The 43,676-nt window shown below is 40.6% G+C and carries 42 protein-coding genes, 1 pseudogene and 3 riboswitches (1 of these 46 cut by a window edge); of the genes and pseudogenes, 34 read left to right on the top strand and 9 right to left on the bottom strand.

Annotated features, from left to right (window positions below):
- The first annotated feature begins 60 nt into the window (after positions 1 to 60).
- Positions 61 to 330: a LamG domain-containing protein gene (locus tag E3K36_07975; protein ID MCF6155177.1), complete on the top strand. Its 270-nt coding sequence runs from the start codon at positions 61 to 63 to the stop codon at positions 328 to 330.
- A gap of 53 nt (positions 331 to 383) precedes the next feature.
- Here the strand turns inward: E3K36_07975 and E3K36_07970 are convergent, their stop codons facing one another.
- Positions 384 to 1,754 (bottom strand): sugar transferase, encoded by a 1,371-nt coding sequence (locus E3K36_07970; GenBank protein ID MCF6155176.1) that lies wholly within the window; start codon positions 1,752 to 1,754, stop codon positions 384 to 386.
- A gap of 392 nt (positions 1,755 to 2,146) precedes the next feature.
- Positions 2,147 to 3,370 (bottom strand): hypothetical protein, encoded by a 1,224-nt coding sequence (locus E3K36_07965; GenBank protein ID MCF6155175.1) that lies wholly within the window; start codon positions 3,368 to 3,370, stop codon positions 2,147 to 2,149.
- A 317-nt stretch (positions 3,371 to 3,687) separates the two neighbouring features.
- Positions 3,688 to 3,782: riboswitch (cyclic di-GMP riboswitch) on the top strand.
- A gap of 240 nt (positions 3,783 to 4,022) precedes the next feature.
- On the opposite strand from E3K36_07965, the gene E3K36_07960 reads away from it, so the two are divergent.
- The 10 genes from E3K36_07960 (at position 4,023) to E3K36_07915 (ending at position 15,426) form a co-directional block, all read left to right on the top strand.
- Positions 4,023 to 4,628, top strand: a complete 606-nt coding sequence (locus tag E3K36_07960; protein ID MCF6155174.1) for a hypothetical protein — start codon at positions 4,023 to 4,025, stop codon at positions 4,626 to 4,628.
- A gap of 16 nt (positions 4,629 to 4,644) precedes the next feature.
- Positions 4,645 to 4,905, top strand: a complete 261-nt coding sequence (locus E3K36_07955; protein MCF6155173.1) for a hypothetical protein — start codon at positions 4,645 to 4,647, stop codon at positions 4,903 to 4,905.
- Positions 4,906 to 5,149: 244 nt separating this feature from the next.
- A riboswitch (cyclic di-GMP riboswitch) is annotated at positions 5,150 to 5,247 on the top strand.
- A gap of 118 nt (positions 5,248 to 5,365) precedes the next feature.
- Positions 5,366 to 5,465: riboswitch (cyclic di-GMP riboswitch) on the top strand.
- A 56-nt stretch (positions 5,466 to 5,521) separates the two neighbouring features.
- A complete protein-coding gene (locus E3K36_07950; protein ID MCF6155172.1) occupies positions 5,522 to 7,657 on the top strand; it encodes a hypothetical protein in 2,136 nt (711 codons plus the stop codon).
- A 584-nt stretch (positions 7,658 to 8,241) separates the two neighbouring features.
- The gene (locus E3K36_07945; protein ID MCF6155171.1) at positions 8,242 to 9,054 is read left to right on the top strand and encodes a cobalamin biosynthesis protein CbiG; all 813 of its coding nucleotides are present in this window, start codon (positions 8,242 to 8,244) and stop codon (positions 9,052 to 9,054) included.
- Positions 9,048 to 9,764, top strand: a complete 717-nt coding sequence (cobJ, locus tag E3K36_07940; protein MCF6155170.1) for a precorrin-3B C(17)-methyltransferase — start codon at positions 9,048 to 9,050, stop codon at positions 9,762 to 9,764. The genes E3K36_07945 and cobJ overlap by 7 nt, the downstream gene beginning before the upstream one ends.
- A 22-nt stretch (positions 9,765 to 9,786) precedes the next feature.
- Positions 9,787 to 10,113 carry a carboxymuconolactone decarboxylase family protein gene (locus tag E3K36_07935; protein ID MCF6155169.1) on the top strand — a complete coding sequence of 109 codons (327 nt, stop codon included), beginning with the start codon at positions 9,787 to 9,789 and terminating at the stop codon, positions 10,111 to 10,113.
- A gap of 100 nt (positions 10,114 to 10,213) precedes the next feature.
- A complete protein-coding gene (locus tag E3K36_07930; protein MCF6155168.1) occupies positions 10,214 to 10,768 on the top strand; it encodes a 2'-5' RNA ligase family protein in 555 nt (184 codons plus the stop codon).
- Between the two features lie 135 nt (positions 10,769 to 10,903).
- A complete protein-coding gene (locus E3K36_07925) occupies positions 10,904 to 13,021 on the top strand; it encodes a thioredoxin domain-containing protein (GenBank protein ID MCF6155167.1) in 2,118 nt (705 codons plus the stop codon).
- Between the two features lie 20 nt (positions 13,022 to 13,041).
- On the top strand, positions 13,042 to 14,214 hold the full coding sequence (locus E3K36_07920) for a glycosyltransferase (protein ID MCF6155166.1): 1,173 nt from the start codon (positions 13,042 to 13,044) through the stop codon (positions 14,212 to 14,214).
- A 24-nt stretch (positions 14,215 to 14,238) separates the two neighbouring features.
- Positions 14,239 to 15,426, top strand: coding sequence for an HD-GYP domain-containing protein (locus E3K36_07915; GenBank protein ID MCF6155165.1), 1,188 nt, complete (start codon positions 14,239 to 14,241; stop codon positions 15,424 to 15,426).
- Here E3K36_07915 and E3K36_07910 read toward each other — a convergent pair.
- Positions 15,423 to 16,835: an NAD-dependent malic enzyme gene (locus tag E3K36_07910; protein MCF6155164.1), complete on the bottom strand. Its 1,413-nt coding sequence runs from the start codon at positions 16,833 to 16,835 to the stop codon at positions 15,423 to 15,425. The genes E3K36_07915 and E3K36_07910 overlap by 4 nt on opposite strands.
- A 159-nt stretch (positions 16,836 to 16,994) precedes the next feature.
- Between E3K36_07910 and E3K36_07905 the strand changes: the two genes are divergently transcribed.
- The 17 genes from E3K36_07905 to E3K36_07825 all read left to right on the top strand — a co-directional run bounded on the left by E3K36_07905 (position 16,995) and on the right by E3K36_07825 (position 32,515).
- On the top strand, positions 16,995 to 17,711 hold the full coding sequence (locus E3K36_07905) for a metallophosphoesterase (GenBank protein ID MCF6155163.1): 717 nt from the start codon (positions 16,995 to 16,997) through the stop codon (positions 17,709 to 17,711).
- Positions 17,712 to 17,894: 183 nt separating this feature from the next.
- On the top strand, positions 17,895 to 18,503 hold the full coding sequence (gene grpE, locus E3K36_07900) for a nucleotide exchange factor GrpE (protein ID MCF6155162.1): 609 nt from the start codon (positions 17,895 to 17,897) through the stop codon (positions 18,501 to 18,503).
- Positions 18,504 to 18,506: 3 nt separating this feature from the next.
- Positions 18,507 to 20,375, top strand: a complete 1,869-nt coding sequence (gene dnaK, locus E3K36_07895; GenBank protein ID MCF6155161.1) for a molecular chaperone DnaK — start codon at positions 18,507 to 18,509, stop codon at positions 20,373 to 20,375.
- A gap of 164 nt (positions 20,376 to 20,539) precedes the next feature.
- Positions 20,540 to 21,517: a cobalamin biosynthesis protein CobD gene (gene cobD / locus E3K36_07890; protein ID MCF6155160.1), complete on the top strand. Its 978-nt coding sequence runs from the start codon at positions 20,540 to 20,542 to the stop codon at positions 21,515 to 21,517.
- A 124-nt stretch (positions 21,518 to 21,641) separates the two neighbouring features.
- Positions 21,642 to 22,439 (top strand): cobalt ECF transporter T component CbiQ, encoded by a 798-nt coding sequence (gene cbiQ, locus E3K36_07885; GenBank protein ID MCF6155159.1) that lies wholly within the window; start codon positions 21,642 to 21,644, stop codon positions 22,437 to 22,439.
- Entirely contained in the window at positions 22,424 to 23,212 is a 789-nt protein-coding gene (locus E3K36_07880; protein ID MCF6155158.1) for an ATP-binding cassette domain-containing protein, read from the top strand. Before cbiQ ends, E3K36_07880 begins: the two co-directional genes overlap by 16 nt.
- Positions 23,172 to 23,993, top strand: a complete 822-nt coding sequence (locus E3K36_07875) for a hypothetical protein (GenBank protein MCF6155157.1) — start codon at positions 23,172 to 23,174, stop codon at positions 23,991 to 23,993. Before E3K36_07880 ends, E3K36_07875 begins: the two co-directional genes overlap by 41 nt.
- 11 nt (positions 23,994 to 24,004) lie before the next feature.
- Complete coding sequence (locus tag E3K36_07870) at positions 24,005 to 24,976, top strand: transporter (GenBank protein ID MCF6155156.1); 972 nt, start codon at positions 24,005 to 24,007, stop codon at positions 24,974 to 24,976.
- Between the two features lie 15 nt (positions 24,977 to 24,991).
- Positions 24,992 to 25,417 carry a YHS domain-containing protein gene (locus E3K36_07865; GenBank protein ID MCF6155155.1) on the top strand — a complete coding sequence of 142 codons (426 nt, stop codon included), beginning with the start codon at positions 24,992 to 24,994 and terminating at the stop codon, positions 25,415 to 25,417.
- A 122-nt stretch (positions 25,418 to 25,539) separates the two neighbouring features.
- The gene (locus E3K36_07860; GenBank protein ID MCF6155154.1) at positions 25,540 to 25,971 is read left to right on the top strand and encodes a hypothetical protein; all 432 of its coding nucleotides are present in this window, start codon (positions 25,540 to 25,542) and stop codon (positions 25,969 to 25,971) included.
- A gap of 206 nt (positions 25,972 to 26,177) precedes the next feature.
- A complete protein-coding gene (locus E3K36_07855; GenBank protein ID MCF6155153.1) occupies positions 26,178 to 26,828 on the top strand; it encodes a hypothetical protein in 651 nt (216 codons plus the stop codon).
- A gap of 157 nt (positions 26,829 to 26,985) precedes the next feature.
- Complete coding sequence (locus tag E3K36_07850) at positions 26,986 to 28,104, top strand: transporter (protein MCF6155152.1); 1,119 nt, start codon at positions 26,986 to 26,988, stop codon at positions 28,102 to 28,104.
- A 297-nt stretch (positions 28,105 to 28,401) separates the two neighbouring features.
- Positions 28,402 to 28,662 (top strand): type II toxin-antitoxin system Phd/YefM family antitoxin, encoded by a 261-nt coding sequence (locus tag E3K36_07845; GenBank protein MCF6155151.1) that lies wholly within the window; start codon positions 28,402 to 28,404, stop codon positions 28,660 to 28,662.
- Positions 28,663 to 28,674: 12 nt separating this feature from the next.
- Positions 28,675 to 28,986, top strand: a complete 312-nt coding sequence (locus E3K36_07840; GenBank protein MCF6155150.1) for a cytotoxin — start codon at positions 28,675 to 28,677, stop codon at positions 28,984 to 28,986.
- 82 nt (positions 28,987 to 29,068) lie between these two features.
- Entirely contained in the window at positions 29,069 to 30,550 is a 1,482-nt protein-coding gene (locus E3K36_07835; protein MCF6155149.1) for an aldehyde dehydrogenase family protein, read from the top strand.
- Between the two features lie 333 nt (positions 30,551 to 30,883).
- Positions 30,884 to 31,438 (top strand): VanZ family protein, encoded by a 555-nt coding sequence (locus tag E3K36_07830; GenBank protein ID MCF6155148.1) that lies wholly within the window; start codon positions 30,884 to 30,886, stop codon positions 31,436 to 31,438.
- Positions 31,439 to 32,095: 657 nt separating this feature from the next.
- On the top strand, positions 32,096 to 32,515 hold the full coding sequence (locus E3K36_07825; protein ID MCF6155147.1) for a hypothetical protein: 420 nt from the start codon (positions 32,096 to 32,098) through the stop codon (positions 32,513 to 32,515).
- Positions 32,516 to 32,573: 58 nt separating this feature from the next.
- On the opposite strand, the gene E3K36_07820 is transcribed toward E3K36_07825, so the two are convergent.
- Together E3K36_07820 and E3K36_07815 are read right to left on the bottom strand one after the other, a co-directional pair.
- On the bottom strand, positions 32,574 to 33,038 hold the full coding sequence (locus E3K36_07820; GenBank protein MCF6155146.1) for a hypothetical protein: 465 nt from the start codon (positions 33,036 to 33,038) through the stop codon (positions 32,574 to 32,576).
- A gap of 93 nt (positions 33,039 to 33,131) precedes the next feature.
- The gene (locus tag E3K36_07815) at positions 33,132 to 34,043 is read right to left on the bottom strand and encodes a hypothetical protein (protein MCF6155145.1); all 912 of its coding nucleotides are present in this window, start codon (positions 34,041 to 34,043) and stop codon (positions 33,132 to 33,134) included.
- A gap of 688 nt (positions 34,044 to 34,731) precedes the next feature.
- Between E3K36_07815 and E3K36_07810 the strand changes: the two genes are divergently transcribed.
- Both E3K36_07810 and E3K36_07805 read left to right on the top strand, forming a co-directional pair.
- Entirely contained in the window at positions 34,732 to 34,983 is a 252-nt protein-coding gene (locus tag E3K36_07810; GenBank protein ID MCF6155144.1) for a hypothetical protein, read from the top strand.
- Entirely contained in the window at positions 34,980 to 35,612 is a 633-nt protein-coding gene (locus E3K36_07805; protein MCF6155143.1) for an MBL fold metallo-hydrolase, read from the top strand. Before E3K36_07810 ends, E3K36_07805 begins: the two co-directional genes overlap by 4 nt.
- A 168-nt stretch (positions 35,613 to 35,780) precedes the next feature.
- On the opposite strand, the gene E3K36_07800 is transcribed toward E3K36_07805, so the two are convergent.
- Positions 35,781 to 35,909 carry an ATP-binding cassette domain-containing protein gene (locus E3K36_07800; protein MCF6155142.1) on the bottom strand — a complete coding sequence of 43 codons (129 nt, stop codon included), beginning with the start codon at positions 35,907 to 35,909 and terminating at the stop codon, positions 35,781 to 35,783.
- Between the two features lie 619 nt (positions 35,910 to 36,528).
- Here E3K36_07800 and E3K36_07795 point away from each other — a divergent pair.
- A complete protein-coding gene (locus E3K36_07795; GenBank protein MCF6155141.1) occupies positions 36,529 to 36,732 on the top strand; it encodes a DUF2283 domain-containing protein in 204 nt (67 codons plus the stop codon).
- A gap of 225 nt (positions 36,733 to 36,957) precedes the next feature.
- Here E3K36_07795 and E3K36_07790 read toward each other — a convergent pair.
- The 3 genes and pseudogenes from E3K36_07790 to E3K36_07780 form a co-directional block, all read right to left on the bottom strand.
- Positions 36,958 to 37,068: pseudogene (locus E3K36_07790) on the bottom strand (iron ABC transporter substrate-binding protein).
- Positions 37,069 to 37,082: 14 nt separating this feature from the next.
- Entirely contained in the window at positions 37,083 to 37,667 is a 585-nt protein-coding gene (locus E3K36_07785) for a hypothetical protein (protein MCF6155140.1), read from the bottom strand.
- Positions 37,668 to 37,940: 273 nt separating this feature from the next.
- Positions 37,941 to 38,630, bottom strand: coding sequence for a DUF1080 domain-containing protein (locus tag E3K36_07780; protein MCF6155139.1), 690 nt, complete (start codon positions 38,628 to 38,630; stop codon positions 37,941 to 37,943).
- Between the two features lie 428 nt (positions 38,631 to 39,058).
- Between E3K36_07780 and E3K36_07775 the strand changes: the two genes are divergently transcribed.
- The 3 genes in view from E3K36_07775 to E3K36_07765 are tightly spaced (at most 20 nt apart) and all read left to right on the top strand, a layout consistent with a single transcriptional unit that may run on beyond the window.
- Positions 39,059 to 41,131 carry a TonB-dependent receptor gene (locus tag E3K36_07775; protein MCF6155138.1) on the top strand — a complete coding sequence of 691 codons (2,073 nt, stop codon included), beginning with the start codon at positions 39,059 to 39,061 and terminating at the stop codon, positions 41,129 to 41,131.
- 20 nt (positions 41,132 to 41,151) lie between these two features.
- The gene (locus tag E3K36_07770; protein MCF6155137.1) at positions 41,152 to 42,102 is read left to right on the top strand and encodes a hypothetical protein; all 951 of its coding nucleotides are present in this window, start codon (positions 41,152 to 41,154) and stop codon (positions 42,100 to 42,102) included.
- A gap of 3 nt (positions 42,103 to 42,105) precedes the next feature.
- A protein-coding gene (locus E3K36_07765) for an EAL domain-containing protein (GenBank protein MCF6155136.1) crosses the window boundary here: on the top strand, positions 42,106 to 43,676 show its 5' portion. Its footprint extends 598 nt past the window's final position; 1,571 of the gene's 2,169 nt are visible here — the first part of the coding sequence; it begins with the start codon at positions 42,106 to 42,108; the stop codon falls past the right edge of the window.

Here is a 43,676-nt window from a genome sequence, read left to right as displayed (position 1 = left end):
ATGTGATATCGATAGTCACTTATCATATTATTTCAGCTTGAAACAACTCGCTTTTGAAAAATAGTGCCTGCTAGGGTTTCTTTTTCAAACTTTTTTGTCAAAGAACAGTTTCATTTGGCACAGTCTGAGAGATTATATGTGGATGGGCAACTCGTGCATACACAAACACACCCGGCGGGGAATACCATAGTGCCATATACTGCTGCATCATATATGGCTATAGGGGCATTAAGTTCTAATTATGGTCATATGAACGGCAAGGTTGACGAGGTTCGGGTTTACAATCGGGAACTGAGCGCCGGGGAGGTGTTGTCCTTATTTAATATTTAATAATGTTGCAATGCCCGATATGATATAATTTGTGCGGATCTTACTAGGTGGAATTATTTTGCACCTATTCCAAATAATACGACTGGTATAGTCTTAAAAAGAATTTTATAATCGAGCAAAAGTGACCAGTTGTCAATATACTCTAAATCGAGCATCATCCATTCGTTGAAATCTTTTATATTGCTTCTTCCATATGCCTGCCATAGACAGGTTATACCAGGTCGCATACTTAGCCTTCTTCTCTGCCAGGGTTTGTATTTATCTACCTCAGTTGGTAGCGGCGGTCTTGGACCAACCAGACTCATATCTCCCATTAATACATTCCAAAATTGTGGTAGTTCGTCTATGCTGAATTTTCTTAAGAACTTTCCTATTTTTGTTATCCTGGGATCATCTTTCATTTTAAAAACAGGGCCATCCATCTCATTATATACAAGAAGATTGCTAAGTTTTGCTTCGGCATCCTGAACCATAGTCCTGAACTTATAGAGTGTAAACCTTCTACCGTACAAGCTGCATCTCTGTTGCCTGAAAAATACGGGACCTTTTGATGATAGTTTTATAACAATGGCGGTAATCGCAAAAATTGGTGATAATAGTACGAGTGTGATTCCGGAAAAGATTATATCAAAGAGGCGTTTTATGAAAAGTTGCAATAATTTGTCTGGTGTGCTCTCAAAGGTGAGCAAAGGGAATTCTTCCAGGTGGCTATATTTTGCTTTCGATAGTTTAAGCTCATATAAATCAACAGCCACACTCACTTTCAAACCTTCTATTTCACATAAATACATAATCTCTTCTATCTTTCCCAGCCAGGAACGTGGGACAATAAATACAACCTCATCCACTACATTACTATGGATTATCTTAGATACATCATTAAAAGAACCTATTACTTTATACCCACAAATTAAATTATTTATTTTGGCCGTATCCTCATCCACAAGCCCAACAATCTTAAGGCCCCACTCAGTGTGTTTGTTTATTATGTCTATAAAACGTTGTGCCCTTTTGCCTGTACCAACGATTAAAATATTTCTGTAGTTAAGGCCTTTCTTGCGCTGAAATCTAAAATAGTATATTATGGCGATCTTTTCAATGCTAATAAAAATCAGCGCAAAGAGGAATGTATAAATTACGAGTGCTCTGCTGACCGAGTACATCTTGGTAATAAAAATAAAGCTAGCAAAAAGGATAGACCCTACCAAAGCGGTTTTGAACAGGATAGACAAAACATCTGGTATCTGCTTAGTTCTAAAAGAGTCGTACATCCCAAAATAGTAAAGAAGTGATCCCCATATAATAAGTAATTTGAGCAAAAGCCAAATATAACTATTTATCTGGTAGATATCATATAATTTATTTTTTAGGAAATACCCCAGGAAAAAAGACCAGACAACTATACAAAGGTCGAAAAATATCATCAGTCTTTTAAATAAAACGTAATGTTCTCTTAACATGTTAAAACTCTGGAGTTTTTAAACAAGTACAGACAAAAGTTGCCATGCGATGTTGAAATATTCAACATTGTTTGTCCTGTTTTCTCTTGCGAATAATAGGAAATGATCGTTTTTTTGGGGAAGAATTTAGTGTACGCATCATTAAGTTAGAGTGGGTATTATCGGAATCCAGCCAATACCGTTTATGATATAAATACCATATTCTTAACTTACCTGGTAATGTGAAAGCAAGGTTATTTTGAAGTCAGTTCTGGGAATATAATGGATCAAATAAACATAAAATATGAAGAAAAGAGAAAAGTATCTCCAGATGATGCCTTCAAGAAGAACAATAAGTTTTCAATCTTTTTAGCATCTCAAAACCCCGCGACGAATCCTAAAAACACGGTATTTTTTGAATACCCGGCGGTTTCTGCATTGGAATTTAATTCCGAATAAGTGTATGTCAAATTTCCCTTTAAGTTCCTGCTAATATCGTATCTCAAAGAGGAATTCACACCCAATAGTCTTTGTTCAAAGGTTGAGGAAACAAATTCACCATCTCCATAAAAAATTGATAAGGAACACCCCAGTCTTTCCCACATTTGCCTCGACAGAGAGGCTGAAGTACGCCAGTTATTAAAGATATCTGCAAAGTAAGGGCTTGTTTCGTACTTCTTGTTAAACGATAGGCTTGCTCGAGTTTTTTCGCTTAGAATATATGTCAACGATGCATGAAAGAAGGGTTTGGTGAGGTTTTCATCGTCAAAGGAATCGATAAAATCTACCCCTGTCCTTCCGTCAAAAAAAAGCTTTTTTGTTATATACTGTCTTATGCCTGGACCAATTGTGTTTATTGTGGCATCGTTTTCATCTTCAAATTGTACACTGGTGAATGTGTATGAGAAGGAAAAGATAGTTGCAGTGGGACTAAATGTATAACTCAGGCCAAAACCCGGTTTATTGAGGAACGAATCTGGTCTATCTATGCCTGAAAATACATTTATCTCATTGGCGTATTTTACATAGAGAGAAAGTTGTTTGGAAACATCATTTGAGTAATTGATTTCAAATTTATTTTGAAAAAATTCGAATCGTCCCGCTGATCTGCCAAATTGATTCGAGAAATAACCTTCGTCTTCGGACGAAGGTGCTTCGAAGTGTGTAAAGACACTATTTAGGGTTAAGCGGTCACGTTTTGAAAACTCTTTTTTGAAATTTAAAATTATATCTTGTGTTATATTGTCGAAATTGTCATTTTTGGCAAAGGTCTGATTGTTTATATAGCCGGTTAGATCAAAGGTCGTGGTTTTACCTTGATATTTTACACCCAGTCCCAATCGCAATTTTGTTATGAAATCTTCCTCTTTATCTTCTTTCGTGAAGGTAATGTTATCATCAAATGTTTCACCAACCGAAAGCTCTGTAATCTTCATATCAAATCCTTTGTATTCATAAGAAAGGGAATCGAGTAAACGTGTAATGGTGAGGTCTAATCTGTCAATATCGAAGGCATAAGCGCTTGAAAGGGCGGCGGTAAAAATAACTACCCAAAGGCATGTGATTGATAACGTTTTTAAATATCTTACCAGGTCATTCACTCTTATCCCGTAGTAGCCTCCTAAGTCCTTGTTATGTCCAAAGCACCTATTTAGTATCTTGAAACAGAAATCGCTCTGTTGGTTTTTTTCCTCTTTTTCCCATAGAGAGCAAAACACAGGAGTCTAAACCTAAGATATTATGGCTTGCGCATTGTACAAAGTAAACGGGAATCGTTCTATACGCCAATATTTGCGTGAATTATACAAAATGAATTCAGATTTGCAATTGTAAAATATTTTATTTTTTTACTTGACATAATCAAATTACAAAATATAATACTGTCGTTTGTGGTATTAAGAATTGCAATAAGAACACATCGTGACAAGGGCAAACTCTGAGTGATCAGGGGGCGCAAAGTAACAGGGTCTTTAAGCTTACAAGGATGTAGGGCAAGATAGCCTTACTGCCGAAGATTTTCCAAAATATCTTTGCAGTAAGGCTTTTTTATTTTTACGACATTTCGTTTTAAAAAAAGAAGTCAATGATGATTAAAGAAGAAAAACAGTATTAATCGAGAAAGGGGGAAAAAATACCGATATTGATTTGGGATTGGGTCGTTATTGATATAAAAAAGAAGGTTCTTTCGTAATTAAGGTTGGATTAGTACAATAAAGGGTAAATGTCTCTTTAAAAAGGAGAAAGGGGGAAAGAATGAATTTTTTAAGGGTAAACAAAGGTTTGCTCGCTTTTGTGATTTCGGTTATGACTGTCTTTGCATTGGCGCATATTTCTCATGCTAAGGGTACCAATAATTTACCAAAGAATTCGTCAGTTGAAATCCTGCAAAATAATGGTCAATTTGGGCTTGGCCGTATACGTGCTGAACAAATGGGAAGTAAGGCAATTTCGAAGGTGTTTAAATCAAAGAAAGGTGCAGGTCATAATGGCAACCCAGCGGCTATAGTATATGCGGCCTACACGAGCGATACGAACGAATCTGAATATGTTAGCGATACTTACTGGGCATGGGTGCCTTCAGACAGTACCTATCTGTTTGTAGCGTTCAGAGTAACGAACAATACCAAAGTAAAGGTAAGCTGGGAAATTGAAGGGCCTGATGGAGAATACGAATATGAAGAAGTAATCGAAGATCTGGAGGAAGATGATGGACTCTTAAATCCAGATTACTGGTATTTTGCATGGTGGAAACCAGAGGATTCTTTAAGTGAAGGGCTCTATGATTATCTTGCAGCGGTAAAACCTTTTCCAAAAGGGAAAAGGGCAAAAGATTCTTGTCAATTTGAAGTAGGTAATTAATTAAGGAGGAATAGATATGAGAAAAACATTAACTACGATTGGAGGATGTTTGTTTGCCTTTATATTATCCGCTATGATAATTATCGACAGCGCGGATGCTGGATCTGGATCAGGGGGGCGGCATCGGGGAAGACCTAAGCATGCACCAGAGCCTATTAGTTTTGTTCTTTTTGCAGCTGGAGGTGGTACATTGGTGGGTTTACGGTATTTAAGAAACAGAAGAAGATCGAAGGAATTAAATAGCCAGGACAGCAATGTCAAGGATGTGGTTTCATAAGTAAATTTTTTGTCAAACTGGTTTCCCGAAGGAATGTCCCGTTATGGAGAGTAAGGGGAAAAAAGTCATTGCGAAGGCCTTGCCTGAGGTAATCTCTCCTGGGAAAGATTGCTTCGCTCTCAATGACATAAGGGACAAAGCGGTGCTTTTGTGGTACTATGTTATGTTATGCCGATTTACCATACTCTCTTATCAGGGAAGACAAGAGAGTATGGGTAGTAAAGAAATGTTTCAATTATAAATATTACGATAAGGGCAAACCCTGAGTGATCAGGGGGCGCAAAGTAACAGGGTCTTTTTGACCTACAGGGAAGTGGTATAAAAGAAAGCCTTACTGCCGAAAAATGCTTAAATGCACTTTTTATGCAGTAAGGCTTTTTGTTTTTATAGAAATAAACCTAGAGGTGACAATAACACTCGTAATTTCTGTAACGACATTTTAATTCTATAGGTAAAAGCATAGCGATAAAGGCAAACCCTGAGTGATCAGGGGACGCAAAGTAACAGGGTCTTTTTGAACCTGCATGGAAGCCGGTGTAAAAGAAAGCCTTACTGCCGAAAATGCTTAAAATGCACTTTTTATGCAGCAAGTCTTTCTTTTTAAAGGAGGTTATTTATGCAGGGATATTTGAATCGGAAAATATTTTTCATAATTTTATCACTTGTTTTTTTGAAATTCAGTTTTTTTGCTGGTAATGTCGTTGCAGATTGGACTACAAGCACTCTGGATAGTGATGGATATGTAGGGCGGTACACCGCACTAGCGGTTGACACGTCAGGGGCAGTGCACATCAGCTATTATGATTCAACCAATGGCGACCTTAAGTATGCCACGAATGCTTCCGGTGCATGGATAACAAGTACCCTGGATAGTGATGGAAATGTAGGGAGGTACACATCAATAGCAGTTGACACGTCAGGTGCGGCACATATCAGCTATTATGATACAACCAATCATGACCTTAAGTATGCAACAAACACTTCCGGTACATGGGTAAAAAGTACCCTGGAGAGTGATGGAAATGTAGGGCAACACACCGCACTAGCGGTTGACACATCAGGTACGGTACACATCAGCTATTATGATTATGATAATGGTTATCTTAAGTACGCCACGAATGCTTCTGGCGCTTGGGAAACAAGTACCCTGGACAGTGAAGGAGATGTAGGACGGTACACTGCATTGGCAGTTGACACATCAGGTGCGGTACACATCAGCTATTATGATTATAATAATGGTTATCTCAAGTACGCCACGAACGCTTCCGGCGCATGGGTAACAAGCACCCTGGATAGTGACGAAGATTTGGGGCAGTACACCGCACTAGCGGTTGACACGTCAGGTGCGGTACACATCAGCTATTATGATTATGATAATGGTTATCTCAAGTACGCCACGAACGCTTCTGGCGCTTGGGAAACAAGTACCCTGGACAGTGAAGGAGATGTAGGACGGTACACCGCACTGGCGGTTGATTCATCAGGCGCGGCACACATCAGCTATTATGATTATGACAATGGTTATCTCAAATATGCCACGAACGCTTCCGGTGCATGGGTAACAAGCACTCTGGATAGTGACGATGATGTAGGACGATACACCTCGATAGCAGTAAGCATTTCAAATGCGATACATATCAGTTATTATGATGCAGCAAAGGATGATCTGAAATATATAACTAAATCAGACTCTGGTGGTTCCGGTGGTTTAGATATTTCTGATGGTTCGGATGGCACAGGTGGCACAGACGGATCCGATGACTCTTCTACACAAACCGTTTTGAAGGTGAGTTCGACAAATCCTTCCTCTCATGTAAAGGACGTGGCAGTTAATACAACGGTATCTGCCACCTTTTCGATGTATGTAAATGGTTCTACGGTTACTACGGAGACATTCAAAATACAAAGCATCGATGGCGAAGTCAAAGGTTCTGTAAGGACAAACGGTGCCATTGTTACCTTTACCCCATCTACCGGCCTTGCATACAATACCAAATATACCGCGACTTTAACGCAAAAAATACAGGCAGCAAATTACGCTGGTACTACGCTGGACTCAAATTACACATGGAGTTTTACCACGGTAGCAGATACCGGCAAGCCGAAAGGCTCTTTAAGTATTAACGGTGGTGCAGAGTATACCTACTTAACCACAGTCACCTTGAATCTTTCTGCAACAGATAACGGAGGGATAACAGGTTATTTTATTTCTGCCGGTTCTGATATGCCGTTGGCTTCCGATCCCGATTGGGTGTCAGTGGCTTCTACTACCAGTTTTGCAGCAGACATCCAATATACCTTAAGCAGTGGAGATGGAAATAAAACACTCTATGCATTTTATAAGGATGTCTCGGATAACGTATCAAGTGCCTCCCATGCTTCAATCATATTGGATACATCTTCTCCCCTTATAAACATCATAAGTCCCACTTCACTTTCCAATTATACAACAACGGTTAATCCGGTAAGTATGAGTGGCTCATCTTCTGATATCACAAGTGGAATAAATAGTGTTACCTGGAGTAGTAATACCGGGTATCATGGGACAGCGGGTGGAACGGACAATTGGTCAATTTCCAATATAAACTTATCCGTCGGGGATAATATAATAACGGTGAGTGCTGTAGATAATGCGGGAAATTCAGGAACTGACACAATTACCATAACCTTTGATCCAGATTCTACCCCAGCATCTAAGCTGATTGTTAAGCGGGGGAAAAATGACACGGATAAAAAGAGGAAAAATGAGTAGAATTTATGCGTGAATCAGCAAATAGCTTTCATAGTTTTACCCAAATCCTGCAATCGGGTTTCGTCCTGATTGCAGGATAAGATTAAAATAAGACAACATCTCCAAGCGGTGTAAGAGCATAAAACTTTTTACCATATTGTACTGTTTTAAATCCCACATCAAAAATTCCAAACAGGCGTATTCAATAGCGGGAGCATTCCCGATTTTTTGTAACTGTTCATGGGGTCAGGACGACACAACCCTGACAGGGTTCTAAACCTTGTCAGGGTTAACACTCTGCAACATTTCACCAAAACCAGCGGAAGTTACAAAAGATCGGGAATGCTCCCTTCAATAGCTTTATGATCTAAATCGGTGGCAAAGATATGGATGTTGAAATGCCTTTTCCCTCTCTTCCATAGATTCTTCAAGAAGCATGGCTATAAAAAAAACCTCTTCGCTGGTGGAACAACCGGGAACCAGATGCGTACCGGATGCTCTTCTTTCTTGTTTTTTATTGAATAAAGCCGGTAATAAGCATAATATAATGTTATGATAATTTTAGAAAATAGTTATCTTTTGCATCGGTAAAATTTACATCTCAGTTGAATATAGCTATTATCTCATTAACTGAAGAAGGATTAAAAACTGCACAAAGGATTGGTGCTGGTTTTGTTCCACCACCTTCTACGTATATATTTAAAAAAGACGGAGAAGGAAATAATTGTAATGCTGGAGACAAAATATCATCGCACGTTACGCCTTTTTCAGAACCGCTGCAACAACTGGTTAATCGAATCTTCAGGAAATATGACGGCCTCGTTTTTGTCATGGCCATGGGGATCGTGGTAAGGGTGATTGCCCAAAATATCCAGGATAAATATACAGATCCGGCCGTGGTTGTGGTTGATGATGTGGGGCGCTTTGTGATCAGTGTACTTTCGGGTCATGAGGGTGGTGCCAATCTGTTAGCTCACCGGGTCGCTGCTATCTTGCACACAGATGCTGTGATTACTACCGGTACCGAGGCGCAGAAGGATATTATTGTTGGTATCGGTTGTAAAAAGGGAGTTCGTTCTGAGGCGGTAAAACAATCCATTGCTGATGCCCTTCAAATGATAAATCTTACGTTAGAACGGGTCCGGCTGTTCTCCACGATTGAGATTAAATCTGAAGAGCCAGGTTTATTAGAGGCGGCAAAGGAATTGGGAATTCCATTAAGGATTGTTTCCCTCCGGGAAATTGCTGCGTGTGCCAAAGAACATAGTAAGTCAGATTTTGTAAAAGAAAAAATAGGGGTGTGGGGCGTGTGTGAACCCGCAGCGCTTCTTTCGGGGAGGAAGACTCAATTACTATTAAAAAAACAGAAATATCCGGGGGTGACAATAGCCATCGCCCAGGAAAACTTTATGTGGTAGGCATCGGCCCTGGCGCGAGAAATGAAATTAGCCAGAGAGCATTGGATGCACTCAAAAATTCAGAAACGATCGTTGGCTACAAACTTTATATTGACCTGGTAAAGGGCATTGCAGGAAATAAGCAGATCATTGCCACAGCCATGCGTAAAGAGATTGAGCGCGTGGAACTGGCAATCCAGGAAGCTTTGACGGGAAAGATCGTATCTATAATCAGCAGTGGTGATCCAGGTGTTTATGGCATGGCAGGACTTGTTTTAGAGACGATTTCTAAGAAAAATATAGATTTGCCAGTAGAAATTATTTCAGGCATTCCAGCCGCCAATGCCGCTGCCGCTGTGCTTGGTGCACCGCTCATGCACGATTATGCCGTCATTAGTCTTAGTGACTTGCTCACACCGTGGGGAATTATTGAAAGGCGCGTAAAGTGTGCCGCCGAAGCGGATTTTGTCATTGTGCTATACAATCCCAAGAGTTCTCAAAGGGACTGGCAGATTGAAAAAACTGCCCATATCATCCTTCAATATAAATCGCCAGCGACCCCTGTAGGGATTGTCAAGGACGTGTCCCGGGAGGATGAATCAGTTATTATCACGACGCTTGACAAAATGACTTCTCATCCTGTTGACATGACGACCATTATTATCGTAGGAAATTCAACTACCTTTCAATATAATAATCACATGATAACAAAACGAGGTTATCAATTGTAACCTAATTGAAAAGGAGGCTGGTATGCCAAAGGAAAAATTACCTCAACAGTATATTCAGATAAAAAAAAGGCATGAAAAATTATTCAATGCAATTGAGGAGCTTGGTAAGACTGTCAGACAGGAAGGCCCTCTTGATGAAAATACTTCACATCTGATTCAACTCGCAGCCGCGGCAGCCGTGCATTCCGAAGGCGCTGTCCATAGTCATGTAAGAAGGGCTATTGAAGCAGGCGTAACACCTGAGGAGATCTATCACGCAATCATTCTTCTCACAAGCACCATTGGATTTCCTACCGTTGTTGCTGCATTAAGCTGGGCGGAAGATGTCATAAAAAAAAGAAAAAAGTAATGACTCAAACCCTGGTAAAATCTCGAAATGGGAAATGAGCGGCAATCCTTATGATGCTTGATGTGTGGAGAAAAATGTCTTTGTAACTATCGGGTTACTCATGAGCAGGAAAACGTATACGACTGCTGTCGTGATCATACCTCCCGTTAATTTGTGGCCGCCAATCCAGGCAATCCGATGTGAGCATGACAGGCATGTAAGGAGGTGGATGCCTCACATCAACCTGATTTATCCATTTCGGCCAAAAGAAGAGTTTGAATTCTCTGTCGGGCAGTTTTCTCGGGTATGTAAAAACATCGAGCCTTTTGAAATTAAACTGGAGGAATTCTTTTTCTTTCGTCACAATCGTGATTGTTACACCATCTGGTTGGCACCTGAACCCAAAGAAGCCATGGTTGAGTTGCAAACGATGTTGTGGAATGTGGTACCAGACTGTGATGACGCAAGAAAATACGAAGGAGGGTTCACACCTCACCTGAGCGTAGGACAGGCTTCGGGGGAAGCCACAGTATTGCAGTTACTCAATATGTTTCAGGCAGACTGGAAGACAATGTTGTTTACGGTAAACGAGGTCTGCTTAATCTGGCGCGATAATCCTCCTAACGATGTGTTTCGCGTGGTTTGCACAGTTAGTTTGGGACATTTGAATTTGTAATTCTGAAGATGTTTTTGCAAGGTGAGGTTGATTTTTATGGTTAAATTTTTATCGTTCTTTATCCACAATAGATACGCACTTCCGGTCCGTAGCCTCATCTTGTCAATTTTTATGAAAGGTTGTGTATTTACCGATATGAATGCAAATGAAAATAGTGCTCCGTTTCCATCACAACAGGAAACAAAAACCTCTCAGAAGAGAAAACCCAACCGCTTAATTTATGAAAAAAGTCCTTATCTTCAGCAACATGCATATAATCCTGTTGACTGGTATCCCTGGGGTGAAGAGGCGTTTCAGAAGGCCTTTCAAGAAAATAAGCCTATCTTTCTTTCCATTGGCTATTCAACCTGCCATTGGTGCCACGTTATGGAATATGAATCGTTCGAGGATGAAGAGGTTGCGAAAATTCTGAATGAAAATTTTATCTCCATAAAAGTTGATAGGGAAGAACGTCCTGATTTAGACAATATTTATATGGCCGTATGTCAGGCCATGACCGGAAGCGGTGGTTGGCCTCTCAACCTTTTCTTGACTCCGGAAAGGAAGCCATTTTTTGCAGGCACTTATTTTCCCAAAACAGAACGGTACGGGAATCCGGGATTCGTAGCCATTCTTAAAAAGATATCCGACTTGTGGAAGACAAATAGAGAGAGCGTTATTGCATCGAGTGAACAAATAACAAAGGTTCTGCAATCGATGGCCTTTACAACACCGGGAGAAATCCTGACGAAAGAGACATTAAAACATGCTTATGAACAATTACGGGATAATTTTGACACTATTTATGGTGGGTTTGGTTCCTCTCCCAAATTTCCCACACCACATAACTATACCTTTCTCCTCCGATGGTGGAAACGGAGCAGCGACCCTACGGCTTTGGAAATGGTTGAAAAAACCCTTGAACGAATGGGAAGGGGCGGCATATATGATCAATTGGGAGGCGGATTTCACCGGTATTCCACCGATGAATATTGGCTTGTTCCTCACTTCGAAAAAATGCTTTATGATCAGGCTTTGACCGCTATAGCTTATACGGAGACTTATCAGGCTACCGGAAAGACGTATTACGCCGATATAGTAAAGGGCATTTTTACGTATGTTCTGAGGGATATGACCTCACCAGAAGGTGGTTTTTATTCAGCCGAAGATGCTGATAGTGAAGCTGTCGAAGGTAAGTTTTATGTATGGACGCCCGATGAGGTTGTAAAGATTTTAGGCGAAAAGGATGGTCGGATATTCTGTGATTATTACGATGTCTCCAGGGAAGGTAATTTCGAGGAAAAGAACATTCTGCATGTGGATAAACCATTAGATGCCTTTGCTAAACTGGAAGGTAGAAAACCCGAAGAACTCCGGGAATTATTACGCGCGGCCCGGGAAAAACTCTTTGCTGTCCGGGAGAAACGCGTCCATCCTCACAAAGACGACAAGGTACTTACCTCATGGAATGGTTTGATGATTGCTGCCCTTGCCAAAGGTGCTCAGGCATTACATGAACCTGAATATGCACAAGTGGCAGTGCGTGCAACCGATTTTATTTTGAATGCATTGCGCAAAGAGGATGGAACACTATTACGGCGCCATCGTCTGGGGGAAGCTGCTATTCCCGGTTATCTGGATGACTATGCATATTTTGTCTGGGGTTTGACCGATCTTTACGAAGCTACTTGTGAGACAAAATACCTCAACATTGCTTTAGAACTCAACAAGCAAATGATTGAAAATTTCTGGGATGAAAAAGGGGGGGGATTTTTCTTTAGTGGTAAAAAAAATGAACAGCTTATTGCCCAAACCAAGGAAATCTATGATGGGGCAACTCCTTCAGGCAATTCGGCCGCTTTATTCAATATCTTACGATTAGGGCGCATGACAGGGAATCTGGGTTTGGAGAAAATGGGAGAACAACTTATGAAAACATTTGGAGAAACGATAAGCCAGCACCCGTCAGGTTATACCCATTTCCTGTGTGCCCTGGACTTTGCCCTGGGTCCTACAAAAGAGATTGTCATTGCAGGCGAACCTGATCAAAAGGATACAAGACAGATACTTCAGGAAATAGGGAAAAGATTTCTGCCACGAAAGATCTTACTATTGAATTCCCCGAAAGATAAAGCTCTTGAAGAAATTGCAGAATTTGTAAAGGAGCAAAAGCCCATCAGAAACAAGGCTACTGCCTATATATGCGAGAATTATACCTGCAAGGTTCCTACGAATGATATAGATAAGATCATACAACTATTAGAAGAACCTTAAATCTTGCCGGTAACAGCATTATGTTTGATCTCATCTTGCTCTGTGCCAGCGTTACCTCTGCAATCATTTGGCTCGTACTGTTGTTTATGCCTGTACGCTGGCGAATGTCAGAACGTTGGGAAGCCACTGACTCTTTCCACACAACGATTACCCAATGGCCAAGCTTATCCGTTATTGTGCCTGCGCGAAACGAGAGTGCATCCCTTCCGCTGACATTACCTTCGTGGCTCGGTCAGGGCTATCCAAAATCGGAAATTATACTGATAGACGATGAATCAAGCGATGGTACGGCAGAATGTGCAAAAGGTATTTCATCAAAGGCAGGTTGCAGTGTGAAGGTCATCAGCGGCACTCCACCACCAACTGGATGGAGTGGTAAACTGTGGGCACTTGAACAAGGAGTCAGGGCATCAACAGGTGAATGGTTGTTGTTTACCGATGCCGATATTTTTCATAGCCCAGGCCTGTGGTGCGGACTGATGGCTAAGGCATTCAATGAACGGCGGGTAATGGTTTCGTTGATGGCCTTGCTGGATACAAATGGGTTGTGGGCCCGTTTGCTGATCCCGGCATTTGTTTACTTCTTCCATATCTTGTACCCATTTGAGATGGTACAGAACTTGCGTTCGAAAGTAACGGCTGCTGCAGGTGGATGTATACTCATCTCACGTCAGGCCCTGGATAAGATCGGTGGTATAGCTGGATATTCTAGTGCCTTAATAGACGATATTGCACTTGCCGGGAAAATTAAAGGTGCTGGGATGTCTCTCTCTCTTTCATTGACGAAATCGGCCGTAAGTGTTCGCCCTTATTATCGTCTTCAAGATGTCTGGAATATGGTTGCACGTAATGCCTTTGCACAATTGAAATATTCATGGTTAGCTTTGATTGGAACGGTATTGGGGTTAGTCGTTTTGTTTGTAATACCTGTCGCAGGGATCTGTACATTTACGGTCGGAACTAATTTGCAAGTGACAATATTGTCCTCCGGTCTGTCGCTTTTCATAATGGCACTTATGTACATACCTACACTACGCTTTTTTAGCTTGAGCGTTTGGAGGGCATTTACATTACCCATTGCCGGGGTATTCTATCTTGCCATGACAGTGTCTTCTGCAATCAATTACCTTTTTGGCAGACATGAGTGGCGGGGTACCCGCATGAAAAGCCACGAAAATTTGAAACAGGAATAAAAAGAAATTGATTAAATTTTTACTATGAGAAGAATAAAGATAAATAATGCGGAACCAGGTATGGTTCTTGGTAAGACGATTTATGGATATAACTATGAAGTACTATTAAACAGGGGGGTGGCGTTAACAGATACATATATTAAACAGCTGAAAAACCGGGGGTTTATCAAGATTTTTGTAGACGATAAAGAGACGGCAGATATTGTACTAGAAGACCCAATATCTGATAAAATCCGTATTATGTCTACAAAAGACATCTTTAGAACATATAAAGTAACGCGGTCTTCCATAGCACATATAGAAGCAGATACCGCCGAGTCTATTATAAAATGCATCAACACGCCAAAGGTCAAAAAGTCTTTTCAGGAAAGTCGTGCCTTTAAACAACTCTGTAATGATATTAACTATTTTCTTGATGAAATCATGAATCAGGATATTTTATCGGGATTAAATTCGATAAAGAGTTTTGATAACTATACCTACGAACACTCTGTTGATACGGCTGTAATTGCCCTGATCATTGCGAAAAGGTTGTGTCTCTGCAAAGAAAAGTTGGTACAGATTGCGATTGGTGAGTTTCTTCATGATATTGGAAAGATCTTTGTTGACGAAAAGATTATTAATAATGCCGGTAAATTAACGGCAGACGAGTTTGAGTTGGTAAAACTCCATACCACTTATGGATATGAATTACTCAAGGATATTCAAAAAATTGGGATAGCTTCTGCACACATCCCTTATCAGCATCATGAGAGACAGGATGGTACAGGTTATCCTCGGGGCCTGAAAGGTACCAATAAACTCGATACGAAGGGTGTTACTTACACCGAGCACGAGAAGATGATTCTGGTTGCAGAGATCGCAGCACTTGCAGATGTGTATGATGCCTGTAGTTCAGATAGACCTTATCGGCCAGGATTACCACCGGACGTGGTATTTGAACTTATAAGAGCCGGAGCGGGATCACAGTTCAATAAAGAATTGGTGGATTGTTTCTTGGGCACGGTACCGAAATATCCGCTAGGTTTTGAAGTGAAGATCAGGAATGGCACATATAAGGATTTTACTGGGGTTGTAGCATCGTTAAATTTACACCAGTTGTCGAAACCAAAAGTAAGACTACTCCATGATGAAAAGAAAAATAAGATTAGCCCTATTGAAATTGATTTAAGTTCTCAAGGCGTTACCATAGAAATGGAATGTGTTTATTAAAACATTTGCCGGGTAGCCACGCAACTTTTGATGGCGGCATCCGCTACTGCCCTGGCGACCTCTTTATGAACCTTTTCATTAAAGACGCTTGGAATAATGTAGTCCTCTGATAGATGTTCTTCGTCAATGGTATTTGCAATGGCATATGCCGCCGCCATGTTCATTTCATTATTGATCGTTGTCGCCCCAATGTCTAACGCCCCCCGGAAAAGACCGGGAAAACAAAGCACGTTATTAATCTGATTATGATAATCTGAACGACCCGTGGCGATTATCCTTGCAATACCCTCAATTGAATCCGGTTCGATCTCCGGGTTAGGATTTGCCATGGCAAATACGATTGGGCCCTTCTGCATGGTTTTTACCATGTCTTTTGAAATGACATTTGGCCCGGAGACACCAATGAAAACGTCCTTTCCTCGCATCGCATCAGTAATCGTTCCTTTCTCATTATCCGGATTTGTAATTTGCGCCAGGTCATTTTTGGCGGGATTCATATTAACCGTTCTTCCTCTGTAAATAATTCCTGAAGTATCACATACTACAATATTCTTCGCTCCTGCGCTGAGGAGTATTTTGGCAATCGATGTACCTGCAGCACCTGCACCACTGATTACAACAGAAATATTTTCTATCTTTTTCTCAACTATCTTTAATGCGTTAATAAGACCAGCAAGGCAGACTATCGCTGTACCATGCTGGTCATCGTGGAAGACAGGGATGTTTAAGTCCGTTTTTAATCTTTTTTCTATCTCAAAACAGCGGGGGGAAGAGATATCTTCGAGATTAATACCCCCAAAGGTGGGGGCTATGTTCATAATTGTTTTCACTATTTCATCTGCATCCTTGGTGTTTAGTAAAATGGGAAATGCATCGATATCCCCAAATGCCTTAAATAACATAGCCTTACCTTCCATAACAGGCATACCAGCGACAGGACCAATATCGCCTAATCCCAGGATGGCTGTGCCGTCTGTGATAACAGCGACCGTATTCTTGATAATAGTATATTCCATGGCTAGTTCTGGTTTACACTGGATGGCCTTGCATACTTTTGCCACACCGGGTGTATAAACCCGTGAGAGGTCTTCAAAAGTAGTGATGCTGATGCGATTACACAAAAAAATCTTTCCTTTTTCATGAAGTTCGAAGACCTTATCCTTAACGCTGAGGACTTCAACAAGATCCTTTCCAATGGCCGAAAGGGCATCCATAATCTCTTTGACCTGCTTGTCCGTACTGATACAAACGGTCAGATCTCTAATCTTAAATTCCTTATCTGCCCTGATGATCTGAATATTGCCCATAATTCCACCCAATTTGCCAATGGCAGTAAGTGCCTTGCCTAATGTGCCGGGGATGTTTTTTAGTCTTAAACGAAAGGTCACGAGATTTTCAGCTAGTTTCATTATTTAAACCTCAGATAAAAAAATTTTGATAAAAAACTATGAATGGCAATTATATTGGAGCAACTCTTACACTATGGCATATAAACGATATTTAGATATGCCTTGATTACAATTGTTTATATCGGTATAATTTGCGATTTTATAATATTTATTTGTCGTATGGCAAGAGAAATACAGGGTATGAAGATACTTATACTATCAGATATTCACGGCAATATAGCTGCTCTGGATGCCGTACGTGAAAAAGCCGATATGGTTTTTTGCTTGGGAGATCTGGTGAATTACGGACCGTATCCCGGTGCATGTATTGAACGAATCAGAGGTCTAACAGACAATGTGGTTCGTGGAAACCATGATAATGCGATTGGCAGGGATATGGACTGCGGGTGTTCTGAAAAGTACAAAGAGCTAAGCGATGCAGGAAAGATTTTTACAAAGGCCGTCTTAAATGCGGATGAAAAAGACTTCCTTGGTAATTTACCAACAATTTTAAATTTGGAAATAGAGGGGAAGAGATTCGTGTTGTCACATGGATCGCCCGGCGGTGATATGTACAAATACCTCAGACCAGATATCTCTGACGTGCGCATGAAGTCTGAATTAAAAGATGTTAGGGCTGATATCGTATTTATTGGCCATACCCACATTCCCATGCTGCGTGAGATAGATGGTGTGACCGTTGTAAATCCTGGAAGCGCAGGACAGCCGCGTGATGGTGTTCCTATGGCATCATATGCAATCTGGGAGGATGGACGTATTGAGATAAAACGTGTTCACTATGATATTGAGGCAACCGTGAAAGGGTTAAAGGCAACCAATATACCTTCAGGTCAGGTTTCGATGCTTACAAAGATTTTAAGGGAAGGTGGGATGTAACTGGGCCGTCAACAATTAATTGCAAGACCCATGATAAATAAATGCAAAATTTGAAAAGATAAATAAGAAACCGACATGTTTAATGGGCTTGCCTTATTTTAATTATTGTATTATAATGATAGAATTTGTAGAATTGATTTGCAAAAGCTGTATTTTTAGACGATTATTTCGGGTAAGATAACAATGTCAAATGAAACTGAAAAAAATACTAGCGCATCTGACAAAGTCGAAGTTGTACAGGCATCCGAGGTATTGTTTGCGGAACAACAGGCGATAATTCAATCCCTGAAACAGGAATTGGAGGCAAGCAAGAAAAGGGTTAATGAACTTCAGGACTCGATGCGAAGACTTGCAGCTGATTTTGATAATTATAAAAAGTGGGCTGCAAAAGAGCGCCAAACAATTGAACGTACAGCTTCTGAATCACTGATTAAAAAATTGTTGGATACTTATGAGAGTTTGGAGAAGGCGGTCAATACGTCAAAGAATACAACCGGGAATGAATTGCTTGACGGGATTAAAATGATTTATAAGGAATTTTCACGTATTTTAAAGTCAGAAGGTTTGGAACCAATACCTTCCATAGGTTTGCCTTTGGATGTTTACCGGCATGAGGTGTTAATGCAAAAGATTAATGATGAGGTGCCGGAAGATACTGTATTGGAAGAAATTCAAAGGGGTTATTTATTAAATACATTCGTGTTAAGACCCGCAAAAGTGGTTGTATCTCAGAAATCAACAAAGGAAAACGTTCAGATTCAGGAAAAGCCAGAAGAGGAAAAAGGAGGTTAGGATATGGCAAAGATTATAGGTATAGACCTGGGGACAAGTAACTCCGCCGCAGCTGCGCTGATAGGTGGCAAACCCACAATTATCCCAAGCGCAGAAGGTGCGACGATCGGCGGTAAAGCATTTCCTTCTTATGTCGCATTTACAAAGGATGGAGAAAAACTTGTAGGTGAACCTGCAAGGAGGCAGGCAGTTAGTAACCCGGAAGGGACCGTTTATGCAATTAAGAGAAAGATGGGTACGGACTATAAAGTCACCATTCGTGGTAAAACCTTTACTCCTCAGCAAATCTCGGCTTTTATTTTACAAAAGATAAAACAGGATGCCGAGGCCTTTCTGGGTGAAAGGATTGAAAAGGCAGTGATTACAGTTCCCGCTTATTTTAACGATAATCAGAGGCAAGCCACTAAGGATGCAGGGACCATTGCCGGGCTGGATGTTGTTCGGATTATTAACGAGCCTACAGCGGCATCATTGGCCTATGGGTTAGACAAGGTCGAAGAATCTCAAAAAATCCTGGTATTCGACTTTGGTGGTGGTACTCTGGATTGTACGATTATGGATTTTGGCCAGGGTGTTTTTGAGGTCGTTTCTACCAGCGGCGATACTCAATTAGGTGGTACTGATATGGATAATGCTCTGGTTGATTATCTGGTGTCCGAGTTCAAGAAGGAATACGGGATCGATCTTAAAAATGACAAAATGGCTATGCAAAGGTTACGGGAGGCTGCGGAAAAGGCTAAAATAGAGCTTTCCACAACTCTGACAACCGACATTAATCTCCCGTTCCTTACAGCCGATGCCTCTGGGCCAAAACACTTTACCCATGCCATAACTAGGGCAAAGCTAGAACAATTAGTCTCTCCTATTGTCAATCGTTGCGGACATTCGATAGAACAGGCATTGAAAGACGCAAAATTGACGCCAAACGATATTCACAAGATCATCCTTGTGGGTGGCCCAACGCGTATGCCCATCGTTCAGAAATTTGTGGAGGATTATGTTGGAAAAAAGATTGAACGTGGGATTGACCCGATGGAATGTGTAGCCATGGGTGCCGCGATTCAGGCAGGTGTTTTATCCGGGGAGGTCAAAGACCTCGTTCTTCTCGATGTGACACCGCTGTCGCTTGGTATAGAAACCCTTGGTGGTGTGCTTACTCGTCTCATCGAAAGAAATACGACCATTCCGACGAAGAAGAGCCAGGTCTTTACAACAGCAGAGGACAACCAGACCAGCGTAGAAGTTCATGTCCTTCAAGGGGAAAGGGCAATGGCGAGGGATAACGTGACGTTAGGGAGGTTCCATCTTTCGGGTATTCCACCGGCGCCAAGAGGTGTTCCTCAGATTGAGGTTTCTTTTGATATTGATGCCAACGGTATTATTAATGTTCATGCAAAAGATCTTGGCACAGGAAACGAGCAGAAGATTACGATTACTGCTTCGACAAAATTGAATAAGGAAGAAATTGACCGCATGGTCAAACAGGCACAAGAATACTCGGACCAGGATAAACGAACAAAAGAAAGGGCCGAAACAAAGAATAAGGCAGATAGTCTGGCTTATAGTGCTGAAAAGACTTTAAAGGACGTTGCTGGGAAGATAGATGACTCACAAAAACAAAAGATTGAGTCCGCTATTAAGGATTTAAGAGAATCGATAAAAACGGAAGATGAAAAAGATATACAGCAAAAGATGGATGCTTTAACAAGCGCCCTGCACGAAATTAGTGCGAAGGTGTATCAGGAATCTGCGAAACAGGGAGAACAGCAACCTCCTCCACCTCCAGGCGGTGAAGACAAGAAAAGAAAAGAAAAAAAGGGTGAAGGTGGAGAGGATGAAATTATCGATGCGGATTATGAAGTAAAAGAATAGTTTGTAATAATTCTTTTTGTATTGGGTTTTCAAAGGAGTCAGTCGCCAGGATTCAGAATTCAGAACGAAAATGCCCTTTACCAAGTAAAGGGCAATCCATTCTGACAGCTGAATTCTGACTTCTGACTCCTTTTTTTTGAATTCATTTGCGGCTACTCTGCACGATGATTAATCCTGCCTATATTGGTCTTATTCAAATAGCAGTTTCCTATGTCCTGGACATTGCCATCGGCGATCCTCAATGGTCTTACCATCCTGTGCGGCTCATTGGGAGATCTATTGAATGTATTGAATCTCTGTTACGGAGATACCCCATACCGGAACGCATGAGCGGGATACTGTTAACCACACTTATTGTACTGGGGACTTATCTGGTAACTTACACCGTGATGTTTGTGGTGAGGCAATGGTGTTTCCTGTGTGAAATAATAGTTGGGGCTGTTATTGTTTATTTTGCAATTTCTGTAAAAAGTCTGGCCGATGAAGCAAAAAAGGTAATGACATTTCTTAAAAAAAATGATTTAATACAGGCTCGTCAGGCATTGTCACGAATTGTAGGCCGGGATACAGGGCATTTAAACGAAGAGCAGATTGTCCGGGCATGTGTGGAAACGGTTGCTGAGAGCAGTGTCGATGGTATCGCGTCACCGTTATTTTATTTTTTTGTTGGTGGGCCTGCGGCAACAATGGCTTATAAGGCTGTGAATACGCTTGATTCCATGGTGGGATATAAGAATGAGAGATATATCCGATTTGGCTGGGCCTCGGCAAGATTGGATGATATAGCCAACTACATTCCGGCCAGAATTTGTGCGGTATTAATTCCTGTGGCCTCATTTTTGTGTGGCTGTGGTTTTACAAGGTCTTTACGGACTGCCCTTCGGGATGGTCGTAAACATGAAAGTCCCAATAGCGGGATTTCAGAAGCTGCAATGGCGGGGGCATTGAGAGTACAATTAGGGGGGCCGAGCATCTACCATGGCGAAGTTGTCGAAAAGCCCTTTATTGGAGATGCTCAGAATCAACTAACCGTAAAATCGATTTATATCGCTCTAAAGATAATGTATGTTGCCTCCGCATTGTTCCTGGCCTGTGGGATTGGAATGATTCTATGCTTGAATATTTATAGTATTAATCTGTGAAAACTTCTTTTTTGTGTAAATTTTTTACCTCCCCTTCATCGTTCGACTGAGCTCACGACGAAGTCCCCTCCAAGAGAAGGAGGGGAAAGAGGGGCGGTTATTTTGGTTGCGGCTTCGCTGCGTTATGAGATTTACAAATAGCCTATTGGAAAGCCTTGATCCAAGGTCAAAGATCATTTCTTTTCTTGCCATTATTCTTTGCATGATACTGACCCCCATTACGCGTCTTAAGGATTTTGGACTCTATTTCTTGCTAATACTGGCAATTTCATTCCTCACAAGGATTACACCCAGACAGATATTGAAAAGAATGTGTATCTTGATTCCATTTGTTCTTTTTGTCGCAATATTTGTGCCTTTTGTAAAGGAGGGACACATATGCTGTTCGTTAAAAATTGGCTACTGGAAATTGGATGTTACTTATGAGGGCATCTGGACATTTCTTAATATTATCATCAAATCGAGTCTATCTATCCTTTTGCTCGTGATTGCATCTTCAACAACAACCTTTTCCGATTTCTTACACGGGTTGGACTTGCTTCGTTTGCCACGGTTACTGGTTACGCTCATGTCATTTATGTATCGTTACATCTTTGTGCTTTTAGACGAGGCGAAACGACTGATGCGAGCCAGGTCTCTGCGTTATTTTGGATCGCGGTATGTGGAGCAGTTTCGGGTGATGGGATATATGATTGGTGTGTTGTTTATCAGGACGTTTGAGCGGGCTGAGAGGATTCATAGTGCAATGATTCTCCGCGGATTTAGCGGAGAAATGCGGGGTGTTAAACGTTTCAGGTTTTCTTATATGGATTTTTTGTTTATAACAGGTATAATCGTTTCGCTCATGTGTATTGTTTCCGGTTTCATCTATACTCTAGAGTTCACCAAAACAAGTAACGTCCGTTTATGGCAAGGATTATAATTGTTTCAAACCTGAATTACCGCTATCCAGACGGGACAACGGCATTAAGTGACGTTAGTTTTTCTGTGGAAGAAGGGGAGACCCTGGTGATCATTGGTGCCAATGGAACTGGCAAGTCTACACTGTTCATGAATTTGATGGGCATCCTGGAGGGTGACGGGCATATTGAGATTATGGGCTTAACGCTCAACAGAACGAACATGAAAGAGATCAGGCGGAGGATGGGAATGGTATTTCAGAATCCCGATGATCAACTGTTTTGTCCCACCGTTATGGACGACGTCTCATTTGGGCCTTTAAACCTGGGATGGGACAACAACCAGGTAATCGCAGCATCACAAGACGCGTTAGCCCTGGTGGGTATGGAAGGTTACGGATCCCGGACATCGCATCATCTAAGTTTTGGAGAAAAGAAACGAGCGGCTATTGCCACGGTGTTGTCTATGAATCCAAAGGTTTTGTTGCTGGATGAACCCACCAGTGGATTGGACCCAAGGAGTTCATCGAAATTTATCAATATACTGTATACCTTAAAATCTCAGGGGAAGACGCTTTTGGTTGTCACACATGATATTTTTCTTACCCAGGAGATAGCAGACCGGGTGCTTGTTTTCAGCGAAGAAAAGAGGCCTGTGGCAATAGGTAATTATAAAGAAATATTGAACAATTACGACTTATTGTTAAAAAACAATCTGGTTCACCAGCATCGTCATCGTCACGACGAGATGGTACATGAACACGAACATCGGCATGGCCATATCCATAAGCATTAAACTTATGAAAACAGATTCCAATACAGTTGACTGCAATAAGAATACAGATTTTACCGATGACATCTGTGCCGATGGGATATGTTGCTTCATGAGTATCCCCCGGGAACAGACCCATCTGGGCATGTGGAGACGTTTTTTTAAACGAGGCAATGCGACCGCCGGTATTAAACTGCTTTATACAGCCCTTCGGGCGAAGGATATTGTATACAATCCATGCCGGTGTCTGAATTTTTATTTAAAAGAACGTAATACCCCGGATGGTTCTACCCTTCAGATATTGTTGAGATGTGGCATATTTGGTAAGAGGTGCCGACCATATACCTGTAAAGAATTTCCGGACAAGGCTGATAGTTTCATGCATGATATTCTTGCACCGTGCATTTACAATGAATACATTGCATCTGAAAATTATCAGGTGTTGAAACATAAACATGTCTTTCGTTTATTTTATGCTATCAAGGATGACCCTGGATTGCTTGAAAAGATTTTTCCGATCTATACAGGTAATGAGGCGAGAGAGAAGTTAAGCCAATATAAAGAGATAGTCAAGATCAGTGCAATCTGGAATGAAAAACCTGCAGAATATTTTCTTCTTGAGGTGCCCAGGTCTGATTGCGTTTTATACACCTCCAGGGTACATCTAAAAATTGAAAGTGTAAAACAAGCATATAATCTTTGGCAGGGGCATATCGAAAGCTGGTTGGAAAGACATTACGGCAGCAAGTGGCAAGACTATTTAGACCGTGTAATTAAAAACGAAGATGACAGGTCAAAGAAATAAAAGGCACAAATATGCGAGCAATAAATCTTTGGTTTGGGCATACGTCTTCACTACTTCTGCTCTTTCTGTTATTCTTTACAAGATATGCCGGGGCGAACCACGGTCCCGGAACCGGTGGGATGGCGACTACAATACCAGCTATTACTTTAAAAAGTGGTACTTTTTCCTTGGGTTTAAGGGCCGAGTTGACCGAGTTTGAATCTATATCTGATTCAAAACTTCTCAATAAAGCAACAAGTGCAGGTTCTTTTGATGCAATTGATAGAACATTTTTGTATACTTTTGATATAGGGTATGGAGTAACGGATGACCTGACGATTGGGCTCAACATTGGTTGGTTTGAAGCGATTAATTTTCGTGAATCTGAACTGGAAGACGGTGAAATTGAGGTGTTTCAGGCAAATCCAGACGGGATTACCGATCTCTGGCTTTCGGGCAAGTACCGCTTTTTACGCGGACCTCAAGGGCATTACGCTGTTTTGACGGGTATTAAATTTCCTACAGGTGTTGACGACAGAAAGAATACTGCGGGAGAAAAGATAGAACCCGTAGAGCAACCAGGGAGTGGTTCTTATGATTTTACAACCGGCTTTTCCTATTCACGCTGGTTTACAAAGGACTGGACCATGGACACAAGTATCCAATACATCCTTCGCACCGAGGGAGCGAGAGATTTTAAAATAGGCGATCGTATAGATTGGAGTTTTGCAACGGCGTATCAGATAATCCCAAAAAATAAATATCCGAATTTTGCACCCGTTGGAGAACTTAACACGAGATACCTTTTCCGGGACGAACAAAACGGAAGGAATGAACATGATAGCGGTGGAACTACTGTTTTCCTTTCACCGGGGGTGCGTGTTGGTATTACCCCTCATTGTGGGGTAGGAACTTCAGTTTCATTCCCTGTATTTCAAAATTTACTTGGAGAACAACAAGAGACTGATTTTAAAATAGTTGTTGGCGTAAGTTATAGTTTTTAAATTAAGGAGTTATAGATGCTAGGAAAATATTTTCTGATAGCAATTCTCATTACATTTACAATTACTGGATGTGCAACCACGATTTCTTCGTCCAAAAAAACACAGCCAGAGGTAGTCGACCCTGTCTGCGCATATTTTTCTGATATGGGGTGTATTAACATTGTTGTGGATGGAAATACTCCAAAATCAACTTACGAAGGGATAACCTACTATTTTTGTAGTGAAGATTGTAAGGTGGATTTTGATAAAAATCCATCAAAATACCTCAAGGTTACCACTCCTCCTAAGGGAGCAGTAGACCCGGTATGTCACATGGAAATCACTGAACCGAAACGATTTATTACATGTGTGTACCAGGATACAGTCTATTACTTTTGTTCTGATCATTGTAGGGCAAAGTTCATGGAAAATCCGGATTATTACAACGGAAAAAAAATATGATGCGTGTTAATCTAAAAACAACATAATGATTAAGAAAAATTCTTGCTTTTTCCCAGTTTTCGTGGTATGAGAAATAACTTGATTCAATACACGAACGCAGATGATAGTAATTGTATATATCCATGAGTACCAGAAATAAGATACTCCCATATATTCAGATTTTGGTTGTGATATGCCTGATGTTTTCTCATGGAAGTGTAGGGATAAATCTCCCAAAAAAATCCGATGAATTTCCCTGCGAAGGGCATCGGTGTGGCTGCGAGTTGGAATCTGATTGTAAAGTACATTGCTGTTGCGGGCTTTTTAACAATCATGATAAATTTCAGAGCGGCAATGAACAGGGAAACGGCTTTCACGTATTCATGAGTAGCCTAAAATGCCAATATGGAGGTGACCCAATTACCAGTATCACCTTTATAGCTAAATATCTTTTGGATGGCCAGGTTCAGCCAATCAAAGAATCATTCCTGTGTTTTCGTTCTCAGGACATTTCAAATTCCCTTCTTGATGTATTTGTATCTCCACCGGAAAAACCACCCAGACGTTTCATATAAAACCAATCCATATTTCATAAAATCGTATAAATTTTTTCCTATTTCTCTGCTTTGCGTAAGATAGCCTCATTTCGCACAGGGTGATACTATTGCTATTGCATATCATGCTGAAGGAATGAAGCAGTTAATCTGTGCGTTCCCCGTACAGACGGACTTGATAATCTTAATCTTGAAAATTTATCACTGAATTTCAAATGGAGGTTTATATGAAGAACTATCTCATACCTATTTTTGCATTTTCGATAACGGCTGCTTTCGGGTTTGCATGCCAGGTATTTGCTCATGAAACAGTTGATTTTAACGGGACAATTGAGATAAGAGTGGGAAACGAAATAATCAAAGAGGAAGTGGGGGGGCAGGTTACCGTTTCTCATTGGGGCCATGGTGAAACCAATGGCAACTTTGATGAGGCAATCTTTTATTTTGATTTTGGACCAGAAACAACAGAATGTGGTGATTCTCTGGATGAAGAAACTGTTCGGGTAAGCTCTTATCGTGAAAATAAGTATTCAGTAAAAACTGATGATTTTCCATTGGATTTAAGCGAAGATGGTATTGCAGACGTGATTGAGAGAATCTTAAATAAGTATGGGAAAACCGTGCAAAATGCAATTGATATAGATGAATGTTTTTCGATAACCGATGGCAGTGGTACTACGGGAAGTGGCAAGATATTGAGCTATGCGAACAGACACATTAAGGGTCATGTAACTATTAATAACCACGCTGATGAAATACATTTTAAAGTAAAGCCCACAATGAAAACTTTTGATGCAGGTTTTCAGAACACGAAAGAGCATACGCTGAAAATTCACGGAATGTTAGAGATGTCGCGAGGTAATAGTCACACTCATTGAGAATTTTTAGCAAAAGTATCAAAGTCATTATTCACATAATGATTTGACATATACCGTTAGAACAAAAATACTACTTCTCAAGCAAGAAAGGGATAATGACATACGCATTATCCCTTTTGCTTGAACGTAATGCACTAATCTGAGGGAAATATTATTTGTGAAAATTTTTACCACGATTTTTTTGTTTTTAATTTTTATGAACAAGATTATTTATGCCCACGGCGAATGTTGCATATCAAGGTCCCTCGCGGAGGCGACAATTTCGGGTGTAACCATTGCACCGAATTTTGGGCTTTCCCTTCAGTATGAGTATACGGACATGAAGACCATTCGGGAGGGTAGTCAAAGTATAAGTCACGACACTGTATTGGACAATGTAGCCGCGGAATGGCCGGAAATGCCGGATGAGGCAAAGAGTTTTTCTGTCCCTACACGGATGATTATGCAGAAATACACCCTGCTGGGTACATATGCTGCTACCGGGAGGCTCCAATTCCTAGCCACAGTCCCCTATGTTATCAATGACATGGATATGAGGATGGTGACAAGGGGTGCAGAAAGCAGCCATCATCATCATGTAGCGCCGCTCGCCCGGCAGACGAATATGAGACCACTGGCAAGTGACTCGACAGAAAATGATATGAGAATGGACATGAAGATGGATACGGTTGAGGGGCTTGGGGATATGACCCTTATGGGGCTTTATACACTTTACACCGATAAGCCTGATCTCCCGACGAAAAAAATTACACTGGGTCTGGGGGTAAAAACCCCCACAGGGAAAAATGATGAGGAATTTGACTCCGGCGGTCTTGTACACGCCGCAATGCAACCGGGGACAGGTTCATGGGACCCGTTGTTTCTCGTTCATTATATGCATGCATTTCACCCGATGATTTTCCAAACCAATCTTCTTTACCAGATGAGTACAGAAGGTGACGAGGGTTATGAATTTGGGGATAAAATATCATTAGATTTTATTGCCAGGTATCAGGTAGCCAACTATGTAAATCCAGGTTTAGAGCTGAATGTATTCTATGCTGGGCAGGATACTGACCACGATGATAAATACTCAAGACCGGAAGAATCCCTTTTGGACAATACCGATAACACAGGCATTACTTCTCTCTCTGTTTCGCCTTCTCTTCAAATCAGGATTCCAAAGACTGGCGGTAGTATTGACCTAAAATTTCAAAAACCTTTATACCAGCATGCCAGAGGCATCCAGCAGGTAGTAGACTGGAGGGCAATGGCTTCCATAGTATGGGCTTTTTAACTAATTAAATTATAGAATGAAGCAAAAGGACGTTTCACCACTGGAAGTGACGCTGAACAACAAGGCTGACATGGACATTGGGAGCAATACCGGCGGATATACCTGCTTCTCGTGAACGATTCATACATCCTCCGAAATACCACTACTGTATCTTCATACTTAGGAGGCGGGTAATTCTCCACCTTCGTACCTAACCCGAACGAGTGGGTTAGTAAGAACAGAAACAAAAGACTTGACAATTTTGTATACCTGCGTTAGTATGGTCTTAATTCTAGTCAACCTTAATGAAGGTCTTTTATGAAAACCTTATCTCTGTCAGAAGCAAAAATGAAGCTAAGCAGCCTCGTCGAAACTGTTAGTACCACCGATGAGGAGATAGTAATTACAAAAAATGGTTCACCTGCCGCTGTTTTGGTAAGCCCGGACGAATTTGAAAGCTGGAAAGAAACTATTGCTATTCGTTCGGATTTACCATTAATGCAGGAAATCAAAGAAGGATTAAAGGCATTAAAAAGTAAAAAAACACGGCTATACACACTTGAGGAACTTCTCAGGTAATGTATCCGGAAAATGAAGCAACCTATAAGAAAACTCAAAGTTCCCGGTAGTGTGGCAGAGCTTATCCGAAACTTGCATCCTCATCTAAAGAAGAAACTAAAGGCCTCCTTACAAGTAATATTATCTGATCCGTATTCCGGAAAAGCACTAAAGGACGAACTTGCAGGTTTGCGAAGTTTTCGAGTCAGTCGGTTTCAAATAATATACAGAATTTTGGACCAGAGGCTAGTTGAAATCGTTGCAATAGGCCCGCGGGAATGTATATATGAGGAAACTTTCTGGCTAATTAAGAGAAAAGAAAACGTAAATTATAGTGGAGATTGATATATATCAATCAGGATGCTTTAAATATCTGCCAATTTGCGTGATGAACCTCTGTACATTTATAAAGGGAGGAAGAAGAGCTATGGAAGGGAATAATTATATTAATGGGGCATTTGTAAATGGTACTTCCGGTGACCGATTTGAGAGCAGAAATCCTGCTAATGTCGATGAGGTATTGGGGACGTTTCCGCTTTCAAATGAGAAGGATGTGAATAATGCCGTCTGCGCGGCAAAAGCAGCCTATGATGGTTGGAGGCGTTTGTCCCGTATTAAACGGGGTGAGTACCTGGACGAATTTACTCAACTCCTGAAAAAGGACCGTGAGGAAATATCCCGGCTTGTAACAAAAGAATGTGGAAAGGGGATTATCGAGGGGCGTGCTGATGTTACCGAAGGCATCCATATGTGCCAATATGTATTCGGTACGGTGAGGATGTCTCATGGTGATGTGGTCGATTCTGAGATACCGGAAAAAGATTCCTTCATGCGCAGAAAACCCAAAGGGGTTGTGGCAGCAATTACACCATGGAATTTTCCGTTTGCTATTCCCTTATGGCTTATTTGTCCTTCGGTTGTGGAAGGGAATACGGTCATTCTCAAGCCTTCCAGGGAAACAGCATGTACGGCAAATAAGATTGCCGAATATGCACATAAAGCAGGTTTCCCGCCTGGTGTCATTAATGTCGTACAGGGAGGGTGTGGGGATTTGCTGGTGAAACATCCGGATACCCACGTTGTGTTATTTGTCGGTTCTTATGATGTGGGTTCTGAAATAAAGAAGATTGTTGCCGGATTTCCTGATAAAATGTGTGCTATTGAGATGGGTGGGAAAAACGCCCTGATTGTTCTCGACGACGCTAACCTGGATATTGCCGTAAATGCTGCCATTATCAGCGCCTTTAAGACATCGGGACAGAGATGTACCTCTGCAAGCAGGTTAATAGTGCATGAAAGGGTATTGACTGAATTTGAAAGAAGATTCGTTGAAATAACAAAAAGGATAAAGATCGGTGACCCCCTGAATGAAGATGTATTTATGGGTCCTGTGATCAATCAGGCGGCAACGGAGAAGATTGTCCGATACAACGATCTGGCCAAAAAAGAGGGTGCGAAGGTGTTGCTGGAAGGAGGAAGGCTTACAGGTAATGAATACAAAAAAGGTTATTTTATGTCCCCGTTTGTGTATCGTATGCAAAACAATCCGAAGAGCCGGGTGCTTCGTGAGGAGGTGTTTGGGCCACATGTCGCAATTATTCCTGTAAAAGATATTGACGAGGCTATACAAGTAAACAATGATACCGAGTATGGTCTTACCTGCGCCGTAATTACTGAAGATTACAGGAAGGCAAGAAGGATTCGTGAAGACTGTGAATATGGCCTTGGCTATGTGAACTTGCCCACAATTGGGGCTGAAGTGCATCTGCCTTTTGGTGGTGTAAAAAAGAGCGGGACGGGCCTGCCATCGGCCAGCACGCTGATCGATGTGGTTACCCATCGGACGGCGTGGACGATCAATCATGCTATGGAAATCAAGATGGCCCAGGGATTGACAGTGAAGTTATAGCATTTGGTACGAAAATACCCCTCACCCAGACCCTCTCCCACAAGGGGCAAGGAAACTTTCCCTCCCTTGACCCTTCGAAAGGCGTTCGACTGAGTTCACGCCGAAGGCTCAGGGTTCAGCACCGTGCATGGTGAGCCCTTCGATAAACTCAGGACATGCGTGTCGAACCATAACGACGAAGTCCCCATCTTGCGAAGGAGAAATCGGAAGAGTTTCAATTCTATACCTCCCCTTTATCCCCCCTTGCGAAGGAGGGGAGCAAGAGGGGTCAATTGGTTGTGGCTATGCTACGCTACGAATCCTGATAAAAACCGTGGGGACAATAATTGTGTTATGGCCATATCCATTAATTACGGCTTTGTAAAAAAAATCTCCCGGGGATGGCGATGGGGGATTGTTATTATTTATACTTTGGCAATGTATTCTTTTTTACCTTTCGGACCAGCGTTTTGGAGGTTTGTATCGGGCCACTGGGGCAATAAACTTGATTATCTGGGAGTATTTTTCGTATGTTTATTAGGCGCTTATTTTTTAGTCTACCTAATATTCCAAAAGCAGGTGAAAAATAGTGCTGTTTATATCGCCTTCTTTTCCATATCCCTGGCCTGTCTTGCATTACTGAAATATGTGTGTGTAAACGGAGCGGAAAGATTTCATTTGTTGATGTATGGGGTGCTCAGCTGTAGTATTTTCTGGGCATTAAAACTCGACGTACGAAAGAAGAGGATATATCTTTATACTACCCTTTTGGCGTTTTTACTCGGTGCAATTGATGAGGTTATTCAGGGGATTTTACCGATGCGGGTTTTTGATGTAAGGGATATCTTTATGAATTGGCTTTCCAGCGGTATGGGAGAATTATTTATTGCTTTTGTATTAAAGCCATAACTAACCGCCTAAACCACCAGGAGCTAAGCGCCTCATGATCGACAAAATTTTGTCGATGTTTTGTTATATAGTTCAGTTCATGGAGGAGGTTTCGTGGCATAGACAACCCCCTGACTCCCCCTTTGCTAATGGGCAAGGGGGTTGTAATGCTGCTGGTATTTCGGGTTTCGTTTAACTGTTCAAGGTTGCTGTAGTTATACCTACCCTTTAGGGCCACCTTTCCCAAGCAGAGTCTTGGGAAAGGCGTAGTATCTTATAAAAAATTTTTGGCATTTTTAGCGAAAATATGAATAAAACTAACCCTGTCAGGGTTTAAAACCCTGACAGGGTTGACTCACAAATTTCGTGCTTCGGTTTTTGTCTTTTTCCGACTCGTTCGAGTCAAGATATTATAGTGAAGGAATTAAATAAGTATACAGCATGCACCCTCCCCTGCCCCCTCCCATCAAGGGAGGCAAATAAAGTAAAGCTCTCAGTAATGAGAGATTCAGTAGTTCCCACGCCCCCCTGGTGGGAGAGGGATAGGGTGAGGGGAGCTATACTTATTTATGTCATTTACTATAGGTCGCAAAATATGAAAATGCACGGACAAACAATCCCAGTTTAAAACGTACGAGGACAGGATTTGTCCATGCCATTCTTGTTAATTGAAATTTTCTGTACTTAATTTACGTGTGTGCACATTGGCAAATAATTATTGTTGTATATTTTATAATACTGCTTTTTATTTTGGAAAGGAGATCAGAGGCAAGGGAAGATCAGCCCAATATACACCTTTTCACTATTGATGCCTGCCGTCCTGATCATTTTGGTTGCAATGGTTATACCTGTAACACTACTCCGAATATTGATAGACTCGCCAAAGAAGGAGTTCTATGTTCTCATGCATTCAGTCAATCAGCATGGACGACCCCTGGTATGTTATCAATATTTACCTCTCTCTATCCTCCCAGCCACAATGTGGATGCAAGGGGCAAAACCCTCAGAGAGGATGTGTTGACCCTTCCGGAGGTGTTGAAAAGATACGGATATACGGTGCCTGTATTGCCAAGATTTGTAGATATTCCCAATTACTGACATCATTGTTTTGATGTTGTTGACAAAGAGAAGTTTCAGAGTGGAGAGGGGGAAGATACTATTTTTTAATAGTAATTCTTACAATTTGTTTTGCCCCTTGTTTTACCCCATCCTTCTTGTAATAGAGGATTTCTACCTTCAGATCATTGACAAGCGCAGCCAGAAGAGTATCAAACATTGCCTTACTACTTCCATGACCATATCCGTCGGAAAATATTAAACTAAACCCGTATATATTATTATCTTCCTTGAGTTTGACCAGAATCTCGGCGTTGAGATACTCCTCAGTGCCGGGTCGACCATAGCCTATGCCGGTTGCCTGGCTTGTCAGGTATTCGATTTTGCTAAATGGTGATCTTAATATATCCTCTGTATCAGGCCGACGATCTAAGTCGATTGCCCAGTCTGATGGGTATTGTATTTTTTGGATTGAGGTATGTACTTTATCCGCATAAGCCATATCAGTTCCTAGCTTTGTGATCAGCAGTGAAATTACTAAGATAGTAAAAAACTGTTTTATCATTCATGAACCCTCCTTCTTATCAAAACTCGTAAGAATTTCAAAATATGACTTTTTATTTTCGGGCAAAGTTTTCGAAGGTAAATTGTTACGTCGTTATTTGAATACGATATCTAATGCCTGCTTCAGATTGTTGACCTCGGTTATACATATATTATGAGGAACAGGAATGTTCAAGAAAGCGCCTTTGGGAATGATGACCTTGTCTATAAAATGCAATTCCCTGAAAACCGTTTCTATTTTGTCATCCAGTGATTCCATATGGTGTGCTCTTCCGTGACTGTCCAATCCACCTGTTATGGCAATATTCTCTGGAATAGGGGACTTTGTTAATAAAGCGTAGTAGCAGAAAGCGGCTGCAAGCCCCGCTTCGTTTAAATTACACCTTCGGACTATCTCAGCTACATCCCTTTCCATGCCATATTTTATGAGAGTTGTGGGGGGAAGAATTATATTGCTGACATGTTTAGACCGGACAAAATGGTTCACACTCAGAATACTGTTTGAAAAAATTTCCTGAGGCAAAGGTACTGTAATATCTCGTAACGAAGGTTCATTTTCCCAAGATAAACATTTCAAGGAAATAGAAAAGCTAATCCTGGAGTTATATGTGAGAAGTGTCCTGATCTCACCTGTTTTTGCCTTGGGTTTATATGCCAAATTAGCAAGCTTGTCATCAAGTAAAATATCCAGGATGCTGTTTTCCCAAATGCTCCTTTCATGAATAGGGGATTCGTTAATGTAGTTTCTTATATGCTCCTTGAGCTCGTTCCTTTTGTCTGGGTTCAGATATCCCGGAACCTTACTGAGGGCATATTGGATGGCAGTTAATACGTCCGATATGGTTGAACCATGTAAACCGAAATCGTCCTTTTCCAGTTCTGAACATACGAACTCATTGGGACAAATCTTGCAGTATTCAATTCCCTTATCGCACTTGTTGAGGATTTCTTCAATGTATTTTATGTAATTACCAATTTCCAGGTGTTGCTTCGGGATAAAGTTCATAAAAATATCCTAAATTTTCAAAGTAAAGAGCCGATAATAACACTATTCTGAACAGTAAATTAATAGTATAAAACTTTATGATGAAAGTCACAAATTAAAATATATTTTTTAAAGTAAAATGGTATGAGAGAAACAATTTTTTCCTGTTTATTGTTATGAAAGATATAACTGTCACTAAACATAAAATTAACGTTTATGTCCATGGTCTGAATAAAGAACTTCAGGAATTTGAAATATGGATAAAATATACGAATTATCAACTGTTTCTGGAACACGCTCATTCAAATGAATATTACCTACAGAAACAATTGTATAGTAAACAAGAAGGAGAAAATTCATTATGAAAAAACACTTTAAGAATGATTGTTCACATTGCCGCGAACATCCTTATGGCTGTGATGATTGTTATAGTGAGGTGAAGGCATCTATAAATTTAAAATCGCGTCGTAATAAGAGACGGGACACCTATAAGAGCAGCGATGTAATACACAATAATTGATTGAGTATATAATACAGGTGTGTTTTTTCCTCCGCACACAATACCTCTTCTAACATCTTTAGTTAAGATATATTTTGCAACTTCTCATTTTTTTCGGTCAATGATTGTTGACTTTTCTCTAAAATCATACATATTATAAGGCAACTTTGAATTTTAATAACTACGCATTCTTAGAAGGAAGGTGTGATTATGGTTATTAAAGAAAATAAAAATACCATTCAGGATGAGTTTGTATGTCCGCATTGTAATGGTGACACCTTCATCTTTATTGGCCTGCAAAAACAAAAAGGGTTATTCGAAAATCACGAACTGTGGTGCTGCAAGAATTGTCGCAGTACGTTTGCAAGAGAAACGATAGACGTAAAAAAATCAACGGAAAATGAGACGTTTAATAAAAGAGCGCTTCAATACTACTGCAAAATCAGATTCGCCAACTCATGAAATTGCCCAACATAATCTTTGAGACGCTAACAGTTGGTCCCCTGGCAGTGAACTGTTATATTATTGGTTCCCAAAAAGACAACGAAGCAATAGTTATTGATGCAGGAGGTGACCATGAAGAAATCCTGAATATATTAAAAAAACATGATCTCACCTTACGTCTCATTATAAATACACACGCCCATTTCGATCACGTGGGCGGAGTGCGGCCTTTACAAGATTTGACTGGTGCAAAGTTCCTGCTTCATAAGGAAGATATTCCACTTCTGAATTATCTGAATGATCAAACGGATGCATTCGGATTACCCTCAATTCCGAAACCAAAGGTAGACAGACCGCTTCTTGATAATGAAGAAATGCTTATTGGGGATGAAGTGTTACGAGTCATATATACTCCCGGTCACTCTCCTGGCAGTGTATGTTTTCTCATCAACGATGCAGTATTTGTTGGAGATACGCTCTTTGCTGGTTCGATTGGAAGAACAGATCTTTATGGTGGTTCTTATGATAAGATAATAAGTTCAATACGAACTCGTCTGTTTACCTTAAAAGACCATGTAATCGTTTATCCGGGACATGGAACATTTACTACCATAGGCAAAGAGAAACAATATAATCCGTTTTTTTAATACTTCATCGAAACAAAAGATCCATTCTTTTAATAGAGAATCTGACAGATTGCCCTGCCTTATAAATCTCCCCAACTTGCAATTTAATTTCTCCACCGGAAGTTGAAACACGATACTTGTGTAATCTGTGTCTCTTGCTGGATACGCCTGATTTCTTGTCTGATATCCTCACGTAATTTTATATCGATATTCGATAAGGAGTAGCTTTGGTTCGGTGACGATTGCCCGCGCGATGGCAATCAACTGCTGCTGCCCTCCCGAAAGTTTGCCGGGATATTCTCCGGCATATTTTTGCATGTTAACCTTATCCAGAACAGCCTCAATTTTTTTCTTTCTTTCAGCCTTGATAAAACCCAGTGCCTTTAATCCAAATTCAATATTTTAATATACCGTCATGTGTGGCCAGAGGGCAAGGTCTTGAAATACCAGTCAAAAAAATATCCCGGTAATAAATAAACGATATTTTTCATTCCTCATAGAGAGAGCTTCCGAACATCCACACAACGGGTAGAAAGGTGATAAAGAGAAAGAGTGCAAAGAAAAATCCCAATTTCAATTTCTTCTGCATATGCAATAAATATTATCCCGAATATGAATAAGAGACAACCTTAAATTTACGGACGATTATGATAGAATTTTAGGAAAATAGGATTGAGAGTGGTTATTGTATATGATAAATTGAGACAAAAAGCTATAATGAAAATATAAAAATCTCAAGTTAAGGCCGAGATAGCTTTTTTGCAAGTTGGTAAAGAACAGCTGGATAAGGCAAGAAGCGTTTAAGATGAAACTATCAAGGCATGCTAAAAACAATCTAATGCTATACAAAATATCTGAAAAAGATATAATAGAGACCATAGAAGAGCCTGATTTCATTGATAATGAGGAAAATAAAAAGAAGCATTGGAGGTGAACCATGAAAGTCAAATATGATAAAGAGGTTGATGCCGCATACATTCAGATGTCTTCGAAAAAACCGGATGGTGCTATAGAAATAGCAGAAGGGGTCATTCTACACACCTCAGCGAGAAATGAGATCGTTGCGATAGAGATACTGGATGCTGCAAAGAAAATTCCGATAAAAACCCTTTACAAACTTGAGTTGTCTGAAGTTGCTTAACTGAGAACACGGTACTATTTCTGATTGCAAAATATTAGATGCTGTGTCTTTGATACTTTCAGTATGCTCCGGAACGAATACAACAAGGTCTGCTGTAAGCTGGTGAAGTACAGGCGGGATAAGGCAAGGAGTGTGTGAGAGTGATGAATGAGATACCCACTTTTCAAGAAGAAGAATATTATTACTGTAATTATGGTGCAGGGCACGGAAAATAGAGAGAAATAATTAATAACCCGCCCATTGTTTAAGAAATTCTCCAATCTCTTCTAACTTCTTTGCAACGTCATGATAATTAACATCCATACCTTTTATGGCATCAATGGTTAATACATCTGCACCTTTTCCCCGCTCTATTCCGTTACAAGATGGAGTTTTTTATACTGGGGAATGGGTACATCTACTATGATACCGTAAATAAAAAGGCCACGTGTATTGTGTTCAAAGGCTTCTTTCTCTGTGCCTCCGCCCAGTGTCAGATGGCAGGTAAGTTTTCTGAGATACCATGAAAAGATGCCAGTGCCCTCAAAGTCCAACCCTGAAGTATCTTTTTCTGTGGGAAATACAATACCCGTTTCAATAGCAAAGTTGGGTATCCAATCACTACCGCACCACCAGACCTTCTTATAAAAACCTGCCGTATTGGCAAATTGCTTCTCCTTTATGCCCAGCGTACCCGTATATTCGTTATCAATGAGTTCACCTACAGTCTCTAGTACAATCTCACTATCCCATGGTAGTCCATAATTGAAACGAATGCTTGGTATCTCCGGTGTTATTTCATCAGGGCCTGGATGTTTTTGTTCATGCAGTCCAAATATCCCTAATTCTATTTCGATTGCATTTGGTTCGGCCACGTCCGCATCCGTTGTGACAAAGGGTCTTAGTGCAAAGACTTCAGCAGGTACAAAAAGTTCTGATAAAATAAATAACGCCAATAGTACCGGACTTTTCCACATGTTATAATGTGGCGCTGTAACGTATAAATATATTACCTGCCTTTGTTGCCATAAGCGCTAATTTAAACGTTTAAGGAATTTCAAAAGCTGGAAACATAGCGGTCGACAACCCCCTGAATCCCCCTAGTTTAAGGGGGACTTGAGGAAATCCCCCTTAAACTAGGGGGGCATGGACAAGCTTGTTTGTCCGTGCTTTAGTCTCAAGCAATTTACCAGTAGAGACCGCCCAGTCGGACGTCTCTATACAGCGCATTATTTCATTTCCTGCATCACCAGATCGTCAAAATATGTGTAGGAATCCGATTTTGTCCAGAGTCCTATACTCCCGCTGTCGAAGGTATCATCCGACACCTCAAACACCTTTGTATTATTAAAAAAACATTGAATCTTGTCTGACTTACAAATAACTTTTAATAAGTGCCATTCGTTCGACGGCACCTTTATGTTTTTACCTGCGATCTGCCTTCGACTCCCATTAATTACTGTATATAACCGTACATTATTTTCTAAGGCATTGGCCCTGAGCACGTAATGGTTATTATTGTCTTTATATCTGAAGACCAGCCCGCCGGCCTGATCGGCCTTCCCACTGATAGCCCTCAATTTTACAAACGCCATAAAATCTTTATACGACACCCCGTCGAGTATCAGGAGTGGAAAACGATAATCCGTGTCATCCAATTTGGTTTGTACAACCACATTATCGGCTGAGGGGGCATGTTCAATCTTCTTGGCTACCCAACGTCCTGGTTCTCCCTTTCCCGTAAGAGCACTTTGAAACCCAATGGGTATCACATCTGCTTTATCATCATCAAAGTAACATTCCTTCCTTTCACCAAGGATTTCTGAAGCTGTAATTTTTTGCCCCTGCTGTGCATGGGTATAACCAGAAATTAATGAATTCGACAGACAAACGACCAACATCACAAATAATTTTTTCATAACGTAAGCTCCTTAAAAAAATTCATTCGAATACAAAAGCTGGCGAAGTCTTTATATATGAAAACGCCCGAGATGTGAGGAGTGGATTCGAAACACTACCTATAGTTTTGAATAAAAGCATAATAAGAAACTACTCATAATTACAAACAAATTTTTCTCGCTTGTCAAAACTAACTTGAGAAAAATGGCTTAGACAACTTTGGGTAATTGATGTACATATTTGATCGTTTTTGCGAATAATCTGATATTTTGCTTGAATTGTACTATCGGATAATGTTCAATTATGTTTACGTACAAAAATGTAATTCGGCCAATAAAAACTGAAATAATTAAAGTTGGACACATAAGTATCATAAATTATATCGATGAAAACCATTCACCCTAATCTTTAAAATCTTTATACACCATTATAACATGTATAACTGAACATGTTACCTCCTTACAGCAGAAAGAAAACTATTTTCTTTTCTAAAGGAAATGGGAAATTCCAGAGATTTTTCATCATCACTCTCTTCATTCTTTGTTTTTTACCCTATCAGTGTCTGGCAGAATCGGAACTATCCTTAGAATCGGCACCTGTAAGCGAAGAGATGATTCTTTTTCAAGAGATTCCTTCAGTGTATAGTGCCGCCAAATATGAGCAAAAGTTGACAGAAGCGCCTTCTTCAGTCACTATTATAACGGCGGATGAGATCAAAAAATATGGTTATCTAAATTTTGCTGAGATTTTACGGAGTGTACGAGGATTCCATGTTACCTATGATAGAAACTATCATTACCTTGGGGTAAGGGGTTTTGGACTGCCCGGAGATTACAATACCCGTATCCTGCTCCTTATCGATGGACACCGAATTAATGACGCTATCTATGAACAGGCGCCTATAGGCACGGATTTTCCCATCGATATCGATCTCATTGAACGTATAGAGATCATCCGTGGGCCGGGTTCTTCCCTGTACGGCACAAATGCATTTTTTGCAGTTATCAATGTAATTACCAGGCGGGGCAGAGATTTCAAGGGTATTGAGACTTCAGGAGCGGCAGGCCGTTTTGAGACATATAAGACCCGTGTGAGTTACGGTGATAAATTTCAGAATGGTCTGGAGATGTTATTTTCTGGTTCTTACTATAGCAGTGAAGGGGACGACCGATTGTTCTTCAAAGAATTCGACAATCCTAAAAACAACAACGGTATTGCAGAAGACCTTGATAATGACCGATTTAAAAATCTTTTTAGTAGCTTTTTCTTCCATGATTTAACTTTGCAGTTAAATTATCACCAAAGGGAAAAAGTTGTTCCAACTGCTCCATTTGATACAAGATTTAATGAGCGTTTTTTTGCTGCTGACGAGCGGGGCTGGGCGGATCTGAAGTACGAACGCATATTTGATGACCAATTAAATTTTCTGGCCAGGCTCAACTACAATTTTTACGATTATAATGACGATTATTTTTCAAATGAATTACCCGGATCAATAAAAACTACTGATGATGTTGATAGCCAATGGTTGCAAGGAGAGGTGCAATTGACCAAAATCCTTCTCGAAAAGCACAAAAGCACGTTCGGGTTGGATTATCGGTATAGCATACAGCAGGACCAGCATGCCTTTAATCATATAAGAGTGGGTACATTTCCCGGAATTAGACGTGAAATTCTCGATGACAAACGTGACACGCAGTATTGGGCAGCTTATCTACAGGATGAATATGCCATTACAGACTATTTGACTTTAAATGCCGGTGCCCGTTTTGATTATTTTTATACCTTTGGAAGCGCCGTCAGTCCCCGTGCTGCGTTGATTTACAACCCCTATGAGAAGACAACGTTTAAGTTTGCATATGGCCGGGCATTCCGCGCGCCAAATGCCTACGAACTTTACTACCATGATGACACTTCGCAGAAGCACAGTCCCCATCTTGACCCTGAGACCATCGATACCTATGAAATCATTTACGAACAGTACTTTGGAAAGCACCTTCGTGGGACAATTGTTGGTTTTTATAATTCAATTGACGATCTCATTGCCTTAAAAACTGACCCTGGAGACGGTCTCCTCGTGTTTGATAATATCGATAAGGTTCGTGCAAAAGGTATTGAATCTGAATTGGAAGCAAAATGGGAAAGTGGTTTTGAGGGAAGGATCAGTTATACCATCCAGGAAACCGAGGACGATAAGACCGGGGAAATTCTGGTAAATTCTCCTAAACATTTGGCCAAGCTCAATATGATTATTCCGCTGATAAAGAGAAAACTTTTTTTAAGCGGAGAAGAACAGTATACGAGCAAAAGAGAAACACTTTCTCGCAGATTTGCGGAAGACTTTTTTATCACTAACGTAACACTGTACAGTCGTAATATTTTTAAAACATTGGAAGTTTCAGGAGGCGTTTTTAACTTATTTAACAAGGAATACGAAGATCCCGGTGGAGAAGAACACGTGCAGGATACCATCGAACAGGACGGCAGGACATTTCGAATTAAGGTTACGTATGCATTTTAATTTGCCAGAGAACATTCAACATGCACGGATGCAAAATTCCTACTATTCTCAAAGCAGCTATAATTATAATATTCGCCTTCTGTATAACTATTCATAAAATCCCAGCGGATGTGTTGCAAATGGCCGTGATTGTTAGTCGCAATGAATCACCTTATACAGACGTGTTCGAAGGTTTTCAAAATTATATTATGGGACAAAAAATACAGGCGAAATGTGATATCTATGAGATGGAAGGTGAGAATGTGCTGATATCAAAAATCTTTCAGAAAATCAAAAAAAATAAACCTAGTTTGATATTTACCATTGGAACTACTCCAACTGAGGAGGCTCTCAAGGTATTTATTGACGTACCAATTGTTGCTACCCTTATTCTCGACGAAGGTACGATAAAGCATGCACGTAACGCCACCGGGGTAATACTCGACTTTCCGATAGAAACACAGTATTATTGGTTAAAGAGTTTCCTCCCGGAGGCAAGAAAAATCGGCGTCATGTACAACCCGTTGGAAAATCAAAAAAAGATTCGATGTGCTGAGGAAATAGCAAGAAAAATGGGGCTCGATCTTTACCCTGTGAAGATTCGTACACCAAAAGATATTCCCAATGCACTCAAAACCTTAGCAAATAATGCAGATGTTTTGTGGGGAATAAATGACCCGCTTGTATTTAATTCGCTAACAGCTAAACAAATCCTGCTTTTTTCATTTAGAAACCGTATACCATTCTGTGGTCTTTCTTCCACCTGGGTAAAGGCAGGAGCTCTTTACGCCTTAGAATATGATTTTCATGATATAGGGGTGCAATGTGGAGAGAAGGCTATTGAAATTATACGGGGTGCAGGGGTGAATTCTGTACCTCTATCTTTCCCTCGAAAGTTACTTTATACCCTGAATCTGAGAACAGCCAGATATATGAAGATAGAGATTCAGGAAAAACAGATTCGTAATGCATATAAAATTTTTGAGGAATAAGTTATGTTTGCCTCAAAAGCAAAGAGACGAATTAGCATAGCAACCAAATTTAATCTTTTAACCATTCTCATTATCCTGGTGACTTCGGCAGGAATCAGCTTTTTTCTTATACACAATGTAGTTTCTTACAAATACAACAACCTTGTAAGACATGGCTTAGTTATTGCCAGCATGGCATCTCAATCAAGTGAATATTGCATCTATACAGGGGATAAAGAATCTATGAAACAGATCGTTGAGAGTCTGGAAGTAGATGAAGATGTTGCTTATGTATGCCTTCTCAATAAAGATAAAAAGCTACTCATGCACAAAAGCTTTAAATGTGGGCTAAAAATTCCCCCATCACCTGCCGTGAGTTTCATAGATTCCGGTTCACAAGGAAAAATACTGTATAAAGAATTCGTCAATAAAGAAGATGGAAAACGGTATATTGACGTTCTGTCTCCTGTGATTATCGTTCCCGACAAAAAACCAACAGATACATTGGTAACCAATCAAAAAAATACAAATCCGGAGATTATAGGATACATTCAACTTGGATTGTCCCTTGAAAATCTTCATAAAAGAATAAACCAATTCCAGATGTCTGCATTAGTTTTTACCTCTCTCTTTGTCTTCGTAGGGGTTATTTTCACTTTATTTCTTACAAAAAAAATTACCGCCCCTCTCAAGAAGTTGAATTTAGCAACAAAAAAAATTTCTGAAGGAATATTCGAACAGCATATTACCGTTTACACGAATGATGAAATTTCAGATTTTGCGTGTGCTTTCAACCATATGATCGAACGTTTACGAGTATATCGTGATCAACTGAGACACACTGCATTTCACGATCCGTTGACGAACCTGCCCAACAGGAATCTTTTTATGGAGCGTTTGGAGCGATTAATTGAGCATGCAAAAAGAGATAAAAACTGTTTATTTTCGGTATTATTTCTTGATCTTGACCGTTTCAAGGTTGTAAATGACAGCCTCGGTCATCTTGTGGGTGATAAATTACTGATCTTAATCGCGAAAAAACTGGAAGAGTGCTTGCGGAAGTCAGATACCGTTGCTCGTTTTGGAGGAGATGAATTTGCAATTCTTCTTGATAATATAGATGACAATTTTAACGCAAAATTTGTGGCAGAAAGAATCCTGGAAGCCTTGAAGGAGCCTTTCATTCTTGATGGCCATAGAATAGTTGCCTCGGCAAGTATTGGAATTGTCTTAAAAGGCGAATTTTATAATCGCCCGGAGGATATCCTGAGGGACGCTGATATAACAATGTACCGGGCAAAGATGCATGGTAAAGCACGGTATGTGATATTTAATACGGAAATGCATGCCAAGGCAATGAATTATTTACAGTTAGAAGCCGATCTCTGGCGTGCTATTGAACACTCAGAATTAGTAATTTATTATCAACCCATTGTGTCATCAACACGTGATGAGATTGTTGGTTTGGAATCACTCATTCGCTGGCAGCATCCTCAACGTGGTTTAATTCTGCCTGATGAGTTCATCCCGCTGGCAGAGGAAACCAGAATGATCGATAAAATCGGTCATTGGGTAATACAAAATGCGTGTGCTCA

It is taken from the genome of Candidatus Brocadia sp. (assembly GCA_021646415.1).
Taxonomy (GTDB): Bacteria; Planctomycetota; Brocadiia; order Brocadiales; family Brocadiaceae; genus Brocadia.
The sequence above is the reverse complement of the archived record's forward strand: the minus strand, read 5'-3'. Positions and strand labels throughout refer to the sequence as shown.

What these genes read in the sequence shown, in the direction of transcription:
- E3K36_07970 (MCF6155176.1), bottom strand. Translation starts at nt 1,754, where the DNA reads ATGATATTTTTCGACCTTTGTATAGTTGTCTGGTCTTTTTTCCTGGGG.
- E3K36_07960 (MCF6155174.1), top strand. Translation starts at nt 4,023, where the DNA reads ATGAATTTTTTAAGGGTAAACAAAGGTTTGCTCGCTTTTGTGATTTCG.
- E3K36_07955 (MCF6155173.1), top strand. Translation starts at nt 4,645, where the DNA reads ATGAGAAAAACATTAACTACGATTGGAGGATGTTTGTTTGCCTTTATA.
- E3K36_07950 (MCF6155172.1), top strand. Translation starts at nt 5,522, where the DNA reads ATGCAGGGATATTTGAATCGGAAAATATTTTTCATAATTTTATCACTT.
- E3K36_07935 (MCF6155169.1), top strand. Translation starts at nt 9,787, where the DNA reads ATGCCAAAGGAAAAATTACCTCAACAGTATATTCAGATAAAAAAAAGG.
- E3K36_07930 (MCF6155168.1), top strand. Translation starts at nt 10,214, where the DNA reads ATGAGCAGGAAAACGTATACGACTGCTGTCGTGATCATACCTCCCGTT.
- E3K36_07925 (MCF6155167.1), top strand. Translation starts at nt 10,904, where the DNA reads ATGAATGCAAATGAAAATAGTGCTCCGTTTCCATCACAACAGGAAACA.
- E3K36_07920 (MCF6155166.1), top strand. Translation starts at nt 13,042, where the DNA reads ATGTTTGATCTCATCTTGCTCTGTGCCAGCGTTACCTCTGCAATCATT.
- E3K36_07915 (MCF6155165.1), top strand. Translation starts at nt 14,239, where the DNA reads ATGAGAAGAATAAAGATAAATAATGCGGAACCAGGTATGGTTCTTGGT.
- E3K36_07910 (MCF6155164.1), bottom strand. Translation starts at nt 16,835, where the DNA reads ATGAAACTAGCTGAAAATCTCGTGACCTTTCGTTTAAGACTAAAAAAC.
- E3K36_07905 (MCF6155163.1), top strand. Translation starts at nt 16,995, where the DNA reads ATGGCAAGAGAAATACAGGGTATGAAGATACTTATACTATCAGATATT.
- grpE (MCF6155162.1), top strand. Translation starts at nt 17,895, where the DNA reads ATGTCAAATGAAACTGAAAAAAATACTAGCGCATCTGACAAAGTCGAA.
- dnaK (MCF6155161.1), top strand. Translation starts at nt 18,507, where the DNA reads ATGGCAAAGATTATAGGTATAGACCTGGGGACAAGTAACTCCGCCGCA.
- cobD (MCF6155160.1), top strand. Translation starts at nt 20,540, where the DNA reads ATGATTAATCCTGCCTATATTGGTCTTATTCAAATAGCAGTTTCCTAT.
- cbiQ (MCF6155159.1), top strand. Translation starts at nt 21,642, where the DNA reads ATGAGATTTACAAATAGCCTATTGGAAAGCCTTGATCCAAGGTCAAAG.
- E3K36_07880 (MCF6155158.1), top strand. Translation starts at nt 22,424, where the DNA reads ATGGCAAGGATTATAATTGTTTCAAACCTGAATTACCGCTATCCAGAC.
- E3K36_07875 (MCF6155157.1), top strand. Translation starts at nt 23,172, where the DNA reads ATGAACACGAACATCGGCATGGCCATATCCATAAGCATTAAACTTATG.
- E3K36_07870 (MCF6155156.1), top strand. Translation starts at nt 24,005, where the DNA reads ATGCGAGCAATAAATCTTTGGTTTGGGCATACGTCTTCACTACTTCTG.
- E3K36_07865 (MCF6155155.1), top strand. Translation starts at nt 24,992, where the DNA reads ATGCTAGGAAAATATTTTCTGATAGCAATTCTCATTACATTTACAATT.
- E3K36_07860 (MCF6155154.1), top strand. Translation starts at nt 25,540, where the DNA reads ATGAGTACCAGAAATAAGATACTCCCATATATTCAGATTTTGGTTGTG.
- E3K36_07855 (MCF6155153.1), top strand. Translation starts at nt 26,178, where the DNA reads ATGAAGAACTATCTCATACCTATTTTTGCATTTTCGATAACGGCTGCT.
- E3K36_07845 (MCF6155151.1), top strand. Translation starts at nt 28,402, where the DNA reads ATGAAAACCTTATCTCTGTCAGAAGCAAAAATGAAGCTAAGCAGCCTC.
- E3K36_07840 (MCF6155150.1), top strand. Translation starts at nt 28,675, where the DNA reads ATGAAGCAACCTATAAGAAAACTCAAAGTTCCCGGTAGTGTGGCAGAG.
- E3K36_07835 (MCF6155149.1), top strand. Translation starts at nt 29,069, where the DNA reads ATGGAAGGGAATAATTATATTAATGGGGCATTTGTAAATGGTACTTCC.
- E3K36_07830 (MCF6155148.1), top strand. Translation starts at nt 30,884, where the DNA reads ATGGCCATATCCATTAATTACGGCTTTGTAAAAAAAATCTCCCGGGGA.
- E3K36_07820 (MCF6155146.1), bottom strand. Translation starts at nt 33,038, where the DNA reads ATGATAAAACAGTTTTTTACTATCTTAGTAATTTCACTGCTGATCACA.
- E3K36_07815 (MCF6155145.1), bottom strand. Translation starts at nt 34,043, where the DNA reads ATGAACTTTATCCCGAAGCAACACCTGGAAATTGGTAATTACATAAAA.
- E3K36_07810 (MCF6155144.1), top strand. Translation starts at nt 34,732, where the DNA reads ATGGTTATTAAAGAAAATAAAAATACCATTCAGGATGAGTTTGTATGT.
- E3K36_07805 (MCF6155143.1), top strand. Translation starts at nt 34,980, where the DNA reads ATGAAATTGCCCAACATAATCTTTGAGACGCTAACAGTTGGTCCCCTG.
- E3K36_07800 (MCF6155142.1), bottom strand. Translation starts at nt 35,909, where the DNA reads ATGCAAAAATATGCCGGAGAATATCCCGGCAAACTTTCGGGAGGGCAG.
- E3K36_07795 (MCF6155141.1), top strand. Translation starts at nt 36,529, where the DNA reads ATGAAAGTCAAATATGATAAAGAGGTTGATGCCGCATACATTCAGATG.
- E3K36_07780 (MCF6155139.1), bottom strand. Translation starts at nt 38,630, where the DNA reads ATGAAAAAATTATTTGTGATGTTGGTCGTTTGTCTGTCGAATTCATTA.
- E3K36_07775 (MCF6155138.1), top strand. Translation starts at nt 39,059, where the DNA reads ATGTTACCTCCTTACAGCAGAAAGAAAACTATTTTCTTTTCTAAAGGA.
- E3K36_07770 (MCF6155137.1), top strand. Translation starts at nt 41,152, where the DNA reads ATGCACGGATGCAAAATTCCTACTATTCTCAAAGCAGCTATAATTATA.